This window comes from Burkholderia sp. LA-2-3-30-S1-D2 (assembly GCF_001523915.2).
GTDB lineage: Bacteria > Pseudomonadota > Gammaproteobacteria > Burkholderiales > Burkholderiaceae > Burkholderia > Burkholderia diffusa.
Genome location: NZ_CP013385.1, coordinates 57672 through 115342 on the forward strand (window position 1 = coordinate 57672; position 57671 = coordinate 115342).

At 64.6% G+C, this 57671-nt stretch carries 51 protein-coding genes (2 of these 51 cut by a window edge); 33 read left to right on the forward strand and 18 right to left on the reverse strand.

Annotation, left to right across the window (positions count from 1 at the left end):
- From WS66_RS29320 to WS66_RS33840, 3 genes are all read left to right on the forward strand, one after another.
- Positions 1-534 carry the end of an AMP-binding protein gene (locus WS66_RS29320; protein ID WP_059606255.1) on the forward strand. Its footprint begins 1101 nt before the window's first position, so only the last 534 of its 1635 coding nucleotides appear in the window; the start codon falls outside the window, past its left edge; it ends in the stop codon at positions 532-534.
- Positions 534-1694, forward strand: coding sequence for an AraC family transcriptional regulator (locus tag WS66_RS29325; RefSeq protein WP_059606258.1), 1161 nt, complete (start codon positions 534-536; stop codon positions 1692-1694). The genes WS66_RS29320 and WS66_RS29325 overlap by 1 nt, the downstream gene beginning before the upstream one ends.
- 103 nt (positions 1695-1797) lie before the next feature.
- A complete protein-coding gene (locus tag WS66_RS33840; protein ID WP_159086595.1) occupies positions 1798-1950 on the forward strand; it encodes a hypothetical protein in 153 nt (50 codons plus the stop codon).
- Here WS66_RS33840 and WS66_RS29330 read toward each other — a convergent pair.
- From WS66_RS29330 to WS66_RS29365, 8 genes are all read right to left on the reverse strand, one after another.
- Positions 1939-3171: an MFS transporter gene (locus tag WS66_RS29330; protein WP_059606361.1), complete on the reverse strand. Its 1233-nt coding sequence runs from the start codon at positions 3169-3171 to the stop codon at positions 1939-1941. The two genes, WS66_RS33840 and WS66_RS29330, sit on opposite strands and share 12 nt — an antisense overlap.
- A gap of 136 nt (positions 3172-3307) precedes the next feature.
- Complete coding sequence (locus WS66_RS29335) at positions 3308-4735, reverse strand: MFS transporter (protein ID WP_059606261.1); 1428 nt, start codon at positions 4733-4735, stop codon at positions 3308-3310.
- Positions 4736-4919: 184 nt separating this feature from the next.
- On the reverse strand, positions 4920-5363 hold the full coding sequence (gene aroQ, locus WS66_RS29340; protein WP_059606370.1) for a type II 3-dehydroquinate dehydratase: 444 nt from the start codon (positions 5361-5363) through the stop codon (positions 4920-4922).
- A 19-nt stretch (positions 5364-5382) separates the two neighbouring features.
- Entirely contained in the window at positions 5383-6216 is an 834-nt protein-coding gene (gene aroE, locus WS66_RS29345) for a shikimate dehydrogenase (protein ID WP_059606364.1), read from the reverse strand.
- Positions 6216-7436, reverse strand: a complete 1221-nt coding sequence (locus WS66_RS29350) for a CaiB/BaiF CoA transferase family protein (protein WP_059606265.1) — start codon at positions 7434-7436, stop codon at positions 6216-6218. Before WS66_RS29350 ends, aroE begins: the two co-directional genes overlap by 1 nt.
- Positions 7436-7894: a MaoC family dehydratase gene (locus WS66_RS29355; RefSeq protein WP_059606268.1), complete on the reverse strand. Its 459-nt coding sequence runs from the start codon at positions 7892-7894 to the stop codon at positions 7436-7438. Before WS66_RS29355 ends, WS66_RS29350 begins: the two co-directional genes overlap by 1 nt.
- 2 nt (positions 7895-7896) lie before the next feature.
- The gene (locus WS66_RS29360) at positions 7897-8289 is read right to left on the reverse strand and encodes a VOC family protein (protein WP_059606270.1); all 393 of its coding nucleotides are present in this window, start codon (positions 8287-8289) and stop codon (positions 7897-7899) included.
- Positions 8286-9236, reverse strand: coding sequence for a ketopantoate reductase family protein (locus tag WS66_RS29365; RefSeq protein ID WP_059606368.1), 951 nt, complete (start codon positions 9234-9236; stop codon positions 8286-8288). The genes WS66_RS29360 and WS66_RS29365 overlap by 4 nt, the downstream gene beginning before the upstream one ends.
- A 99-nt stretch (positions 9237-9335) precedes the next feature.
- Here WS66_RS29365 and WS66_RS29370 point away from each other — a divergent pair, with 99 nt between their 5' ends.
- The 12 genes from WS66_RS29370 (at position 9336) to WS66_RS29425 (ending at position 20161) form a co-directional block, all read left to right on the forward strand.
- A complete protein-coding gene (locus WS66_RS29370) occupies positions 9336-10238 on the forward strand; it encodes a LysR family transcriptional regulator (RefSeq protein ID WP_059606273.1) in 903 nt (300 codons plus the stop codon).
- A 227-nt stretch (positions 10239-10465) separates the two neighbouring features.
- Entirely contained in the window at positions 10466-11146 is a 681-nt protein-coding gene (locus tag WS66_RS29375) for a hypothetical protein (protein ID WP_059606276.1), read from the forward strand.
- 31 nt (positions 11147-11177) lie between these two features.
- Positions 11178-11675: an Lrp/AsnC family transcriptional regulator gene (locus WS66_RS29380; RefSeq protein WP_048021211.1), complete on the forward strand. Its 498-nt coding sequence runs from the start codon at positions 11178-11180 to the stop codon at positions 11673-11675.
- A gap of 150 nt (positions 11676-11825) precedes the next feature.
- Entirely contained in the window at positions 11826-12905 is a 1080-nt protein-coding gene (locus WS66_RS29385; RefSeq protein ID WP_059606279.1) for a homoserine dehydrogenase, read from the forward strand.
- A complete protein-coding gene (locus WS66_RS29390; RefSeq protein ID WP_059606281.1) occupies positions 12902-14332 on the forward strand; it encodes an aldehyde dehydrogenase family protein in 1431 nt (476 codons plus the stop codon). The genes WS66_RS29385 and WS66_RS29390 overlap by 4 nt, the downstream gene beginning before the upstream one ends.
- A gap of 79 nt (positions 14333-14411) precedes the next feature.
- Positions 14412-15209 carry an ABC transporter ATP-binding protein gene (locus tag WS66_RS29395; RefSeq protein WP_012366578.1) on the forward strand — a complete coding sequence of 266 codons (798 nt, stop codon included), beginning with the start codon at positions 14412-14414 and terminating at the stop codon, positions 15207-15209.
- 31 nt (positions 15210-15240) lie between these two features.
- Positions 15241-16020: a transporter substrate-binding domain-containing protein gene (locus WS66_RS29400; protein WP_059606284.1), complete on the forward strand. Its 780-nt coding sequence runs from the start codon at positions 15241-15243 to the stop codon at positions 16018-16020.
- A 66-nt stretch (positions 16021-16086) separates the two neighbouring features.
- Complete coding sequence (locus WS66_RS29405) at positions 16087-16770, forward strand: ABC transporter permease (protein ID WP_236873003.1); 684 nt, start codon at positions 16087-16089, stop codon at positions 16768-16770.
- Positions 16771-16783: 13 nt separating this feature from the next.
- The gene (locus WS66_RS29410) at positions 16784-17479 is read left to right on the forward strand and encodes an ABC transporter permease (RefSeq protein WP_082729032.1); all 696 of its coding nucleotides are present in this window, start codon (positions 16784-16786) and stop codon (positions 17477-17479) included.
- Positions 17480-17523: 44 nt separating this feature from the next.
- Positions 17524-18693, forward strand: coding sequence for a trans-sulfuration enzyme family protein (locus WS66_RS29415; RefSeq protein WP_059606290.1), 1170 nt, complete (start codon positions 17524-17526; stop codon positions 18691-18693).
- 104 nt (positions 18694-18797) lie between these two features.
- Positions 18798-19727, forward strand: coding sequence for a homocysteine S-methyltransferase family protein (locus WS66_RS29420; RefSeq protein ID WP_059606293.1), 930 nt, complete (start codon positions 18798-18800; stop codon positions 19725-19727).
- Entirely contained in the window at positions 19724-20161 is a 438-nt protein-coding gene (locus tag WS66_RS29425) for an Lrp/AsnC family transcriptional regulator (protein WP_059606296.1), read from the forward strand. Before WS66_RS29420 ends, WS66_RS29425 begins: the two co-directional genes overlap by 4 nt.
- 128 nt (positions 20162-20289) lie before the next feature.
- Here WS66_RS29425 and pntB read toward each other — a convergent pair whose 3' ends face one another.
- The 3 genes from pntB to WS66_RS29440 form a co-directional block, all read right to left on the reverse strand.
- Entirely contained in the window at positions 20290-21705 is a 1416-nt protein-coding gene (pntB, locus tag WS66_RS29430; RefSeq protein ID WP_059606300.1) for a Re/Si-specific NAD(P)(+) transhydrogenase subunit beta, read from the reverse strand.
- Between the two features lie 13 nt (positions 21706-21718).
- Positions 21719-23320, reverse strand: a complete 1602-nt coding sequence (locus WS66_RS29435; RefSeq protein WP_059606303.1) for a Re/Si-specific NAD(P)(+) transhydrogenase subunit alpha — start codon at positions 23318-23320, stop codon at positions 21719-21721.
- Positions 23321-23773: 453 nt separating this feature from the next.
- Complete coding sequence (locus WS66_RS29440) at positions 23774-24364, reverse strand: dimethylsulfonioproprionate lyase family protein (RefSeq protein WP_059606307.1); 591 nt, start codon at positions 24362-24364, stop codon at positions 23774-23776.
- Between the two features lie 461 nt (positions 24365-24825).
- On the opposite strand from WS66_RS29440, the gene WS66_RS29445 reads away from it, so the two are divergent.
- The 4 genes from WS66_RS29445 to WS66_RS29460 all read left to right on the forward strand — a co-directional run bounded on the left by WS66_RS29445 (position 24826) and on the right by WS66_RS29460 (position 30460).
- Positions 24826-26616, forward strand: coding sequence for an acyl-CoA dehydrogenase (locus tag WS66_RS29445; RefSeq protein ID WP_059606312.1), 1791 nt, complete (start codon positions 24826-24828; stop codon positions 26614-26616).
- 79 nt (positions 26617-26695) lie between these two features.
- Positions 26696-28324 carry an electron transfer flavoprotein-ubiquinone oxidoreductase gene (locus WS66_RS29450; protein ID WP_442859309.1) on the forward strand — a complete coding sequence of 543 codons (1629 nt, stop codon included), beginning with the start codon at positions 26696-26698 and terminating at the stop codon, positions 28322-28324.
- A gap of 49 nt (positions 28325-28373) precedes the next feature.
- Positions 28374-29567 carry a beta-ketothiolase BktB gene (gene bktB, locus WS66_RS29455; RefSeq protein WP_059604079.1) on the forward strand — a complete coding sequence of 398 codons (1194 nt, stop codon included), beginning with the start codon at positions 28374-28376 and terminating at the stop codon, positions 29565-29567.
- Between the two features lie 38 nt (positions 29568-29605).
- The gene (locus WS66_RS29460) at positions 29606-30460 is read left to right on the forward strand and encodes a 3-hydroxybutyryl-CoA dehydrogenase (RefSeq protein WP_059604076.1); all 855 of its coding nucleotides are present in this window, start codon (positions 29606-29608) and stop codon (positions 30458-30460) included.
- A 63-nt stretch (positions 30461-30523) separates the two neighbouring features.
- Here WS66_RS29460 and WS66_RS34535 read toward each other — a convergent pair whose 3' ends face one another.
- Complete coding sequence (locus WS66_RS34535) at positions 30524-30841, reverse strand: hypothetical protein (protein WP_236873028.1); 318 nt, start codon at positions 30839-30841, stop codon at positions 30524-30526.
- On the opposite strand from WS66_RS34535, the gene WS66_RS29470 reads away from it, so the two are divergent.
- From WS66_RS29470 to WS66_RS29480, 3 genes are all read left to right on the forward strand, one after another.
- Positions 30789-31805, forward strand: coding sequence for a GlxA family transcriptional regulator (locus WS66_RS29470; protein ID WP_059604092.1), 1017 nt, complete (start codon positions 30789-30791; stop codon positions 31803-31805). The two genes, WS66_RS34535 and WS66_RS29470, sit on opposite strands and share 53 nt — an antisense overlap.
- 227 nt (positions 31806-32032) lie before the next feature.
- Positions 32033-33244, forward strand: a complete 1212-nt coding sequence (locus WS66_RS29475) for a M24 family metallopeptidase (RefSeq protein WP_059604071.1) — start codon at positions 32033-32035, stop codon at positions 33242-33244.
- Positions 33245-33936: 692 nt separating this feature from the next.
- Positions 33937-35319, forward strand: coding sequence for an MFS transporter (locus tag WS66_RS29480; RefSeq protein WP_082728985.1), 1383 nt, complete (start codon positions 33937-33939; stop codon positions 35317-35319).
- 273 nt (positions 35320-35592) lie between these two features.
- Here WS66_RS29480 and WS66_RS29485 read toward each other — a convergent pair whose 3' ends face one another.
- The 6 genes from WS66_RS29485 to tssH form a co-directional block, all read right to left on the reverse strand.
- Positions 35593-36111, reverse strand: a complete 519-nt coding sequence (locus tag WS66_RS29485) for an Hcp family type VI secretion system effector (RefSeq protein ID WP_059604068.1) — start codon at positions 36109-36111, stop codon at positions 35593-35595.
- Between the two features lie 431 nt (positions 36112-36542).
- Entirely contained in the window at positions 36543-40172 is a 3630-nt protein-coding gene (gene tssM, locus WS66_RS29490) for a type VI secretion system membrane subunit TssM (protein WP_059604065.1), read from the reverse strand.
- The gene (tssA, locus tag WS66_RS29495) at positions 40169-41623 is read right to left on the reverse strand and encodes a type VI secretion system protein TssA (RefSeq protein ID WP_218928996.1); all 1455 of its coding nucleotides are present in this window, start codon (positions 41621-41623) and stop codon (positions 40169-40171) included. Before tssA ends, tssM begins: the two co-directional genes overlap by 4 nt.
- 5 nt (positions 41624-41628) lie before the next feature.
- A complete protein-coding gene (vasI, locus tag WS66_RS29500) occupies positions 41629-42357 on the reverse strand; it encodes a type VI secretion system-associated protein VasI (RefSeq protein ID WP_218928997.1) in 729 nt (242 codons plus the stop codon).
- Positions 42354-43940 carry a sigma-54 interaction domain-containing protein gene (locus WS66_RS29505; protein WP_059604059.1) on the reverse strand — a complete coding sequence of 529 codons (1587 nt, stop codon included), beginning with the start codon at positions 43938-43940 and terminating at the stop codon, positions 42354-42356. Before WS66_RS29505 ends, vasI begins: the two co-directional genes overlap by 4 nt.
- Positions 43937-46519: a type VI secretion system ATPase TssH gene (gene tssH, locus WS66_RS29510; protein ID WP_059604085.1), complete on the reverse strand. Its 2583-nt coding sequence runs from the start codon at positions 46517-46519 to the stop codon at positions 43937-43939. Before tssH ends, WS66_RS29505 begins: the two co-directional genes overlap by 4 nt.
- A 456-nt stretch (positions 46520-46975) precedes the next feature.
- On the opposite strand from tssH, the gene tssB reads away from it, so the two are divergent.
- The 11 genes in view from tssB to WS66_RS33845 are tightly spaced (at most 58 nt apart) and all read left to right on the forward strand, a layout consistent with a single transcriptional unit that may run on beyond the window.
- Positions 46976-47482: a type VI secretion system contractile sheath small subunit gene (tssB, locus tag WS66_RS29515; protein WP_059604056.1), complete on the forward strand. Its 507-nt coding sequence runs from the start codon at positions 46976-46978 to the stop codon at positions 47480-47482.
- A gap of 58 nt (positions 47483-47540) precedes the next feature.
- Positions 47541-49016, forward strand: coding sequence for a type VI secretion system contractile sheath large subunit (gene tssC, locus WS66_RS29520; RefSeq protein WP_059604053.1), 1476 nt, complete (start codon positions 47541-47543; stop codon positions 49014-49016).
- Positions 49017-49030: 14 nt separating this feature from the next.
- Positions 49031-49459, forward strand: coding sequence for a type VI secretion system baseplate subunit TssE (gene tssE / locus WS66_RS29525; RefSeq protein ID WP_059604050.1), 429 nt, complete (start codon positions 49031-49033; stop codon positions 49457-49459).
- Positions 49460-49493: 34 nt separating this feature from the next.
- Positions 49494-51260: a type VI secretion system baseplate subunit TssF gene (gene tssF, locus WS66_RS29530; RefSeq protein ID WP_059604047.1), complete on the forward strand. Its 1767-nt coding sequence runs from the start codon at positions 49494-49496 to the stop codon at positions 51258-51260.
- Complete coding sequence (gene tssG / locus WS66_RS29535) at positions 51224-52246, forward strand: type VI secretion system baseplate subunit TssG (RefSeq protein ID WP_059604042.1); 1023 nt, start codon at positions 51224-51226, stop codon at positions 52244-52246. The genes tssF and tssG overlap by 37 nt, the downstream gene beginning before the upstream one ends.
- Positions 52243-53589, forward strand: a complete 1347-nt coding sequence (gene tagH / locus WS66_RS29540; RefSeq protein ID WP_059604039.1) for a type VI secretion system-associated FHA domain protein TagH — start codon at positions 52243-52245, stop codon at positions 53587-53589. Before tssG ends, tagH begins: the two co-directional genes overlap by 4 nt.
- Positions 53586-54650 carry a type VI secretion system lipoprotein TssJ gene (gene tssJ, locus WS66_RS29545; RefSeq protein WP_059604036.1) on the forward strand — a complete coding sequence of 355 codons (1065 nt, stop codon included), beginning with the start codon at positions 53586-53588 and terminating at the stop codon, positions 54648-54650. The genes tagH and tssJ overlap by 4 nt, the downstream gene beginning before the upstream one ends.
- A complete protein-coding gene (gene tssK, locus WS66_RS29550) occupies positions 54647-55990 on the forward strand; it encodes a type VI secretion system baseplate subunit TssK (protein ID WP_059604033.1) in 1344 nt (447 codons plus the stop codon). The genes tssJ and tssK overlap by 4 nt, the downstream gene beginning before the upstream one ends.
- A gap of 1 nt (position 55991) precedes the next feature.
- A complete protein-coding gene (icmH, locus tag WS66_RS29555; RefSeq protein WP_082728984.1) occupies positions 55992-56828 on the forward strand; it encodes a type IVB secretion system protein IcmH/DotU in 837 nt (278 codons plus the stop codon).
- A 26-nt stretch (positions 56829-56854) separates the two neighbouring features.
- The gene (locus WS66_RS29560; RefSeq protein WP_059604032.1) at positions 56855-57079 is read left to right on the forward strand and encodes a hypothetical protein; all 225 of its coding nucleotides are present in this window, start codon (positions 56855-56857) and stop codon (positions 57077-57079) included.
- Positions 57080-57090: 11 nt separating this feature from the next.
- A protein-coding gene (locus WS66_RS33845; protein ID WP_082728983.1) for a type VI secretion system Vgr family protein crosses the window boundary here: on the forward strand, positions 57091-57671 show its 5' portion. Its footprint extends 2371 nt past the window's final position; only the first 581 of its 2952 coding nucleotides appear in the window; the start codon lies at positions 57091-57093; the stop codon falls past the right edge of the window.

Sequence of the window (57671 nt, forward strand, 5' to 3'; positions counted from 1 at the left end):
ACGACGGGCCTGCCGCTGCCGTCGACCGACGTGAAGCTGCTCGACGACCAGGATCGCGAGGTGGCGATCGGCGAAGCGGGCGAGATCTGCGTGCAGGGGCCGCAGGTGATGGGCGGCTACTGGCAGAAGCCGGAAGCGAACGCGGCGGCGTTCACCGCGGACGGCTACTTCCGCACCGGCGACATCGGCGTGTTCGACGCGGCCGGCTTCCTGAAGATCGTCGACCGCAAGAAGGACATGATCATCGTGTCGGGCTTCAACGTGTACCCGAACGAGGTGGAAGCCGCGGCCACGTCGCTGGCGGGCGTGGCCGAATGCGCATGCATCGGCGTGCCGGACGAGCGCACGGGCGAGGCCGTCAAGCTGTTCGTGGTGCTTGCGCCGGATGCGGCCGTCACCGAAGCGGAGATCGTCGCGCACTGCCGCGCAAACCTCGCGGCCTACAAGGTGCCGAAGCTGATCCGCCTGGTCGATCGGCTGCCGAAGTCGACGGTCGGCAAGATCCTGCGCCGGGAACTCAGCCGCGCCGACTGATGGCGCCGAAGCGCCGCGCGCCCGTCGGCGCGCGGGCCGGCACGCCGAAAGCCCCGAAGGCCCGGTCCGGGTCGCTCAAGTACAATGCGAGCGGTTCGACCGACGGGGACGCGATGACCGGTTCAGACTCACCTTCCGCCCGGCCCGGGCAGGCGCTGCCGTCGCCGAGCGCGACGGTGCCGATCTCGCTCGTCAACGGTTTTCTGGCGAGCGCCGGCGCGCGGCGCGATGTGGTCGAGCGCTACCTGCGCGGGGCCGGCATCCCGCTCGAGCTGCTCGGCGAGCCGCATGCGCGCGTGACGGAAGAGCAGTTCTCGACGCTGTACCGCACGCTCGCGATCGACCTCGACGACGAGATGCCCGGCATCTTCTCGCGCCCGCTGCGCGGCGGCACGCTGAAGTACCTGTGCCTGAGCCTGCTCGATGCGCGCAACCTCGAAACGGCGCTGCACCGTTTCGGCCAGTTCTTCCATATCCTGCTCGACGACTTCTTCGTCGAATCGAAGCGCGACGGCCTCGTCGCGCAGGTGCTGCTGCGGCCGAACCCGGCCGTCGGCCCGATCGGCGCGCTCGGCCAGGAATTGATGCTCAAGCTTGTGCACGGCGTGTGTTCCTGGCTGATCGGGCAGAAGATCCCGCTGCTGAAGATCGAGTTCGCGTGCCCGCGGCCGCGCCATGCGGTCGAGCACCTGTACTTCTTCACCGGCTCGGTGCAGTTCGACTGCGAACGCACGCTGATGCGCTTCAGCGCCGACTACCTCGACGCGCCGATCCGGCAGAGCAAGCGCAACCTGCGCAAGTTCCTCGCTCGCGCGCCCGGCGACTGGATCTTCGAATCGTTCAGCGAACAGCTCGTGTGCCATCGCGTGCGGCAATACCTGTCGGCGGCGCTGCCCGACCTGCCGGTGATCGACCAGGCGGCCGAGCATCTGCATTGTTCGGTGCGCACGCTGAGCCGCCACCTGGCCTCGGAAGGCACGACGTTCCAGGCGCTCAAGGATGAACTGCGCCGCGACATCGCGATCCAGCGGCTCACCGATACGCTCGACACGATCGCGGCGATCGGCGCCGATATCGGCTTCGACGATCCGAGCGCGTTCCATCGCGCGTTCCGCCACTGGACGGGCAGCACGCCGGGGACTTACCGGCGACGCGTGTAGCGCGGGTTTATCGAACCCGATTTCAATCCCGCTCCCATAACCGGCATCCTTCGCGCGCTCCCATGGACGGCTCCCCGTCGTCACGCGTCATCATGCGTGCGGCATGCTGTTGCGTTTTGCGTATCGGGAATGGCGCATCGCGAAGATCGTCCACATCGCGTCGTTCGCCGTCAAGAGCGAGTGGCGTCGCGTCGCGCTCGACGAATTCGACGGACAGGGCGAGCGCGTCGGCCTGGCAGCCCGGTCAGCTGCATGAACTCGCCGATGCACCGGATTGCCTGCCGACCGAAGTCGCGTGGGTGATTTTCGGCAGCCATGCAAACGCGATCGTGACCAGCATCACACCGACGACGAGCATCGGCACCACCATTGGCCACGCGCCCAGTTGATAGCGCGGATCGGTGAAAACGGCTGCCGTCTGTCCCACGCTGAAAGCGAAGAACATCATGATGAAGCCGGACCACGATACCGCGCGGCCCGCGAGATGAGGCAGGCTGCTGACAGCCCCTGCCTGCCCGCATGGCTGATGGATCCCGTGGCCGAGGCAATACACGCCATGCCCCAGGAGCAGCGGCCAGATGCTGCCGGGAAGCAGTGCACACCCCGATGCCTGAATCACTGCGCCTGAGAGGCTCAACGTTGCGCCTTGTCGTACCGTTCGCAGCATGCTCTGACGTCGCAGCAACAGGCGGCAGCCATACGTACTCAGGACATAGACGAACGTACCGCTCGCCGGTATCCAGCCATATCGCTGGGGCGACAGGCCGAGATACCGGATGTAGATTGCGGGAGACAGCAATAGAAAGCAGAACATGCCGGTGTACGTCGAGGCGGCCAGCAGCGCCCATACCCGGAACGTGGCATTGCCGAATATCTCGCGCACGTCCCGGATCGAGCCCCGGCTCGAAGCGATTCTGGTGGAGCTTTCCTCGAAGCCGTACCAGCACATGACGAGCAGCCCGAATGCATACAGGCTCATCCCCGCGAGCACCCATCGCCATCCTGCCTGCTGCGTGACATACGCACCGAGAATCGGCGCGAGGAACGCCATCATCCCCATTCCCATGAAACCACGTGCCATCACGTACGGGCCATCGGCCGCCGAATACCGGTCGCGCACCGTCGCGCGCGCGCATACCAGGATCGCGGCCATGGCAAAGCCCTGCATCGCGCGAGCGGCTACCAGCATTGCTGCGCTCGAAGCGAGCGCAGCCGCGAGCGCTGCCAGCGCATAGAGCGCAAGGCCGCTCAGCAACACGGGGCGGCGGCCGTATCGGTCGGAAAGACTGCCCATCGGCAATTGCCCGATGCCGAATATCAATGCGAAAACCGTGAGGCTGACGCTGGCGGACCCCAGCGTTGCGGCGATTTCAGGCAGCGCCGGCAGGTAACTGTCGGTCGCCACCGGCTGGGCCGCCAGCAGAAGCGGCAACATGAGCGCGAAGTTCAGGCGGGCAGGGCGCGTGGTGTCCGGCATGACGGTTTTCGGCACGGTATCAGGCATCGGATGAAGACAGCGGCAACGCACGTTCGCGCTGCCGGTGACGGCGCGGCAGCAAGCTGGAAATGCTCGGCGGAAGGGGCGCCGAACACGACGCCCCGTCGAGCACTGGCTAGCTGCCCAGGGATCCTGGCACGTGTTCGCGCACGATGCGATGGCGCGCCATCGCGTCGACGCGCAGCCGGTCGTATTCTGCCTTGTCGACCGGTTGAGCGTTCGCTCGCCCCAGGTCGTTCATATGGACACGATGGGTCTCGCGTGCGCTCGCGGCTGCGAGCGACGCAATCACGGTGATGCCGAACGCGATCGCGCCGACGATCAGCCAGACGTGGTGCCCTCCAGGCGGCGCGACTGCCGTGAACAGGGCGGGCAGCATCGCCGTGGCCGCGGTGCCGAGGTTCTGCGCGATTGCCATCGCCGAGACGCGCGTGCGGGTCGGGAAGAGTTCCGGGTAAAAGGCGGGAAATACCGCGTTGTAGCCCTGGTACACCACACCCCACATGAGCATCGACATCACGAATGCGAGCGGCACGTTGCGGATGCTGATCGCATACAGGTAGGCGAACGCGAGCAGGCCGGCCGCCAGCGAGCCGACGATGATCGGCGGGCGGCGTCCGACCTTGTCGGACAGGTTGCCGACGAACGGAATCACGATCATCGCAACGATATTGCCCACCACCGTGATCCAGAGATAGATATCTTTCTGGAATCCGATCCCATACGCTGGTTGGACCGCATAGGCTGCGCCGAAGATGGTGGCGACGACCGGAATCACGTTCATCATCGACATGCAGGCAACGCGCACCATGTCGGGAAAGTGGTGTTTGAAAGCGTCGGCAACCGGCGAGCCGGCTTGCGACCGGTTGCGTACCGTTGCATCAAAGGCCGGCGACTCGTCGACCTCGCGACGAATGATCAAGCCCGCAACGATGACCAGCGCACTCAGCAGGAACGGAATGCGCCAGCCCCAGCTGTCGAATTGCGCGGACGGCATGTAGTAGGCGAGCGGCAGGAATACGGCGGCGGCCAGCACTTGCCCGGCCTGCACGCCCTGTAGCGTGAAGCTGACGAAGTATCCGCGCCGACCGAACGGCGCGTGTTCCAGGATCATCGAGCTCGCGCCGGTAATCTCGCCGGCCACGGCGAAACCTTGCAGCAGGCGAAGCGTCACCAGCAATGCCGGCGCGAGCAGCCCGGCTTGCTGATAGGTCGGCAGGAGGCCGACTCCGACGGTCGAGATGCCCATCAGGAACATGCAGAAAAGCAGGACGGTTTTCCGTCCGCGCGTGTCGCCGAGATGACCCAGCACGAACGCGCCGATCGGGCGCGACACGTAGCCGACACCGTAAGTGGCCAGCGACGCGATGATGGCTGTCGTGGAGCTCCCGTGCGGAAAGAATATCTGCGGGAAGATCAGCGCCGATGCCGTGGCGTAGATGAAGAAATCGTAGTATTCGAGCACCGATCCGATCCAGCCGCTGACGGCGGCTTTTCTCGATTGGTGCCTGCCTCTGGGCTCGTCCCGCAAGGTCGTGGTCATCGTCGTCTCCAGATATTGATATGTGTGCCGGGCAACGCGGGTGATGCGGGGAGTCGTCACTGCCCGATGTATCGACTCCGTTGTGTGACCGGACCGAGGCCCATCGATACGACGCACGGAGAACAACCGCGGAACGGTTGCGCATGTGCGTCGATCCCGCATCGGCAGCCGATGCGGGAATCGGTCATTCCTCGCCGAGCGCCGCGACCGCGGCCCTCAGCGCCAGCAGATAGCTTTGGACACCGAAACCGCAAATCTGCCCGCTGACGATCCCGGCCAGGACGGAGTGATGCCGGAACGGCTCGCGTGCATGAATGTTGGACATGTGCAGTTCGACGATCGGGCACGTGAGGATGGCAAGGGCATCGCGAATGCCGTAGCTGTAATGCGTCCATGCCCCGGCGTTGATCAGCACCGCATCCTGGCGTTCCTCGAAGGCGCGATGAATGCGCTCGCACATCGCGCCTTCGCCGTTCGTCTGGAACGATTCCACCTGTACGCCCAGTTCCTCCGCCAGCCCTTGCAGCCGTGCATCGATCTGCGCGAGCGTGATCGTCCCGTACTGTGTGGGGTCGCGCTTGCCGAACATGTTGTGATTGATGCCGTGCAGCATCAGGATCTTCTTCATGCGAATCTCCATCGCGTGTTCAATCAAAGGGCACGGCCAGCCGATCGATCACCGAACTGGTCTCGGGGCGTACGCCGCGCCACCATGCGAACGCTTCGGCCGCCTGCTCGACCAGCATGCCGACACCATCCGCAATTCCGTGTACGCCGGCGTTTTTCGCGAGCCGCAGAAACGGCGTCAGACGCTTGCCGTATGCAAGTTCGTAGGCGGTGCCGGTCGGACTGAACACGCTCGGCGGGACCGGCGGCAGGTCGCCGGTCAGGCTCGCCGACGTCGCGTTGACGACCAGGTCGAAACGCCCCATCCGCGCGAGGTCCGCGTAGCCGCCGGCAACGAGCGGACCGCGTTCGGCAACCTGCGCGACCAGGGCGCGCGCCTTGTCGACGTCGCGATTCGCGATGACGAGTTCCGCCGGTCCGGCTTCGAGGAACGGCAACAGCGCGCCGCGTGCCGCGCCGCCCGCACCGAGCACCAGGACACGCTTGCCGGCCATCGGCAGATTGAGGTTCGCCTCGATATCGCGAACCAGGCCGATGCCGTCGAAGTTGTCGGCCAGGATGCGGCCGCCGTCGAACTTGAGCGCGTTGGCCGCGCCCGCGAGCTGCGCCCGCTCGCTGCGTTCGTCCGACATCGCGAACGCGTCGAGCTTGAACGGCGCAGTGACGTTGATGCCCTTGCCGCCGCCTTCGAAAAAGGCACGAACCGCGGCTGCGAAAGCGCCTGCCGGCTCGACGGGCCCCTCGATGGGCGTATAGCTGATGTCCTGACGCGTCTGCTGCGCGAAGAGGCCGTGAATCAATGGGGATTTCGTGTGCCCGATCGGATTGCCGATCACCGCATATGGGTCGGTCATCATTGGCTCGCTTTTGAATAGAGGACGCCGTCGGCCTGCATCGCGTCGATTTCGGCCGAATCGAACCCGAGGGAGCGCGCGACTTCCGCGTTGTGCTGCCCGAGATCGGGCGCGACGTCGCGAATCGTCGTATCGCAATCGGAAAACCGGAACGGCAGGTTGGGCAGGCGCAGCGTCCCGTAGCGCGGATGCTGTTGCTCGACGACCATGCCTCTCGCCTGGATCTGCGGATCGTTCAATACCTCGTCGATGCGCTGCACCTTCGCGCACGGAACGTCGATGCCGTCGAGCAGTTCGAGCACCGACACGACGGAACGCGCGGCCACCCACGGCTCGACCACCGACAGAATCTCCGCGCGGTGCGCGTTACGCCCGGTGCTGTCGTGAAACCGTGTGTCGGCGCCGAAGTCCGACGGGCCGCCGTGCGTCGCGATCAGCCCGGCGAAGCGTTTCCACGCGTCGTCGACTTGTGCGGCGATCACGAGATCGCCGTCCGCGGCACGGAACACGCCATAGAGCGTCGAGGTCGGCATGTCGTGCCCGGTCTGCTCGGGCAGCACGCCCTGCAGCGTGTAGCACTGCACCGCATATTCGTGCATCGATACCAGCGTGTCGTACAGCGCCATGTCGATGTGTTGCCCGCGGCCGCTCTTCACGCGCCCCAGCAGCGCGGCGTTGATCGCCGCGACCGCATGAATGCCGGTGTACATGTCGCCGAGCGAGATGCGCAGCAGCGGCGGCCGCTCGCCCGGCGTGCCCACCATCTGCATGATTCCGCTCCTGGCTTCCGCGATCAGCCCGAAGCCTGCGCGATGCGCGTCCGGACCGGTGTGCCCGTACGCCGAAATCGAACAGTAGACGAGGCCCGGATTGCGCGCCGACAATTCCGGATAGCCGAGCCCGAGCTTGTCCAGTGCGCCCGGCCGATAGTTCTCGATGAACACGTCGGCGGAGTCGCACAGCCGCTGCATGAACGCCTTGCCGCGCGCATCCTTCATGTTGACGCTCACGCCGCGCTTGCCCATGTTGAGCTGCAGGAAGTAGCCGCTTTGCTGGTCGTCGAGCACGGTCGCGTGCTGGCGTCCGGCGTCGCCCGATCCGGGGCGCTCGACCTTGATGACTTCGGCGCCGAGCGCCGCGAGACAGCGCCCGACATACGGACCGGCAAGGAAGTGGCTGTAGTCGACGACGCGAATACCTTCGAGTGGGCGAGCCTGCATTACAGTGCCTCCGGGCGGCGCGGCACCATCAGGCGATGCTCGCCGCGTTGAACGACCTGACCGTCCTGATTGATCAGCTCCGACGGCAGCACGACGATGCCCCAATCCGGGCGGCTCTTGCTGGCCCGCATCGAGCCGACGCGGAACTTCACGTGCAGCACGTCGCCGACCTTGATCGGCAGCAGGAAATCCCAGCTCCAGCCGAGCGACATGCCCGGCAGAAAGCGATAGTCGCTCTGCGTCTTCAGGCCGTCGGCGATGGACAAGCCGAACAGCCCGTGCGCGACGAGGCACCCGAAATGGCTCGCGTTGGCGTATTCCTCGTCCACGTGGACGGGCGTATGGTCGCCGGTGAGGTCGGCGTACGCGAGAATGCGCTCCTTGGTCACGATGTAGCTCGGGCTCGTGCACGTGTCACCCTCGCGGGCGTCGTCCCAGTATTTCTCGACGATCGTCATGGTCATGCCTCCGCGCGCGGGTTGATCGCCAGCGCCTGCGCCACGCAGGAAGCCGGCCTGGCCTGGATCAGTTCGACGGCGAGCCCGTCGGGCAGGCGAAGCCAGTTCCGCCCTTGCGGCATCTCCGACACGCCGAACCGTTGTGCCTCGGCCAGCGCGGCTTCCAGGTCTTCGCACATCACGCCGAGATGCGCGAGCCGACCTTCCGGGCCATTGTGGTCCGGCGCGTGGATGAACTGCAGGCCGCCGAGCGTCCAGTACTGCCGCGGCGCGTCGAGCGTGCCGTCCACTTCGCGCAGGGTCATGCCGAGCACTTCCTCGAAGAAGCGGATGTGCCAGCGGATGTCCTTTACCCAGATCGCAACGTGTTCGAGATAGGCTTTCGTGGCATTCATGCGGCGGTCTCCTGCCGTTGGCGATCGGCCATCGCGCGTTCCAGCCCCTTGATGCAGGCGACGAGCGTTGCATTGACCGGGGTCGGCACGCCGTAGCGCTGCCCCCAGCGCACGACCGAACCGTTGATGAAGTCGATTTCGGTGATCGAGCCCTTCTCGAGGCTTTGCAGCATCGACGTCTTGAAGGTCGCGGGGAGCCCCTCGGCGGCGAGCGTCCAGGCCTGTTCCGGATCGGTCATCGACAGCTTGACGCCGGCCGCCTGCGCCGCCGAGATCGCCTCGGCCACGGCCGCGAGCGACGTCGCCTTCAGCAGCGGCTCATCGTAAAGCTGCCCGTAGGTGAGGCCGGTAAGGCCGGTCAGCGCACCCGTCGCGACATTCACCAGCAGCTTGTCCCACATGGTGCCGACGATGTTGTCGCTGATCGTCGTGGCGAGGCCGGCGGCATCGAACGCGGCGGCGATTGCCTGCACGCGCGGTGTGATGCGGCCGTCGAGTTCGCCGATATAGGTGTACTTGCCGATCACGCCGGATTCGATATGGCCCGCGCCGCGCAGCACGCCGCCGACGTAGGTCTTGCCCGCGAGCACGCGCTCGCGGCCGACGACGTCGATCAGGATGTCCTCGTGTCCGAGGCCGTTCTGCAGCGACAGCACGGCGGTATCCGGACCCACCAGCGATTGGGCGCCGCGGATGGCCGCGTCGGTGTGGAACGACTTGACCAGCACCACCACCAGGTCGGCCACGCCGACATCGGCAGCCTGAGTCGTCGCGTGGACGCGTACGTGGCGGGTGCCGCACGCGTCGTCGACGCGCAGGCCGTCACGGCGCATCGCATCGACGTGTGCAGGCGAGCGGTCGATCAGCCAGGTCTCGTGGCCGCCTTGGGTAAGGGTCGCGCCGATCGCGCAGCCCAGCGCGCCAGCGCCCAGAATTGCTATTTTCAATGGCTTCTCCTTGACGTATGGCATCACGATAGGAGTCGCCGCTCATGCCGACAATGCAATGGATACAATGGCATCATTGCCACGGACAATAACGCCACGATGCCCGCCGACCTGCCCGACCTGAAGCTGCTTCAGCTTTTCGATCTCCTGTACGACGTGCGCAGCGTCACGCGTGTCGCCGAGCACCTGGGGCAGAGCCAGCCGACGGTGAGCATCTGGCTCGGGCACTTGAGGGAACACCTGCACGATCCGCTCTTCATCCGGACCCCCGGCGGGATGGCGCCGACACCGCAAGCCGACGCGCTGATCGGGCCATGCCGGGAAATTCTCGAATCGCTTCGGCGCTTCACCGCATGGGAGATCGCATTCGATCCAGCGACGGCCCAGCGACGCTTTCGTATCTGCATGACCGACGCGAGCCACATCACGCTGCTTCCAAGGCTGCTGGCCCATGTCCGGGCGCATGCGCCCGGCGTCCGGCTGGAAGTCGCACGGATCGACGGCAATACGGAACGCGCGCTCGAATCCGGCGAAGCCGATCTCGCGATCGGGTATGTGCCGTGGCTGGGTGGCGGCATCTATCAGCAGAAGCTGTACGACCAGGACTGGGTATGTCTGGCCAACCGGCATCATCCGAGGATTCGCGGCCGCCTCGGGGCCAAGCAGTATCGTTCCGAAGGACATGTCGCCATCACCGCGGGAACCGGGGCGCAACTCCTCGAACAGGCGCTGCGGCAGGCGCGCATCGAGCGAGACGTGGTGCTGGAGTTGCCGGGTTTTCTGGGTCTGGGTGCGATCGTCCAGACGACCGACCTGATCACGACGCTACCCCGTCATATCGGCCAGACACTGGCTCAGGCGAGTGATCTGGCGGTTCATGCGTGTCCGATCCCGGTCGACGGGTTTGCGGTACGGCAGCATTGGCATGCGCGATATCACCATGAGGCAGGCAACCGGTGGCTGCGCGGCGTCGTGATTCAACTGTTCGGTGCGTCGCAGTGACCTGCGGCTCTGGCGGTCGCGAGGGACGCCGGACTGGCCGGCGTCTGGCTGGATGCGAAACGTCCGTCAAGCGGTGTTTTTCGACGTTTTGCGTCGATGTTCGATGCGGTTGAGATTTTTTTAGTCGCATCGAGGCGATATGATTTCTCCAGCCCCAACATCGTCGGCCAAACCATGAAGCGCGCCAGCATCGCTGCGCCGCGGCCCCGCAAGCACGAGAGAGTTGTATGCCGGACACGCCAATCGTCATCGTTGAACACGCCCGCAGGCGAACCGCTCAAGTCCGGGCCGGCGACGTCCCGGCCGCGTTGCAGGATGGTCCCAAGTGGGTGTGCAGGATCGTCCCGGAGCACGCGCAACGGTCCCGCGAAGGGCACCGATCCGCTGCAAGCGCGGCTGAAGCGCTGGGCCGACTGAAGCCTGCGAACGTCGTGTTGACGGACCCAGTCCCGAGCGCCGGCGGCTGGCTGGCGCGCGCTTCGACCGACGGGGCCGGCCGGTGTCGCGCCTATGCGCATCTCGGTGCGGACCGGGTCCTCGAGATGGTCGGAATGCCGGGCGTCGGCCCGTGGCTCGACGAGCACGACACCTGGTGGCCCGGCGCTTACGAGTTGCCGCTGCTCGAACAGTTGTGCGCGAACGCGTCGCCTCTGCGCGACCTGCTCGGTGCGACCGCATCCGCCCATCTGATGATGAGCCTGACCGAAGTCGACGGCACTGCACTCGTGACCGAATCGGACGATGGCATCGAGCGTCCGTTCCGAATTCCCGCGGGCGTGGATACGATCCATTTCGCACCGGTACGTATCTGCGGGCCGGCGGCGCAGTGGCGCGAAACGCTCGTCACCGCGTTCGACCGTGTCCGGCATCTGGTCGGGCTCAGATCGGCGCGCCCTTTCTATCTTTGACGCAAGCACCCGTTCTCCGGCAGGCCACGCCATGACCGACGCACTCGACTCCTTCGACCGCAAGATCCTGAATATCGTCCAGCGCGATTGCACCGCGACTGCGGATGCCATTGCCGAACGAATCGGCCTGTCCACGTCGGCCGTGCAAAAGCGGCTGAAGCGCATGCGCACCGAAAAGATCATTTCGGCGGAAATTGCGGTGGTCGATCGCGCGGCGGTCGGCAGGCCGATGACGTTCATCGCGGCAATCGAGATCGAACGCGAAAACTACGAGACGGTCGCCAGGTTCCGCGAGTGGTCGAAGGCGCATGACGAGATCCAGCAGATCTACTACGTGACCGGCTCCGTCGACCTGATCGCGATCATCACCGCGCACGACGTCGAGGCGTACGACCGGCTGTCCGCGCGGATCATGCAGAGCAATCCGATGATCCGCCGGATCAACACGAATGTCGTGCTGAGCGCGGTCAAGGTCGGGCTGTTCGTGCCGGTCGACAAGGACGGCGACGACGAACCGCCGGCCACCTGACGTACTTGTTTCGCGCGGGACGGGCGATCCGTCCGTCCCGCATGACAAACCGCAACGGATGATGACTTGAATCGGGCGAAACGCCTAATTTGAAAATCGATTCGCATAACTAACCTGTGTCGTGTCGTCAATGAACAGGAGAAGATCAAGATGGAACTCAAACTGGCACTGGTCGGTTTCGGCGGAGTCAATCAGGGACTGGTCGATTTGCTCAAAAAGAAGCGTGCGATGCTGGGTGCGGCGGGACTCGACGTATCGGTGACGACGGTCGCCGACCTGCGGCTCGGGATCGCGACGAATCCTCGCGGTATCGCGCTGGACGTCCTCGACGAAACCGCTCGGCGGGGCGTCGATGCCGAAGCGCTGCGTCGCGATCCCGGCACGCTGGTGTCGCCGGACGTCGGCCTCGGCGCGGTGCTGAAGGCCATCGCGTCGGAACACGTGGATGTCGTCATCGAGGCGACCTTCACCGATCCGAACACCGGTGAACCCGCGCTGTCGCATTGCCGTACCGCGCTCGAATGCGGCAAGCACGTGATCACGACCAACAAGGGGCCGATCGCGCTCGCGCAGCCGGCGCTGGCGCGGATCGCCGCGCAATCGGGTGCTTGTGTGATGTACGAGGGCACGGTGATGAGCGGCACGCCGGTGCTGCGGCAACTCGCGACCTCGCTGCGCGGCTGCGACATCCACGGCTTCGCCGGCATCCTGAACGGCACGTCGAATTACGTGCTCGGTGAGGTCGAGGCCGGCGCGAGCTTCGATGCGGCGATCCGGGATGCGCAGCAGCGCGGCTATGCGGAGGCGAACCCGGCGGCCGACGTCAACGGTTCGGACGTACAGCTGAAGGTCGTCATTCTGGCGAACGCACTGTGGAATGCCGGCCTCAAGCGTGGCGACGTGACGTGCCGCGGCATCGTGGAACTGACCGAGCACGACGTGCGCGCAGCGGCGGCGGAGCGCACGTCCTGGCGGTTGATCGGATCCGCCATCCGCCATCCGGACGGCACCGTTACCGCGAGCGTCGAACCGCGCAAGCTGCCGGCCGGCCATCCGCTGCTTGCCGCGAGCGGCGTGACGAATGCGATCACGTTCGACACCGACGTGCTCGGCGGCGTGACGATCAGCGGGCCGGGGGCCGGCCGCGAGGAAACGGCGTTCGCGATCCTCTCCGACCTGATCGAACTGGCGGACAGGATTGGCGCAGCCTCGCACGAGGTGGCGGCATGAGCGCGCGCGATGCGGTGATGAGCGACTGCACGGCAGCCGGCGTAGCCGATGTTCGGTCGCCGTATGACGGCTCGATCGTCGGCCAGGTTCGTCTGTCGCGAGCCGATGCGGCGCCGGTCCTCGTCGAGCGCGCGCTCGACGGCGCGCGCGCGGCCGCAACCATGCCGCGCAGCCAGCGGGCCGACATCCTGTTTCGCGCAGCCGTGAGCGTCGAGGCACAAGCGGAGACGTTCGCACGCACGATCGCGCTCGAAGCGGGCAAGCCGCTGCGGCAGGCCCGCAAGGAAGTCGCGCGCTGCGTGAACACGCTGCGCCTGTCGGGCGAGGAAGCGAAACGACTCAACGGCGAGACGATCCCGTTCGACGGGTATCCCGGCTCGGAGGATCGTAGCGGCTACTACACGCTGGAGCCGCTGGGCGTGATTCTCGCGATCACGCCCTTCAACGACCCGTTGAACCTCGTCGCACACAAGCTCGGGCCGGCGCTCGCGACCGGCAATGCGGTCATCCTGAAGCCCTCGTTGCTCGCGCCGCTGTCCGCGCAGGCCCTCGTCGAGGTTCTGTGGGAAGCCGGGGCGCCGCGCGACACGCTGCAGATCGTGCACGGCGGCGCGGATATCGCGTCCGCTCTGGTGCGTGACCGGCGGATCCGGATGGTGACCTTTACCGGTGGCCCGCAGACCGGCGAGGCCATCACGCGCGACGCGGGACTCAAGAAGATCGCGATGGACCTGGGCGGAAATGCGCCGGTGATCGTCATGGCCGACTGTGACCTGAAGGATGCCGCCGAATCGTGCGTGTCGGGCGCGTTCTGGGCGGCGGGACAGAACTGCATCGGCACGCAGCGGATCTTCGTCGCCGAGGCCGCGTACGAGCCGTTCGTGCGTTTATTCGTCGAACTGACCGGCAGGATGGTCGTCGGCGATCCGCTGGACGATGCGACCGACATGGGGCCGATGATCGGCGAGGAGCAGGCGACGCGCATCGAGCGCTGGGTCGACGAAGCAGTCGCGGGCGGTGCGACGGTGCTGACCGGCCATCGGCGGCGCGGGGCGCTGTATGAACCGACGGTGCTCGCGGATGTGCCGCACGACGCGCGTGTATGGACCGACGAGGTATTCGCGCCGGTCGTGACCATCGAGAAATTCACCGACCTGCAGCAGGCGCTCGACGCGGCCAATGCGTCGGAGAGCTGCCTGCATGCAGGCGTGTTCACCAACCGCCTGGAGGCGGCGCTCGGCGCGGCCGAGCGCCTGCAGGCGGGCGGCGTGATGATCAACGATTCGTCCGATTACCGCTTCGACGGCATGCCGTTCGGCGGATTCAAGCATGGGTCGCTGGGTCGCGAAGGCGTTCGATTCGCGATGACGGAAATGACGCAGCCGAAGGTGGTCTGCTTCAGGCGCAACCGGCGGCTGTCGAGCTGATGCGCAAGCGCGGGCCCCTCGCGGGTCGCGCGGCGCGAACCGGAGCGGTGTGAGCAACGTATCGAAGAAGGAGTCGAGGATGCCAGCAGCAATTCCTGCATGCAAACCGGCGGCGGACGCGCTGGTGGTCGAGGATATTCACAAGTCGTTCGGCGGTGTCGAGGTGCTGAAGGGCATCTCGCTGACCGCGAAGAATCATGAGGTCGTGTCGATCCTCGGCAGCAGCGGGTCGGGAAAAAGTACGTTCCTCAGGTGCATCAACTTGCTGGAAATGCCCGACCGTGGCCGGATCTGCGTGAATGGCGAAACGCTCGCGCTGAAACGGGCAGGCCGCGACGGCGCGCTCGTCGCGGCCGACGCGCGGCAGGTGATGCGCGTGCGCCGCAAGCTTGCGATGGTGTTCCAGCAGTTCAACCTCTGGGCGCACATGACCGTGCTGCAGAACGTGATGTTCGTGCCGGTGCGCGTGCTCGGCGTGCCGAAGCGCGACGCCCGCGACAAGGCGATCGCGATGCTCGAACGGGTCGGGCTCGCCGGCAAGTGCGAACACTATCCGAACCAGCTGTCGGGTGGCCAGCAGCAGCGCGTCGCGATTGCACGAGCGCTCGCGACCGACCCCGACGTGATGCTGTTCGACGAGCCGACATCGGCGCTCGATCCGGAACTCGTCGGCGAAGTATTGAAGGTGATGCGCTCGCTGGCCGACGAGGGACGCACGATGCTCGTCGTCACGCACGAGATGGGATTTGCGCGCGAAGTCGCGAACCGCGTCGTGTTCGTCCACCAGGGACGAATCGAGGAAGACGGCAGTCCAGACGAGGTATTCGCGAGCCAGAAATCGCCGCGTTTCCAGAAGTTTCTGTCCAGCATCATCTGATGCGGATTCAATGTCAACCGGAGGGGAAATCATGAAAAAGCTGCTTCAGTCGCTGTGCGTGGGCGCGGCATTGTTCGGTTCGGTCGCGCATGCCGAGCAGGTCGTGCGGGTCGGCACGCTCGCCGATTACGCGCCGTTCGAATACAAGGATGCATCCGGCAAGCTGCAGGGCATGGAGATCGACATCGGCAAGAAGATGTGCGACACGATGAAGGTCAAGTGCCAGTGGGTGACGATGGATTTCGACGCGCTGATTCCGGCACTCAAGGCGAAGCAGATCGATGCGGTGCTCGCGCAAATGTCGAAGACGCCGGAGCGTGAGCAGTCGGTGGACTTCACGCGCATTTTCACCACGGCGCCGGTGCAACTCGTCGCGAAGCAGGGCTCGGGCATCACGGACAACGCCGCCTCGCTGCGTGGCAGGACGATCGGCGTTCAGACGGCATCGACGCACGAATCCTATCTGCGCCGCCGCCTGCCGGCGAGCAAGTCGGGCATCAACGTGAAGGTCTATCAGACGCTCGACGAGGCGTGGCTCGATCTCGAGGCCGGGCGCGTCGATGCGGTGTTTGCCGACAACACGGTTGCGTACGACTGGCTGACGAAGGCCGGCAGGAAGGAGGGCTTCGACTTCGTCGGCAAGCCGATCGCCGATGCGGAGATCTTCGGCGACGGTACCGCGATCGCGGTACGCAAGGGCGACGCGCCGTTGAAGGCGCTGTTCGACAAGGGCATCGCGCAGGTGCAGGCGGATGGCACGTTCGCCGCGGCCAACAAGCGCTATTTCCCGTTCAGCATCGCGCCGCAATAACCGCGCATCGGCACCGCGCGGGCGCCGGACGGCGGCCTGCGCGATCCGCGTCTTACACGGAGCGACATGACGATGGACATCTTGATGAACTACGGCGCGCAGATCGCGGCTGGCGCGCTCGTCACGCTGGAGCTTGCGGTCGCCGCGCTGTGCGTCGGCATGCTGCTCGGCATCGCCGGTGCGTCGGCAAAACTGTCGAGCCTGGGGTGGCTCAGGCATGCGACCTATGCGCTGACCAATTTCCTGCGCGGCATTCCCGAGTTCCTGATCCTGTTGATCTGCTACTTCGGGCTGTCGCATCTGCTCAACGCGCAATTCGATGGCGCCCTTGTCATCAGTCCGTTCTCCGCCGGCGTGATCGCGCTCGCCGTGGTGTTCGGCGCCTACTCGTCGGAGATGTTCCGCGGCGCGTTCATCGCGGTGCCGGCCGGACAGATCGAGGCCGCGCACGCGTACGGGATGACACGCCTGCAGACACTGTGGTACGTGCGGCTGCCGCAGGCGTGGCGCATCTGCCTGCCGAGCCTGAACAACATGTGGCAGAACCTGCTGAAGGACACGTCGCTGGTGTCGATCGTCGGGCTCGAGGACATGTTGCGCAAGGCGAACATCGCCGCGCAGTTCACCAAGCAGCCGTTCGTCTTCTACGTGACGGTCGGAATCGTCTATTTCGGCTTTCTCGCCGCATCCAACCCCGTGTTCGCGTGGCTCGAGCGCATCGCGGGCCGCGGTTACGCAAAACGCACCTGAAGAGGGCCATGTGATGAACGACTTTCTTTCCCTCATCGAGCAGTCCGGCCCGGACGTCGCGCGCGGCATATGGATCACGCTCGAGCTGCTGGTGCTGTCATGCACCCTTGCGTTCGCGCTCGCGGTGCCGCTGGCTGTCGCGCGCACGTCGGCGTGCCGGTGGTTCTCGATACCGAGCCGCCTGTTCATGTCGGTGTTTCGCGGCACGCCGCTGCTGGTGCAGATTTTCGTGCTGTATTACGGGCTCGCGCAGTTCTCGATCGTGCGTGCGTCGCCTCTGTGGCTGCTGGTCGGCGGATCGTTCTCGTGTGCATTGTGCGCGCTGACGCTCAATCTCGCGGCCTACATGGCGGAAGACATCCGGGGCGGGATCGCCGGCGTCCCCGCCGGCGAGAAGGAAGCCGCGCTCGCATTCGGGATGAGCCGCTTCATGCTCACCTGGTTCGTGATCGTGCCGCGCGCGATCGGCATCGTCGCACCGACGCTCGGCAACGAGATCGTGCTGCAGCTGAAGTCGACCGCGCTTGCCAGCACGATCACCGTGCTCGACCTGACCGGTGTCGCGCGACGCATCTCCATCGAAACCTATACGACCGACGCGCTGATGCTGGCCGGCATCGTGTACGTCGGTATCACGGCTGTGCTTTCGACCGCGCTCAAACGCGTCGAAGGTCTGCTGAATCGCCATCTTGGCAGCGTGCGTGCCTGACCGGCGCCGCATGAACGCGACACAACGAACGATCCGAGGACGACATGGGATACAAGCTTGAAACGCTGGCGCTCGCCGCTGACCGCGACGTGACCGACGAGAAGTCGGTCGCGCCGGCGATCCACTATTCGGCGGTATTCAAGGCAGCCGGCAGCGAGGAATTCGCGGAGATGTCGAGCGTGCCGCAGCATCCGCGCAACTACACCCGCTACGGCAATCCGGTTCACGAGCGCGTGAAGGCGATCATGGCGGAGCTCGAGGGCACCGAGACTGCGCTCGTCACGGCATCCGGAATGGGCGCGATCGCGACCGCGATCCTCAGTGTCGTGAAGGCCGGCGATCACGTCGTCGGCCAGACGCGTCATTACATGAGCACCACGAAGATGCTCGACGACATGCTGCGCCGGTTCGGCGTCGAGGTGACGTTCGTCGATCAGACGGACGTGGCCGCGTTCGATCGCGCGATCCGGCCGAACACACGGCTGATCGTGCTCGAGTCGCCGGTCAATCCGCTGCTGCTCGTGACCGACATCGCCGCGGTGACCGAAATCGCAAGAGCCCGCGGCATCCTCACGCTCGCGGACAACACGTTCGCGTCGCCGATCAATCAGCAACCGCACCGGCTCGGTGTCGACATCGTCGTGCACAGCGCGACCAAGTATCTGGGTGGCCATCACGACCTGACGGGCGGCGTGATCTGCACGAGCCGCGTGCTCGCCGAGCAGATCTGGCATACGCACATCACGCTCGGGGCGGTGCTGTCGCCGATGGACGCGTGGCTGCTGCTGCGCGGGCTGCGCACGCTGCCGATGCGCGTCGAGCGGATCAACGCGAACGCCCAGGCGCTCGCCGAATTCCTCGAAGCGCACGAGAAGATCGAGCGCGTGTTCTATCCGGGCCTGCGCAGCCATCCGCAGCATGGGCTCGCATGCCGGCAGATGCGCGGTTTCGGCGGCGTGGTTGCGTTCGGTGTGCGGGGAAGCTACGGCGAAGCGCAGCGCTTTGTCGAGGCGCTGCGCTTGCCGCTGAATGCAGGCAATCTCGGCGGCGTCGATTCGCTCGCGATCCATACGGCGTCCATGTGGGCGGGCACGATGTCGGCGGAGCAGATGCGCGCTGCCGACATCCCGCTCAATTTCATCCGCTATTCGGTTGGCATCGAGCACATCGACGACCTGAAAAGCGATATCGCGCAGGCATTGGAGCAGATCTGACACGGACCCGCGCGCACGCTCGATCGAAGCCCGACGCGCGTCGCGCCGACCTTTGAATCGATTCGCGCACGAGATGCGTGAATTGCAACGACGGAGCACGGACTATGCATGACATCACGGTACTCGACGGCGGCATGGGCCGCGAACTGGCGCGGATGGGCGCGCCGTTCAGACAGCCGGAATGGTCGGCGCTCGCACTGATGGAAGCGCCGGATTACGTCGGCCTCGCGCACGACGCATTCATCGCGGCGGGTGCCGACGTGATCACCGCGAACAGCTATGCGGTCGTGCCGTTCCATATCGGCGAGGAGCGGTTCCATCGCGACGGAGTCGCGCTCGCGGCACTTGCCGGGCAACTCGCGCGGCAAGCGGCGGACCGCGCAGGGCGGCCCGTGCGCGTCGCAGGATCGCTTCCACCGACCGGCGGTTCCTACCGACCCGACCTGTTCGACGCAGCGCGCGCGGATGCGATCCTGGCGTCGCTCGTCGATGGGCTCGATCCATATGTCGACCTGTGGCTGGCCGAGACGCAGAGCCTGACGGACGAGATCGGCGCGGTCCGGCGTGCGCTCGATGCGAATCCGAAGCCGCTCTGGGTCTCGTTCACGCTGCGCGACGACGTCGACGCAGATGCCACGCCGGTACTGCGATCGGGACAGATGCTCGACGAAGCGATCGACGCCGCCGTGTCCGCGCGCGCGACCGCGCTGCTGTTCAACTGCAGCCAGCCGGAAGTGATGGGTGCGGCGATCGAGACGGCGCAGCGCACGCTCGCGAGAGCGGGAACGTCGCTCGTGATCGGCGCCTATGCGAACGCGTTTCCGCCTCAGCGCGCCGATGCGCGCGCGAACGAGGAGCTCGACGGCCTGCGCGGCGACATCGATCCGCCCGGCTATGCAAGATGGGCAGAGCAGTGGCTTGCGCTGGGCGCGCGGATTGTCGGCGGGTGTTGCGGAATCGGCCCCGGCCACATCGCGGCATTGCGCGACGCGGTCGATGCGCGCGGCGCCGGACACACCGGATTCGGACAATGAAGATCGACGGCCTGGACCAGAAGATAATCGACGCGTTGTGTGCCGATGCGCGGATTCCGCTCGCGGTATTGGCCGACAGGATCGGTCTGTCCAGGCAGGCGGTCCGGAACCGGATCGACCGGCTCGAAGCGCTGAACATCATTGCCGGCTATACGGTGCGGCTCGCAGTGCCCGACGATGTCGTGCCGGTGCGCGCCGTGATGCTGGTGTATCGCAAGGACCGGATGCGCGGCGCCGACGTGCTCGCCGCGCTCGAGCGGATCGCCGAGGTGCGCGATTGCGCGGTCCTCAGCGGCGAGGTCGATTTGCTCGTGCAGATCGAGGCGGCCACACACGAGCGCATCAGCGACATCTGGGCAACGATCAGCGCGCTGGACGGCGTGCAAAACATGACGACCAGTTTCGTGCTCGACTCCGTTGTCCGCAAGCGCTGACTAAACCGGCGCAATGGGAAAAGGGCAGGTGGGGAGCTGCTCGTCGCCCGGCTCGGCGGGGGTGTCGGCGTATCGAAGCCACGCGGCGCCGGAGCGGCTTGCTGCCCGCTCCACGCGCGTGGCCGTACTCAGGCTTTCAGTGCACCGAAGATTTCATTGAGCATCGACTTCGCATCGCCGAACAACATGCGGTTGTTGTCCTTGTAGAACAGCGGATTGTCGACGCCCGCATAGCCGGACGCCATGCTGCGCTTCATCACGATCGACGTCCTCGCCTTCCACACTTCCAGCACCGGCATGCCGGCGATCGGGCTCGACGGATCGTCCTGCGCGGCCGGGTTCACGATGTCGTTCGCGCCGATCACCATCGACACGTCGGCCTCGGGGAAGTCGCCGTTGATCTCGTCCATCTCCAGCACGATGTCGTACGGCACCTTCGCTTCCGCCAGCAGCACGTTCATGTGCCCCGGCATGCGGCCCGCAACCGGGTGGATCGCAAAACGCACGTCGACGCCCTTCTCGCGCAGCAGCTTCGTCAGCTCGAACACCGTGTGCTGGGCCTGCGCAACGGCCATCCCATAGCCGGGTACGATGATCACGCGCTTCGCTTCGCGCAGCAGCTCGGCCGTCTCCGCCGCGCTCACCGCGACCGCCTCGCCGGCCGGCTGCGCCGCGCCGCCGCCTGCTGCCGCCGGTGCGCCCGCGCCGCTGCCGAAGCCGCCCGCGATCACGCTGATGAAGTTGCGGTTCATCGCGCGGCACATGATGTACGACAGGATCGCACCGGACGAGCCCACCAGCGCGCCGATCACGATCAGCAGGTCGTTGCCGAGCATGAAGCCGGTGGCCGCCGCCGCCCACCCCGAGTAGCTGTTGAGCATCGACACCACGACCGGCATGTCCGCGCCGCCGATCGCCATCACCATGTGCACGCCGAACAGCAGCGAGATCACGGTCATCACGACGAGCGGCAGCATGCCGTCCTGGATCGTCTCGGCATGCAGGAACGCGCGGCCGTAGTAGATCACGATCAGCAGCGCGGCCAGGTTCATCCAGTGCCGCGCCGGCAGCAGCAGCGGCTTGCCGCCGATCTTGCCCGACAGCTTGCCGAACGCGATGATCGAGCCCGCGAAGGTGACGGCACCGATCAGGATGCCGACATAAATCTCGACCTCATGAATGGCCTTCTCCGCGCCGGTGAATTGCAGCGACGTGTCGATGTAGCTCGCGAAGCCGACCAGGCAGGCCGCGAGGCCGACCAGGCTGTGCATCAGCGCGACCAGTTCCGGCATCTGCGTCATCTGCACTTTCTTCGCGGCGTACAGGCCGACCGCGCCGCCGACGACGAGCGCGGCGATCACGTACGGAATGCCCGCGGCCGACACGCGCGGCCCGGCCACGGTGGCCAGGACGGCGATCAGCATGCCGATCATGCCGAGCAGGTTGCCGCGGCGCGCGGTTTCGGGGTTCGCGAGGCCGCCGAGGCTCAGGATGAACAGGATCGCGGCGCCGATATAGGAGACGGTAGTCAGGTTGGAAGTCATTGTTGTCGTCCCCTTATTTGCGGAACATCGCCAGCATGCGGCGCGTGACCGCGAAGCCGCCGAACATGTTGACGGCCGTGAGCGTGAGCGCGCCCACCGCCAGGCCGAGGATCAGCCCGGACGGGCGGTCGCCCGCGTTGGCCAGTTCGTCCAGCGGCGGCGCGACCTGCACGAGCGCGCCGATCGCGATGATCGACGAGATCGCGTTGGTCACGCTCATCAGCGGCGTGTGCAGCGACGGCGTGACGTTCCAGATCACCATGTAGCCGACGAAGCACGCGAGCACGAATACCGTGAAGTGCGACAGGAAGCTGGCCGGCGCGAACTGGCCGACCAGCAGGAATGCCAGCGCGCCGATCGCGAATACGATCGCGAGCGCCTTGGCCGACATCGGCTCGCCGCTGTGGCCGTGGCCTTTCGACTTCGCCGGGGCGGCCGCCGCGGGTGCGGCTGCCGGGGGCTTGGGCGCGACGGCCGCCTGCTTGATCGGCGGCGGCGGCCAGGTGACGTTGCCTTCCTTGATCACGGTGAGGCCTCGGATCGCGTCGTCGTCGAAGTCGACGTTGATCGTGCAGTCCTTGGCCTTGCACAGCTCCTCGATCACGCGCAGCAGGTTCGTCGCATACAGCGTGGACGACTGCCGCGACAGGCGCGACGCGAGATCGGTGTAGCCAACGATCGTCACGCCATGGCGCACGACCGCCTCGCCGGGCACGGTGAGCTCGCAGTTGCCGCCCTGCTCGGCGGCCATGTCGACGATCACGCTGCCGGGCTTCATCGACTGCACCATCTCGGCGGTGATGAGCTTCGGCGCCGGCTTGCCGGGGATCAGCGCGGTGGTGATGATGATGTCGGCATCCTTCGCCTGCTGCGCGTACATCGCGCGCTGCGCCTGCTGGAAGCCCTCGCTCATCACCTTCGCGTAGCCGCCGCCGCCCGAGCCTTCCTCTTCGTAGTCGACCTTGACGAACTCGCCGCCCAGCGACTTGACCTGATCGGCCACCTCGGCGCGCGTGTCGTTCGCGCGCACGATCGCGCCGAGACTCGCGGCGGTGCCGATCGCGGCCAGTCCGGCCACGCCGGCGCCGGCGATGAACACTTTGGCCGGCGGGATCTTGCCGGCTGCCGTGACCTGGCCGTTCAGGAAGCGGCCGAACGCATGCGCGGCCTCGATCACGGCGCGATAGCCGCTGATGCCGGCCATCGACGTGAGCGCGTCCATCTTCTGCGCGCGCGACAGCGTGCGCGGCAGCGAATCGATCGCCAGCACCGTGGCGCGCTTCGCTGCCAGCTGCTGCATCAACTCGGGGTTCTGCGCGGGCCACACGAAGCCGATCAGCGTGCCGCCCTCGCGCATCAGCGCGACTTCGTCGGCGCTCGGCGGGCGGACCTTGAACACGATATCGCTGCCGGACCAGAGCTCGGCGGCGGTGGCGGCGATGCTCGCACCGGCCGCGCGATATGCGTCGTCGTCAAAGTTCGCGCCGGCCCCGGCGCCGCTTTGGACGGCCACCGTAAAACCCAGCTTGATCAGTTTCTCGACCACTTCGGGGACGGACGCAACGCGCCGCTCCTGAGTGGCTGTCTCCAGAGGAATCCCAATCTGTAATGTCATAGTATGAAAGATGGGTGATAGATCGGTGATGGCCATCGCGAAGCGCTCGGGCCGGTGCGTCAAGGTACCAGAATCATGTGCGTGTTTAGTGGAGTGCGTGACGGTCTGTGTCAAAAATAGAACGACCGTTCGCTGAATGCGGATAGAGTATGCCGCATAACGATGAGGCTATCGGGGACACAAATGCGTCGAACGCGTTTTCCGGTGTTCTGTTGCGTTTTATCCACGCGCGGGCGATATCGCGTCGGCCGAATGGATGTTGACGATGCGACCGGATCACCGCTTCCACGGTGCGGCGCAGCCGCGCGGCGGGACTGCATGGGCTTCCCATAACCGGCTTCCTGCGCGGGTTCCCATGGCCGGCTCCCCATTGGCGATTCCGACCGACCGGCTGGTCAATGGCCGGCTGCTTGTCGCAGGCGAATCCGTTGGCATCACGCGTCGATCGTCGGATCAATTCAGCAGGCACCAGATCGCGAGGAACGGCGCGTGGCCGGAGCGCATCGCGTGCAGTGCGCCAGGCGCATTGTGGATGCCGCCGCCGATCCCGGGATCGAACCACGCGCCGTTTCGCTGCCGGAATTCGCCGGCCGTCATGAGCACGTACGCTTCCTCCGGTGCGTGACCGTGATCCGGATATCTGACGTCGGGCATCATCAACGAGAAGCCGAGCTGGATGTCGTCACGGCTTTCGGCGCCGCCGGGCCCGCAGATCATCCCGTTCACGTGCCCGTCGATGTAGTTCGGGCTGCCGTCCTTGCCGGACGTGCGACGCGACCATCCGATCACGGGTTCGAGCGACTTGATCAGCCGTGCGACGGTGGCGAACGTCGGGCTGACGCGCGCGACCGACTCGAGCGCCGGGTCGAGCCATTCGCATGCGGGGTATCGCACCGGGAGCCGCGTTCCGTTGTCCGACGGGGTCTGCAGCCGTGCGAATACTTGCGGCGCGAATGCGCGCGCGGCGGGTGGGAGTTTGTCCGACTCGAACAGATCGCCGGCGACCCGGACGAAATCCGCGATGTCTTTCGGGCGTACACTCATTCTGGTTTCTGCTCCCGCGCTCGCTTGGCGTGATGACACGAAAGTCTACGCAGAAACCTGCCGGCCCGGACAGCGAAAAAGGGCGGCCGATTTGGCACCGGCCGCCATGTGCCCGCCGCGGCTTCCGTCCATCCCGAGGCGCCTTCGGCGACTTTCCATCATCAACGCCCGGTCTTCGGCTTCGCCGGAGATTCGAGTCGCCAGCCAACCCGTCCGGCCGGCACGCGGATTGCGCGTCGTCTGTGCCGCAATCGGCATCCGAACCCTCCGCCCGGACGCCCGTTTCCGCCATCGCCGCGCGCATCGCGTGGCCGGTTTTGTCACCATGTGGGCCGGATATGACAATGGAAAACCGCCGGCACGGCATTACGATGGGCCACGACGTCGCCTGGCGCTGGCCGGTTTTGCCGCAGCCGCCCGGGCCGCGCGCCTCATTCACTGCCTGATTTGGAACATCGACCATGAGCTATAACGCCCCTGTCAAGGACATGCTGTTCGTGCTGAAGGAACTCGCGGGCATCGACACCGTCGCGCAGTTGCCGGGCTTCGAGGAAGCCGGCTACGACACCGCGCAGGCCGTGCTCGACGAATCCGCGAAATTCTGCGGTGAAGTGCTGGCGCCGCTGAATGTCGAGGGCGACCGCAACCCGAGCAGCTGGAAGGACGGCGTCGTGACGGCGACGCCCGGCTTCGGCGCCGCGTTCCGCCAGTTCGTCGAAGGCGGCTGGCAAGGTTTGCAGCACCCGGCCGAATATGACGGCCAGGGGCTGCCGAAGCTGATCGCGACGCCGTGCATCGAGATGCTGAATGCGTCGAACCTGTCGTTCGCGCTGTGTCCGCTGCTCACCGACGGCGCGATCGAGGCGCTGCTGACGGCCGGCACCGACGAACAGAAGCAGCGCTACGTGCCGAAGCTGATCTCGGGCGAATGGACCGGCACGATGAACCTGACCGAGCCGCAGGCCGGCTCGGACCTGGCGCTGGTGCGCTCGCGTGCCGAGCCGCAGGGCGACGGCACGTACAAGGTGTTCGGCACGAAGATCTTCATCACGTGGGGCGAGCACGACATGGCGGACAACATCGTCCACCTGGTGCTGGCGCGCACGCCGAACGCGCCGGAAGGCGTGAAGGGCATTTCGCTGTTCATCGTGCCGAAGTTCCTCGTCAACGAAGACGGCTCGCTCGGCGCACGCAACGACGTGCACTGCGTGTCGATCGAGCACAAGCTCGGGATCAAGGCGAGCCCGACCGCGGTGCTGCAATACGGCGACCACGGCGGCGCGGTCGGCTATCTGGTCGGCGAGGAGAATCGCGGCCTCGAATACATGTTCATCATGATGAACGCGGCGCGCTTCGGCGTCGGGATGCAGGGGATCGGCGTGGCCGACCGTGCGTACCAGAAGGCTGCGGCATTCGCGAAGGAGCGCGTGCAGAGCCGCCCGGTCGACGGGGCGGCGAAGCAGTCGGTGACGATCATCCATCACCCGGACGTGCGCCGCATGCTCGGCACGATGCGCGCGCTGACCGAAGGCGCGCGGGCGCTGGCCTACGTGGCAGCCGCGCACAGCGACATTGCCCACCGCCATTCGGACGAGGCGACGCGCACGCGTCATCAGGCAATCTACGAATATCTGGTGCCGGTCGTGAAGGGCTGGAGCACGGAGATGGTGAACGACGTGGCGAGCCTGGGCGTGCAGGTGCATGGCGGGATGGGCTTCATCGAGGAAACCGGCGCCGCGCAGTACTACCGCGACGCGCGAATCCTCGCGATCTACGAAGGCACGACCGCGATCCAGGCGAACGACCTGGTCGGCCGCAAGACGATGCGCGACGGCGGTGCGGTGGCGAAGGCGCTGATCGCGGAGATCGGCGAGACTGTCGCGGCGCTCGGCAAGGTGGACGGCGCTGCGGCCGCGTCGATGAGGGCGCAGCTCGAGAAAGGCGCGCGCTCGCTGTCGGCGGTGGTCGACTACGTGGTCGCGAACGTGAAGCAGGACCCGAACGCGGTGTTCGCGGGCAGCGTGCCGTACCTGAAGCTGGCCGGCGTGGTGCTGTGCGGATGGCAGATGGCGCGCGCGCTGCTGGCGGCGCACGCGAACCGCGCGAGCGACACGGCGTTCTTCGATGCGAAGATCGCGATCGCACAATGCTATGCGGAACACGTCCTCGTGCAGGCAGGCGGGCTCGAAGCGTCGATCGTCGGCGCGAAGGGTAGCGAGAGCGTGCTCGCGTTGACGGAAGACCAGTTCTGACCGTAACGGTCGGGGCGCAGGAGGAGACAGGATTTTGACCACACAGGACTTGCTCGCGCAATACGGCCCGCGCGAATCGATGGAATACGACGTCGTGATCGTCGGCGGCGGCCCCGCCGGGCTGTCGGCGGCGATCCGGCTCAAGCAGCTGGCCGCCGAGAAAGGCACCGAGATCGGCGTGTGCGTGCTCGAGAAGGGTTCCGAGATCGGCGCGCACATCCTGTCGGGCGCGGTGATGGACCCGCGCGCGATCACCGAACTGTTCCCCGACTGGAAGGAACGCGGTGCACCGCTCGATGTCGAGGTGACCGAAGACCGCTTCCTGTTCCTGTCGGAAAAGAGCGCGGTCACGACGCCGAACTGGGCGCTGCCGGCCAACTTCCAGAACCACGGCAACTACGTGATCTCGCTGGGCAACGTCACGCGCTGGCTCGGCCAACAGGCGGAAGCCCTGGGCGTCGAGATCTTCCCGGGCTTCCCGGCTGCGGAGATCCTGTACAACGACGACGGCTCCGTGAAAGGTGTCGCGACCGGCAACATGGGCGTGGGCAAGGACGGCGAGCCGACCGAGAACTTCCAGCTCGGCATGGAGCTGCACGCGAAGTACACGCTGTTCGCCGAAGGCTGCCGCGGCCACCTCGGCCGCCAGCTGATCTCGAAGTTCAAGCTCGACGCGAACGCCGATCCGCAGGCGTACGGGATCGGCATCAAGGAACTGTGGGAAATCGATCCCGCGAAGCACAAGCCGGGCCTCGTGATCCACACGGCCGGCTGGCCGCTGAAGTCGGACACGTACGGCGGCTCGTTCCTGTATCACATGGACAACAACCAGGTCGTGGTCGGCTTCGTGGTGGGCCTGGGCTACACGAACCCGTATCTGTCGCCGTTCGAGGAATTCCAGCGCTACAAGACGCATCCATCGATCCGCGCGTTCCTGGAAGGCGGCAAGCGCGTGTCGTACGGCGCGCGGGCGATCACGGCCGGCGGCCTGCTGTCGCTGCCGAAGACGGTGTTCCCGGGCGGCGCGCTGATCGGCGACGACGCGGGCTTCCTGAACGCATCGCGGATCAAGGGCAGCCACGCGGCGATCAAGACGGGCATGCTGGCGGCGGACGCCGCGTTCGACGCGCTGCAGGCCGGCCGTCAGAGCGACGAGCTCAACGCGTATCCGGACGCCTTCAAGCAGTCGTGGCTACATACGGAGCTGTACCGCGCGCGCAACTTCAAGCAGTGGATGGCGAAGGGCCTGTACCTGGGCACGCTGATGGTCGGGCTCGAGCAGAAGGTGATGGGCGGCAACGTGCCGTGGACGCTGCACCACAAGCATGCGGATCACGAGATGCTGAAGCCGGCCTCGCAATGCACGCCGATCGAGTATCCGAAGCCGGATGGCAAGCTGACGTTCGACCGGCTGTCGTCGGTGTTCATCTCGAATACGAACCACGAGGAAAACCAGCCGGCGCACCTGACGCTGAAGGATGCGAACGTGCCGGTGAACGTGAACCTGCGAACCTACGCGGGGCCGGAGGGGCGCTTCTGCCCGGCGGCGGTGTACGAGTTCGTGAAGAACGACGACGGCAGCGACCGGCTGGTGATCAACGCGCAGAACTGCGTGCACTGCAAGACCTGCGACATCAAGGACCCGACGCAGAACATCGTGTGGGTCACGCCGGAAGGCGGCGGCGGGCCGAATTACCCGAACATGTAACGCAAACGCATCCCCGCGCCCGCGGGCGCGAACGAACCGGAGTGAGACGATGAGCAATGCAGCGAAGGAAGTCGTGGTGGTGAGCGGTGTCCGTACCGCGATCGGCGATTTCGGCGGGAGCCTGAAGGATTTCTCGCCGACCGATCTCGGCGCGAAGGTCGTGAGTGAAGTGCTGTCGCGCGCGAACGTTTCGGGTGACGCGGTCGGGCATGTCGTGTTCGGCCACGTCGTGAACACCGAGCCGAAGGACATGTATCTCGCGCGCGTCGCGGCGATCAACGGTGGCGTCGCGCAGCACACGCCGGCGCTGACCGTAAACCGCCTGTGCGGCTCGGGCCTGCAGGCGATCGTGTCGGCCGCACAGACGATCATGCTCGGCGACGCCGACATCGCCATCGGCGGCGGCTCGGAGAACATGAGCCGCGCGCCGTACAGCGTGCCGTCCGCGCGCTTCGGCCAGCGCATGGGCGATGCGAAGCTCGTCGACATGATGCTCGGCGCGCTGCACGACCCGTTCCAGACGATCCACATGGGCGTGACGGCCGAGAACGTCGCACGCAAGTACGGCATTTCGCGCGACGCACAGGATGCGCTCGCGCTCGAATCGCATCGTCGTGCGGCGCGCGCGATCGCGGAAGGCCGCTTCAAGGATCAGATCCTGCCGATCTCGATCCGCACGAAGAAGGGCGAGGTCGCGTTCGACACCGACGAGCACGTGCGTCACGACGCCGGCCCGGACGATTTCACGAAGCTGAAGCCGGTGTTCGTGAAGGAAGACGGCACGGTGACGGCCGGTAACGCGTCGGGGATCAACGATGCCGCTGCCGCGGTGCTGATGATGAGCGCGGATGCCGCACGTGCGCAGGGCGTGAAGCCGCTCGCGCGTCTGGTCGCGTATGCGCATGCGGGCGTCGATCCGGCGTACATGGGCATCGGCCCCGTGCCGGCCACGCAGAAGGCGCTCGAGCGCGCCGGCCTGAAGGTCACCGATCTCGACGTGATCGAGGCGAACGAGGCGTTCGCGGCACAGGCATGCGCGGTCACGCAGGAGCTCGGTCTCGATCCGGCCAAGGTCAACCCGAACGGCTCTGGCATTTCGCTCGGTCACCCGATCGGCGCGACGGGCGCATTGATCACGGTCAAGGCGCTGTACGAACTGAAGCGCATCGGCGGGCGTTACGCGCTCGTGACGATGTGTATCGGCGGCGGCCAGGGGATTGCGGCGATCTTCGAGAACATCTGATAATCGACCGTTCAGCACCCGAATACACAGGAATCGTCATGGCCATCGAAACCGTCGGCGTCGTGGGCGCCGGAACCATGGGCAACGGCATTGCGCAGACCGCCGCCGTTGCAGGACTCAACGTCGTGATGATCGACGTCAGCGATGCGGCACTCGACAAGGGTGTCGCCGCACTGAAGGGCAGCCTCGAGCGGCTCGTGTCGAAGGACAAGCTCGACGCCGCCGCACGCGACGCCGCGCTCGCACGCATCACGACGTCGACCGACTACGCGAAGCTCGTCGCGGTCGACATCGTGATCGAAGCCGCGACCGAAAATGTCGAGCTGAAGAGCCGCATCCTGAAGCAGATCGAGTCGGTCGCGCGGCCCGACGCAATCATCGCGACCAACACGTCGTCGATCTCGATCACGTCGCTCGCGGCGCTGCTCGCCGATCCGTCGCGCTTCGTCGGCATGCACTTCTTCAACCCGGTGCCGCTGATGCCGCTCGTCGAGATCATCCGCGGGCTGCAGACGAGCGACGCGACCGCATCGGCGGTGCGCGCGCTGACCGAGCGATTCGACAAATCGCCGATCGGCGTGCGCAATGCGCCGGGCTTCGTCGTGAACCGGATCCTCGTGCCGATGATCAACGAAGCGTTCTTCGTGCTGGCCGAAGGCATTGCGTCGGCCGAGGAGATCGACGCGGGGATGAAACTCGGCGCGAACCATCCGATCGGGCCGCTTGCGCTGGCCGATCTCGTCGGGCTCGACGTGTGCCTCGCGGTGATGGACGTGTTCCTGAAGGATTTCGGCGACACGAAGTATCGTGCGTGCCCGCTGCTGCGCGAGATGGTGTCGGCAGGGCGGCTGGGGCGCAAGACGGGGCGCGGGGTGTACGACTACAGCAAGTAAGCGGTGCATCGATGCCTCTTCGCGCGGCCGCCTTCGGGTGGCCGTTTGCTTTGGGCGGCATGCTTACGCGTCGAGCATCGCCAGGTTCCGCGGCAACGTGATCGCATGGCGCACGGCCGCCGCGACCTGGATCATCATCAGCGCCGCGAACGCGTTCCGCAGCGCGCCGGATGTCGCGCATCGGCGGCGTGTCGGGGAGTGCGCTGTCCTGCCGCGACGGCAGCGATTCAGCAGATGAATATCGGGCATCCCGCCGGAGCAGGCCAATTGCAGCCGCCGGAGGCCCGGCGCTATGATGCCGCATCCGTCCGATGGCAGTGACCCCTCGATGTCGAAAACCCCGCCCGTACCGCCGCTGCCGTCCCGATCGCGTGAAGGCATTCATGACCTTCGCATCGTCCGGTACGGCTTTTTGCTGGTCGACGACTTCTCGCTGATCGCGTTGAGTGCCGCGATCGATCCATTGCGGATCGCGAACATGGTCGTCGGGCGGCGCGTCTACGACTATCGACTGATCGGGCCAGGCGACTCGGTCGTCCGGTCGAGCGACGGCATCGGTGTCGTGCCGGACGTGTCGCTGTCGGACAGCGGCACATTCGACGTGGTGTTCGTCGTCGGCCCCAATCCCATCCCGCGCCGACGGACCGGCGCGATCATCGACTGGTTGCGTCGGCAGGCACGCAACGGGACCGCGCTCGGCGGCCTCGATACCGGCAGCTATTTCCTCGCGCGCGCCGGGTTGTTGAACGGCTATCGCTGCACGATCCATTGGGAGGACCAGGACGTGCTGATGGAGCAGTTTCCGAAACTGACGGTGTCTACCCGCCTCTACGAAATCGATCGCGATCGCTATACCTGCAGTGGCGGCGTCGCGCCGCTCGACCTGATGGTGCATCTGCTGGCGGCCGCGCCGGGCAGCCCGGCCCTGGCCGCGCGCGTGCTCGAATTGCTGGTCGCTGAGCCGCGCAGCCGCGAATACCGGCAGCAGACGTCGCTGCGCCAGTACATTGGCGCGGAGCACGAGAAACTGGACGAGGCCTTGCAACTGATGGAAAGCAACGTCGAGGAAACGCTTTCCGTGCCCGAGATCGCCGTCCATTTGCAGGTGTCGCAGCGACAGCTGCAGCGGTGGTTCCAGGATCGCCTCGGCAAGTCGCCCGCGCAGGCGTATCTGGAGATTCGCCTGCTGCGTGCGCGGCAACTGCTTTACCGCACCGCGACCTCGCTCGAGGAGGTGTGCGCGCGCACCGGATTCACGTCGACGACCCATTTCGCGACGCGCTACAAGGAACAGTTCCAGATCTCGCCGATCGCCGATCGGCGCCGCTACCAGAACGCGCTGTAGTCCGGCGGCGATCGCTTGCCGGGTTCGACCGGCATTCATTCCCGTACCGAAGATCGTCCTGCCGATGGACAGGCCCGCGCTTGCTCGCACGGCTGGCGGTGCCGGATTGGTGGTTAACCCGGAATGGCCAAATCGTGGACTGTGATGTCCATTCCAGAAATCTTCGAATTTGTCGAACTTCTACCATTTGCTCACACCCACCACGCTTTTTACCGAGGAGCGAGCTCATGAAGATGGAGAACCTGATTCGAATCGAGAATGGCGAGAAGGTGAAGCACACCTTCTCCGATGCCGAATATGCGAACCGTCAGCGCAGGCTGCGCGAACTGATGGCGCGCGAGAACATCGACGCGGCGCTGTTTACGTCATATCACAACATCAACTACTACTCGGACTTCCTGTATTGTTCGTTCGGCCGGAAGTACGGACTCGTCGTCACGCCGAACAAGGTCGTGTCGATCTCGGCGAACATCGATGGCGGCCAGCCGTGGCGGCGCACGGTCGGCGACTACAACGTCGTCTATACCGACTGGCAGCGCGACAATTTCTTCCGCGCGCTGCAGGTCGAGATCGACAATCGGGGCCGCGTCGGCATCGAGTTCGACCATGTGCCGCTCGAGATGCTGTCGAAGCTGAAGGCGGCGCTGCCGTCGGTCGAGTTCGTCGACATCGGCGCACAGACGATGCGCATGCGCATGATCAAGTCCGACGAGGAGATCGCGCTGATCAAGCATGGCGCGAACGTCTGCGATGTCGGCGGCGCGGCGCTGGCTGCCGCCGTGCACGAAGGCGTGCCCGAACACGAGGTCGCGCTGGCGTCCACGCAGGCGATGGTTCGCGAGATCGCGCGACGCTTTCCCGAGTCGGAACTGATGGATACGTGGACGTGGTTCCAGTCCGGCATCAACACGGACGGCGCGCACAATCCCGTCACCACGCGCAAGGTGCAGAAGGGCGACATCCTGAGTCTGAACTGCTTCTCGATGATCGCCGGCTACTACACTGCACTGGAGCGCACGATGTTCTTCGACCATTGTCCGGATGAACATTTGCGGTTGTGGAAGATCAACGTCGAAGTGCACGAAGCGGGGTTGAAGCTGATCAAGCCGGGTGTCCGCTGCAGCGACATCGCGCTCGAGCTCAACAAGATCTATGCGGAATACGGGCTGCTGCAATACCGCACGTTCGGGTACGGCCACTCGTTCGGCGTGTTGTCGCACTATTACGGACGCGAGGCGGGGCTCGAACTGCGCGAGGACATCGATACCGTGCTGGAGCCGAACATGGTCGTGTCGATGGAACCGATGATCATGCTGCCGCAGGGCCATCCGGGCGCGGGCGGCTATCGCGAGCACGATATCCTCGTCGTCGGCGAGCGCGGCGCAACCAACATCACTGGCTTCCCGTACGGCCCGGAACGCAACGTCATCAAGTCGTGAACGACATGTCGATGCGCGACGTCCGCCGTTGCGGCGGTGGACGTCGCATTGCCGGATGACGGCATACGCGGCGTCGAAGGAACCATGCAGCCGACGGAGGGTGATCCGCCAGGATCGTCCACGTCGGCTGTTTCGTTAAACGAAGCATGTCGAGCCGATCGCGGAACCCGTCCCGATCGATGCGCGAATCGGCAGGCATGCGCTCATCTGTCTTTGCGAGCTACGGCGATCCGCCGTTCCGTTTGCTCGATCCTGCATCACCCTTCCCATTCCCAAGATTTCCCGGCTTCACATCACCGACGGCCAGGCAGCCGGTCGACGCGCGTTCCCTGTCTCATTTCATCGACGGCCTTCGACGGGCATCCGGTCCTGCCCGGCAATCACGTGCTTCAGCGTTCATGCACCGCGATGCGTCGCCGCTTGTGCGATGCCGGCTTCCGGCATAACTTCGGATTTTCGACGCACGATCGCTATCGACGCGGGCGCGCTGCCCGACAGCCGGCGGTGTTAACCCTCGATGTCGAATCCAGAGAGTCTATTGTCGAAAAGGAAAATCTTCCTGGGGCTCCAACTCCTACCATGCGCTTGAATGGTCGCGATTCGGCACTGCGCAGTGCACTCACCGCACGATCGATCGAATCACGGATGGCGGCCATGACACCGCAACGTACTATTCAGTTTGGAGACTGAGCATGGGTACCAGAAAGGTAATGTCGGGTCGGTCGGCGGAGGCCGGCACATGGTTGCCGAGCCAAGGTGGCGCCGTCCGTTCGAGTGACGGCGCGTCCGCGCGCGGGGAGGCCGATACGCGGCTGCTCAGGCGGGCCGCATGTGCGAGCTTCATCGGCAACTTCGTCGAATGGTTCGATTACGCATCGTACGGGTATCTCGCGACCGTCATCGCGGTCGTGTTCTTCCCGAAGAGCGACGCGATGACGGGGCTGCTGGCCGCGTATGGCGTGTTCGCGATCTCGTTCGTGATCCGGCCGCTGGGCGGCGTGGTGTGGGGACACTTCGGCGACAGGGTCGGACGCCGGACCGCACTGTCGCTGTCGATCCTGATCATGTCGTGTTCGACTTTCCTCATCGCATTCCTGCCGACTTATGCGCAGGTCGGGATGGTCGCTCCGGTCTTGCTGCTGCTGGTGCGGGTCGTGCAGGGCTTTTCGGCGTCTGGCGAGTATGCGGGTGCGTCGGCGTTCCTTGCCGAGTACGCGCCGGAAGGCAAGCGCGGGTTCTACACCAGCATCGTGCCGGCCAGCACCGCGGCCGGCCTGTTGTTCGGGTCGGTGTTCGTCGCGGTGATGCACGCAGCGCTGACGTCGCAGCAGTTGCACGACTTCGGCTGGCGTCTGCCGTTCCTGCTGGCTGCGCCGTTCGGCGTAGTCGGACGCTATATCCGTATTCGTCTCGAGGACACGCCGAAGTTCAAGGCGCTCGAAGGCGCGCACCATGTCGCGCAGGCGCCGGCCACCGAGCTGCTGACGCGGCATCGCGGCAGGATGCTGATCGCGTTCGGCGTGACGTGTCTGAACGCCGTCGCGTTCTATCTCGTGCTGAGCTACATGCCGACCTACCTGTCTACCGAGATGGGTGTCGGCGAGACCGAGTCGTTCATCGCGGCGACGGTTTCGTTGGCGGCGTATATCGGGCTGATCTTCCTGATGGGCGCGCTTTCGGATCGGGTCGGCCGCAAGACGATGCTGATCGGCGCGTCGGTGTTGTTCGCGGTGCTGACGGTGCCGCTGTTCAAGGGGCTGGCCGGCGCGAGCTTCGTGACGATCGTGATGATCCAGATCGCGTTCGGCGCGCTGCTGACGATGAACGACGGGACTTTGCCTTGCTTCCTGTCGGAAATTTTCCCGACACGCGTGCGTTACACCGGCTTTGCGTTCTGCTTCAATACGGCGAATGCACTGTTCGGCGGGACGGCGCCGTTGGTCGCGACGTGGCTGATCGGGGCGACTGGAAACAAGCTCGCGCCGGCATGGTATCTGGTTGGGGCGGCGGGTATCGCGCTGATCGCGATGCTCGCGAGCAGCGAGACGTCGAAGCGGCCGCTTGCGGACGATTGACGATGCGATGAATCGTTTGGCCGGTTTTCGCTCCGCTTGAACCGAAGCGCCGTGTGGCAGTGTCGAATGTCTGCTGCGCGGCCTTCGCGTTCTCGGCGTTCGTGATGACGTCGCTCGCGCGGAGCGCGGAACGAACCCACCACGATGGAACGGCAAATGAGCTTTGCGGAAACAGAAAGCGCGGGCAAGAAGCGAGTGACGGTTCTTCGGGTGGGCAGCCGGTCTGTGCGTCAAACAAGGCTGGCAATGCGCCAGCCTTGCGATTAGACAGATTTAGCCTTCTTGCGGTTTGCGCCAGTCGTCGGAGGCTTCCGTGCCGGCGATGGCGTGGGTCCAGGTGATCTTGCGGTACGCCATCGCGACCTTGATCAACTGGGTGTACTCGGCCTTGCTCGGGTCCTGCGCGTGCGGCAGCGCGGCATTGATGTTGACGATGGTGGCGTCTTCGAGCTTGGTGGTGAAGAAGTGCTCCTGCTTGCCTTCGGTCGAGGTGCGGTACCACTTCACTTCCACTTCGGGGAGCATCTCGCCGGAGGCCAGCGCTTGGTACAGCAGCGGCGTGGCTTTGTTCAGCGGCGCGGTGAACGTGAACGGCTTATGCACGCGCTGGCCGGACGGCTGGCCGCTCTGCGGATCGGTCGGCGTCGCGATCAGGTGTTCGATTTCCTGGACCAGGATCTGGTCTTCGTGGCCTTCCTGGTAGACGTTGCCGACGGAATCGGCGGTGAAGGCGCCTTTGGTGATGTTGCCCTGGGTCTTGCCCTGGATGCTGATATAGGCGGGTGTAGGCATAGCTTTTATTACTCCGTTTTGTGATGAAAGGCCCGTGGCCCGATGCGCCATCAGTGATAGCAACAACCACAACGCAATCGCTGTGCCAGGTTGCTGTATTTCACAAAATAAGTATGTAAATCAATGGTTTATGTTTCGATTCGGCTTGCGCGGGCGCGCATCGGGTCGACTAAGCCAGCCAGCGGCGCCTTGCGGGCGGGTCAAAGTTGACTCGTTAGGCGTCAAGCTATTGAAATCAAAGAGAAACCCCCCGGGTCATTGTTGACCTGGCCGGGTCAGCAATGACCCGGCCGCTGGAGAGCGTCCGGTCCGTCAACGGAACTCCCTCCGTGATACGCCTGCCAGCTCGACGTCGCATTGGAGGCAGAGGGATACCTGCACACACGGGATAGCGCGATACGCGCGCCACCGGACAACTGTTGGTACGGTCATCACTGCAGCAACGTACCTGGCAGCGCGAAACCATGAAACAAGCGCTGGGTGAACGGGTTGTTGCTCTTGTCGGCAGTGATTCGGTAACGCATGCCGCCATCGCTCGCCGTAAAGCTGAGGTCGACGGTGGTAGCCGTTGCGCCATTGAGTCGTGCCTGACTCAGCAGGCGGAATAGCGACCATGAGCCCTTGTAGACCAGGCTGCTGCTGTTGCCATCACCATTGACCAGCGTCATGCGGCTTTCTGGGCTACCGCCGAGCGTGTTGGGCCAGATGACACCGACGGTCTCGCTGGGCCCGTGATTATAGGTGATGAGTTGTCCTTGAAGATTCAATGTGCTGCTCCGCCGAGTGGGTGCCAGGCCAAGCGGCTCGAGCGTGAAATGCACGGCCATCGCACCGCGGCTGTTGAAGAACGCATCGCGGATCCGGTCGGCTGCCTCCAACTGCTTGGGCACATCGGTGCGCATCAGGTAGCCCCCGCGACGCTCCGAATAGAGCGCTTCCAGGTTGTCATCCAGGAACAGCTTCAGATACTTGTCCTTGAAGTCCTGCAACTTGCCTTGCGGCCCGAAGAACGCTGTGAAATCCTCGACGGAGGCATCGGTGCGACTGTTCGGGTTGAACGGGTAGTAGTTCGCCAGGCGCTGGCTGTAGAAGCTGAAGACCTCGGCATTCCAGCGCTTTTCGAGTTCCCGCAGCGCCTCGATCAGCAGCACGTCGGAGGATTCGTCAGCCAGCTTCTTCACCTGGCGATTGAGGGGCTCAGGCAGGCCCGTAGCCACCCGATGCAGATTGCCGAACGGATCGGTGCCCCGCAGCGCAAAGCGGTCCAGCATCACCGCCAGCGCCGCCTTTCCCCGGTCCGGACTGTCCTGTACCTTCACCAACACATCCTGGACGCTGCCGATAGCCTGCATCGTTTCGTCCAGATAGGAAGGCTTCTCGCCCTTGGCTTCAAGCAACGCCGTCAGCGGCGTGAATGCCTGAGCAATCTTGGCGATATCCTGGGCCTCGCTGTCGGGACCACTCTTTGCCGCGGTGGCAGTGCCTTCGGTCCGCGTCGCGTCAGACGTCGCTTTGGACGTCAGATTGGTGTTGTCGCGCACGGTTTCCAGAAGCCGGCGCAGGGGGGCCGCCGGGCTGTTGACTGCACCGAGTACGTTGGCTGCGGCGCCGATATCGTCGAAATTGGCGACCTCAAGTTGGTTGAGTCCGCGGCGCCAGTTCTCGATGAAGTCACGGCTGTACAGCGCACGAACACGCGCGACAAGCGCCTGCTTGTCGGCTTCCGAATAGTCGACATTCCGCCGTTCTCCCAGCGCCCATTGGTCAATGACGGCCAGCGCGGCGACATCCTGATTGCGCGGCTCGAAGTAGTTCCGATAGCCCTTGGCGGTCAGCAGCGCGTCGATGCGCGTGCCCGGGTTTTCGCCACCCTCGGCTGCCGCGGTTGTGGATTGGTAGACGATGTCATAAGCCGGACCGATCTCATTGCGTAGATCCAGCGGTGTCCGCAGGACGTCGCCTGCCTGGCTGCGCATCGCCATGTAGATGCGCTGCGGCAAAGGAATCTGCCGCAATTGCTGCTGCACATCCGAAATCCGGGCGGCGTACTGCGGGAGCGACACATCGGCGTACTTCAGCGCGTAATCGAGATGGCTCGACAAGGCGCGTTGCACCGGCGCCTCGCCAGGAAATGCTGCCTGCCACGCCTTTCTCATCCAGTCTTCCACGAAGGGGGCGCGGCGGTTGGCCCGATCCTCGATCATGCGATACACCCGAAGGGCGCTGAGTTGGGTATCCGAACCGTCCGCTACGGCGTTCAGTTGCGTCATGACCCCGCCGGCCAATTGCGGCAGGAAGCGTGTCGAAAGCAAGCGCAGATAGGCTTCGTCCACCTTCGGGCCGATTTTGCGTCCTTGGTACAAACCCATGCCGGACACCAGCGGCCACGCTTCCCGGTAGTCGCCGTAGACGGCCACCGCATCGCGAAGCTGGTCCAGCGGCAGCAGCAGATTTCGTCCGGTCGGGTCCTGACCGCCGTCGATCGCATTGCTGGCGAACGTTCGGCTCTTCTCCAGCACACTCGCCACCTTTGCGCGGTTCACGTTGTAGTAGTGAGTCCAGCCGCCGATCACGACCGCGCTGCCCAGCGCCGCGACGCCGAAGCCCACGGCCAGATTCCGTTTCTTGTCGGCCAGCACCTTCAGGTTGTCGCCGGCCAGGCCGGCTTCCGGGTAGATGACCCGCTGGAATACCTGCTGGGCAAAGTACACCATGGAGCGTCCCGCCGGCTGTGCCATGGGTACCAGCGTTCGCACACCGTAGGTCTGCGAGGCATTGTCGACGAAAGCGTTGTGCAGCAACCCCTGTTGGTGAACCGAAGAGAAATACACGCCTCGCGGCAAGGCGGGGGTGCCGTAGCGATCGCTGCCCAGTACGTCGTCGAGGAAATTGAAAAGCACGGTGCGCATGCCGGCTATCTGTCCCACAAAGGAGAACAGCGCTTCGCGTATCGGCAGCGACTTCGCATCGTTCAACACATCGAAGACCTGATTGTTCAGGCCATCGATGAAGTCGCAGTAGCGCTGGCTGAGTTCTGTCTGCCAGGCGTCGTACTGCCGCGCGGAATCCAGCGTGAAGGTGAACCCGAAGATGTCCTCCCGCTCCGCCTTCGGCAGCCTGGCGAAGAATTGCTCGAAACCCTCCAGCAAGTCGAATTTACTGAGGATGACATACAGTGGAGGACGCGTTCCGAGATGTCGGCTCAGTTCCGCCAGACGCGTACGCAACAGGACGGCCAGTGCCTTGCGCTCGCTGGCGCTCTGGCTCAACAGCGAGGGCAGATCGACGATCAACACCACACCGTTGAGTGGTCGCCGCGAGCGGTTCTTGCCCAGCCAGTCGATCAGATGCTGCCAGAGGCGGGCCCGAGTCTCGGGCGGCTCCCCGAGCTGCTCGGGCACCGGCGCTTCTTCAGCGTCGGTCGTCGATGCTGTCGCGGGGGCACTGTCCGAGTGTTCCCCTGCAGGAAACTGGCTGATCAACTCTCCGGGCGGGTCAATCAATACGGCCTGGTCGCCCATCCACCAATCGGTCCGGTAGATCAGGTCGGGGTCGACGAACGTGCCATGACCTCCAGCCTTGATCTCGCCCGTGAGCGAGAAGTTCTGGCCGCTACGGTTGATGAAGCTGGTCTTGCCGGCGTCCTCCTGCCCGAGCACGAGATACCACGGCAACTGATACAGGCCCTGGCGGCCTCGCAGGTGGGCGCGCAGCACCGCCAGGTTGGCGTCCAGGGACTTCTCCTGGGCGCGGATATGGACAAGCACCGGGTCTTCCTTCACGGCGCGGGCTTGCTGACGCTCGGCCTCCAGCCGGCGGTTCCTGGCACGCAGTACCAGGGCCCAGGTCACCACGGGAACCATCAGCAGGGCAAGGGTCAGCCCGACCCGAGCGCCCAGGCTTGCCAGGGGATGCCGATCGCGCCAGGCCCACTGCGGCCCCAGCCACCAGATGGCTATCAACAGGAATAGCAGCCCCAGTACCAGCAGCAGTGGCATGCCGCCCTTGACCCAACGCAGTAGGGGGACGGCATATCGTTTGAGCAACGACCAGTATTTCATTTTTTCTCTCCTTGCGACTGGCTTCGTCCATGTTCGTTTTCCTGATGCGCCGGGACATGTTTGGCGAGGTGTTGGAACAGTTCGGGCTCCCATTGATCCACCGTGACGCCCTTCATCAACCGGCTGGCATTGGCATAGAGTTCTTCAGCCAGCCAATCCAAACCTCGCGACTTCAGCAGGTCAGCCGCAATCACGGTCGCGTGGCAACGATGACGCGGGCCGCTAGACGAGGCCTGGTGCGCCTGCAACCGGCGGAGCACCGGCTCAACGCCCTCGGTGTCCAACCGGCTGGCCAGCTCCTCGCGTAAATCCACGAACTCTTGCGGCGCACCGGCATCGGCAGACCGTGCTTCGGCGCTGCCGATCCAACCCAAGGTGTCGCTGTCGACGAAGGGCCGGCCATCGGCGAAGTGCAGGTCGCTCAAGCCCGGAATGCGCAGCAGGAAGCGTTCGGCTGCGTGACGGATGGCCTCCGCCACAGCCGGCATTTCCAGACGGGCCGCCATGGCCGCCGCAAAGAAGCTGCCTCGCAGCCAATAGGGCGAGCTGGTCACGCTCTTTTCCACGCGCCGCAACAACACCGGGCTGACCGAATTGGTCGAGATCGCCTCGCGATAGCCCTCCTCGGTATCGACCGGCACGCACATCAGTTCCGTGAGCTGGTCGCGCTTCGCGGGCGGTGCCGCGCGCAGGTGCGCCCATAGCGCGAAGCGCCGCAATTGATAGCTGGTCGGGTCGTATATGTCCTGCTCGTTGATGAAATCCGCCATTGCCAACAGCGTTCGGCGCCCCTCGCGTTCATCGCTGGACTTCGGCATTTCGCTCGGCTGGAAGAAGGCGTCGCTCAGCGCGTGCCCACCTTGCTGACCGTCACTCGGCTTGAGAACCACTGGCTCCGGGAACAAGGTGCTCTCGACATGCCGGTGCATCTGCGCTTCCAGCCGGGACAGCATCGATACATCCAACTGCGCCGCCACCGCTTTGGCCTGCAATCGGTCGAATGCCAGTTGTGCCTGATCCTGCAGCCCGGGGGTGTAGGTCTTCTGATCCAGCGTTTCCAGTGCCTGGCTCAGTCGCTCCGCCAGCAAGGTGACCAGCTTGCGTTTGGCCAGCAGGCCACGCGGCCCGGGCTTCGGCTGGCCGCTTTCCCAGTAGCGCTCGACCATGCCGGCCAGCACCGACGTTGCTTCGGTCCAGTGGGGCCAGGTGCGGGGGCGAAGGCGGGCCGTGACCAGATGCCCCGCCACGCGGAAGTGCTTGCACCGGGTGCTCAGGTATTGACGCGAGGCTTCATCGACATAGGACCAGTCGATACTGGCTTCCTGCAGACTGCCGAGCTTGATCATTTCATGCTCGATGCCTTGATACGTTTCGTCTTCCTCATCGAATACACCGGCCGGCTGTTTGGCATCCAGCGGGCCTAGCAATGCGTCCAGATCCAGGTGAGGCAAGTTGATCACCAGTGACAGGCCTCACGCTGTTGTTTCATCAAGCTATGCAGGTTGGTTGCATCGAACAGCAGCCCGGAGAACGGCGCATAGTCGCTCTCGACCTGCAAGCGGCCGCCGGCCTTGACCAGGTATCGCAGTTGTTCGATGGCGACCAGGCCACGCCCCGCGTCCACGACCGTGCCGTCTTCCAGTACCTGCCACGGCACCGAGGCCGAGATGGGTTGCCCGTCCAACAGCAGTCGGATGTTCATCCGGTTGGGCGTGATCGGCTGGCTCTCCAGCAACTGCAGACGCGAGATGTTCGACAGGCAACTGATCGCCAGGATCGGCGGCGCGGTAGCGCCGCCCAACGCCGGGGCGGACATCACCACGCTCCACCGTCCCGGTACAGCCGCCTCTGTGCGCGACAGCCGGAATCCCGTCTCGCCCGCGGCACGTTTCGCCTCGTTGAGGCGGACCAGTTCGACGATCGTTGGCGGTTTCGCCGGTGTCTGGCTGTCGGCCGCTGCTGGAGCCTCGTTCTGTTGCGTGGCCGGAGTCGCTGCGACCGGTGCTGGCGGCGTTCCCGCAAGCGCATCGAAGCAGGCCAGCCGCTCTATCGCGGACACAATGGAGGTACAGGTTTTCATGGCTGCTGGGGTCGCTGAGGACGGACCGGCGGCGGTCCCCTGTTTGCCGGCGTCACATCCGGCCACGAGCGCTGCACAAACCAGTGCGATGCTCAGTGATCTCATGGTGCAGAGTCCTCCTGAAAAATGTTCCAGCGCTGGCATCTACGCGCCAGCGTTCGTTTGGGAATGCCCAAACTCTGTGCGGCGAGCGCACGCGAACCGTTTGCTTGTCGCAGGCGTTCGCTTATCAGGTGGCATTCGAAAGCCGCCAGCGCGCCGGGCAGGTCGTTGGTTTCCCAGAGATCGTGCAGCGGCATCGTCGATGTGGCGGGGAGCGGGGGAGTTCGTGGGGCAGGGGTGCGTAGCTCGCGCAATGCCTGTGGCGCGATGGCCTTGCCGCGTTCGGTGCGCTCGGCTGCCACCAGTACGAGGTTGCGCAGTTCTCGGACATTGCCTGGCAGCGGGTGCATCTGCAGCATGCGCAACGCCTCGGGACTGATGCCGGGGATGTGCCTCTGTCGCTCGCGGTTGTACTGCAGCAGCACGTGCTCGGCGAGAACGGGAATATCCTCCGGACGCTCGCGCAGGGCAGGCACGTGCAGGCATTGCTGGCGGATGCGAAAGTACAGGTCCTCCCGAAAGCTCCCTTCGGCGATGCGTTGAAGCAATGGCTGGTGGGTCGCGCATATCAAGCGGAAATCGGAATAGCGCTCCTGCGTCGCGCCCACAGGGCGGTACCTCTTCTCGTTCAGCACGCGCAGCAGCCGGCCCTGCAGTTCCAGGGGCATGTCGCCAATCTCATCGAGGAACAGTGTGCCGCCGTCGGCCTCCGCCACGAGCCCTGCGCGCGCCTGGCTGGCGCCGGTGAAGGCGCCTCGCTCGCTGCCGAACAGCTCCGCCTCGATCAGATCCTTGGGGATGGCCGCGCAGTTCACCGGCACGAACTTGCCTTGGCGGCTTCCTGCCTGGTGGATGAGCCATGCCGCATGATCTTTGCCTGCGCCAGTTTCGCCGGTGACCAGAATGGCCAGATTCGAATCCGTCATTCCCAGCATGTCGCTGCGCAGTTCGCGGACCGCCGGGCTCACGCCGACGAACTCCGCCGCCAATAGCCTGGCTGCTCGCTCGCGTGTGCGGGTATGCGCCTGCGCACGCACTGCGTCGGCTGAGCGGGCCCGCGCCGCATCCCCCTGGTTCTGCTGAAGTCCGGAGAACAGGCGCTCATGGATTTGCAGCAGTGCCTGCCAAAGCGCTGACTGGCGCAATGCGTGCAGTGTCAAGGGAGCGCCGAGCAGCGCCAAGACCGCGAAGGCATGCTGATTGGTGTCGCGCAACGGCAGGATCCAGGCGCCGTCTCCAGGCATGAAGTGCTCGCGCAACCGCTCGAAAGCGCTGCCCACGCCGACCATATCGGTGATGCGCTCGACCTCGCAGGAGTGGCCACTTACCAGGCTATAGACCAGGGGGTTGTCTAACTCGTCCATATCCAGATCCGGCAGAGCAGACGCGTTTTCCGGCACGCAGGTCAGTGGCCGCAAGCAGTCACTCGTCTGATCCAGGCGATAGCACATTCCCAGGCGCAACAAGCCGCTATCCACAGCCGCTTGCAGGATCACTGTTGCCAGCTCGTCGGGGTGTGCCGCCCAAGTCATGTCGCGCGCGATGCCCGCGACCTCGAGCGGATTCAGTTGCCGCGGTGGCGTCATTCCACGACGGCCTCGAAGGCGCTGCCGCTCCACGACAGCTGGGCACGCCGGAAGGCTGCGCCCTCGGCGAGGCGCTGCAGGACGGACAAGGACAGTGGCGGCAACAACTCGCCGTCGATGCTCGCATCCAGCATGCGTGCACCGTTCTGGTGACGGGTGCAGCGCTTGCGCAGTTCCTCGCTGGCGCTCGCGGACACCGACAAGGTGGCGTTATAGCGCTGGACGAACTGCGTCATCAGCCGTTGCAAGCGGCTTTCCACGATGTCCCCGAGCACGCGATCGTCCAGATAGCGATAGGGCACCACCTGCATTCTCGCCAGCAGTGCCGGCTTGAAGAATTGCGAAAGGCGCTCCCGAAGAGCGGCCTCGTCCTGGTCGGTCAGTTCGTCTTCCGGTTGATCGAATCCCAGGTTCGAGGTCAGGAAGAACAGCACATTCTTGCAGTCGATCAATCGCCCCTCGCCGTCGGCCAGTTCACCTTTGTCGAAGGCCTGATAGAAGATGTTCAGCACGTCTGGGTGGGCCTTTTCGACCTCATCGAGCAGGACCACGGAATACGGCTGTTTGCGGATCGCCTCGGTCAGCACGCCACCCTCGCCATAGCCGACGTATCCCGGCGGCGCGCCGAGCAGGCGTGACACGGTGTGCTTCTCCTGAAACTCGGACATGTTGATCGTCGTCAGGAACTGCTTGCCGCCGAATAGCACATCGGCCAGGGCCAGTGCGGTTTCCGTCTTGCCTACGCCGCTCGGGCCTACCAGCAAGAAGGCGCCGAGCGGCGTGCCAGGCCGCCGGAGGTCTGCCATCGCGGTCAGCAGATGCCGGTGAATGTGCTCGATTGCGGCGTCCTGCCCCTTGACCCGTTGCCGTAGCGTCTTCGGCAAGCCTCGGAGGCGCGTCATCTGATCGCTGCTGATGGTTGTCGCCGGAATGCCGGTCCAGTCAGCGATGACCTGCGCGACCTGCTCACGGCCTACCTCCGCGTGCAGCAGCGCGCCTGGGCGTTGCAGTGCCGCCAGCTCCATCACCTTGGCGGATAGTTGTTCGGAGCGCTCATCATCGTCCGGGGCGTCGTCGGCCGCCAGAGACGACCGCAGCGTCCGGATTTCGTCCACCAACGGCTTCTGGCATGACCATGCGGTTTGCAACGCATCCATCTTGCGCTGAACCTCACGGCGCGCGTTGTCCAGTACCTCGAGCCGTTGCGCGTCAGTGTGCAGGCCGGCACGCTGATCCCGTTGCAGCAGCGTCGACTCCGTGTCGATCTGCAAGAGCTCATGTTCCAGCACCCGCAATTGCCTGGGCGACTCGGCAAGTGCGGTTGCTACCCGCGCGCACGCCGTGTCAAGCACGTCGACGGCCTTGTCGGGCAACTGCCGTCCCGACAAGTAGCGCGCCGAAAGCCCGGCAGCGGCCTGCAACGCGTCGTCGGAGATGTAGACCCCGTGAGCGCGCTCGTAGGTGTTCCGTAGCCCCCGCAGGATGTGGACGGCTGTCTCGGGGCTCGGCTCGTCGAGCTTGACCAGCTGGAAGCGTCGGCTAAGTGCCGCATCCTTCTCGAAGAATTTCTTGTATTCCGACCAGGTGGTGGCCGCGATCGTGCGGAGTTCTCCCCGGGCCAGCGCCGGCTTGAGCAGGTTGGCGCCGTCGCTGCCGCCGGCCGCATTGCCCGCACCGATCAGCGTGTGTGCTTCGTCGATGAACAGGATGATCGGCGTGGCGGCGGTCTTCACTTCGTCGATAACCGCTTTCAGCCGTTTCTCGAACTCGCCCTTGACCGACGCGCCGGCCTGTAGTGCGCCCAGGTCCAATCCCCACAGCGTGACGGAGCGCAGCGGCTCAGGCACGTGCCCCTGGACGATGCGCAGTGCCAGGCCTTCGATGACCGCGCTTTTGCCAACGCCGGCATCGCCCACGACGATGGGGTTGTTCTTGCGGCGGCGCGACAGGATGTCGATCATCAGATCGATTTCTCCATCGCGGCACAGCACCGGGTCCAGGCGTCCCTCACGCGCCTGGGCGGTGAAATCATGGCCGTACCTGGCCAGCGCCGAATCGGTTGCCGCGACGATGGGTGACTGGACACGTTCCGACGCCTGGGGTGTTTCCGCCGAATTCGCGACCAACGACAGGAATTCCTTGCGCCAGGCTTCCCGGTTGACGCAGTCGAACAGACGCACGGCGGACAGCGGCAGATAGCGACCCGGGTTGAGCAATGCGGCCAGGAAGAGGCTGCCGCTACGGATTGCGTCCTGGTTCCATTCCAGCGAACCCAACAGCCATGCCTCCTGCAACAGTTCGACCAGCAACGGCGAGAACGCGGGGTATTGCCCTCCCGTGGATGCCTGGTTCGGGAAGTTGGCTGATAGCGCCTGACGCACGGCGCCCAGATCCAGCCCGGCCTCGCGCAATAGCGATCGGACATCCCCCAACGGCAGGTCCACCAGCTTGAGCAGCACATGCGGCACCGTGACTTCGGCGCCTTGCTGGCTGATGCAGAGGCTCGCGGCCTCTTCCAGGGCTTGTCGAGCGGGGGGATTCAAGCGGTCGAAGACTGCCGAGAGTTCAATTCGGATCATGAAGCACAGCCCATCAAGGATGGTTGGAAACGAGGCGTGCAACGTCAGGACCGAAGTTGCACGCAGATATATCAGCGGTGCGGGGAATGGTTGGCCCATTAAGGAAACACAATATTGCCAATTAGTAAATGAGAAATTTATTTTCTTGTGTGCGGAGAATTATTAATAAATGTCACATTTTTTCTGTCTCGTTATTTGGGGTTAATTTCGTGATTGATCTGATGGAAATTTCGGACAAATCTTATTGACGGTGCAATGGGGGAGGCTTAATTATTCAGGCGGGCCGCGTATGTCTGAATATGTCTGGTAAGCGCTTCTGGGAGCCATGTTTTCTGAGGGGCATGGAATATCTTGGGGCGATTCCCCAAGCAGATCTCGAACCAGGTTGGTCATGCTGCGGTTTACGGCTGAGAGCGAATTTCCAGCATCCTCAAGAGAAAAGGATAAGGAGTATTTATGGCGAAGAGCACGGCATCGGTAGCCCCGAAGGAACGAATCAATATCAAATATGTTCCGGCAACAGGTAATCAGCAGGCGGAGATCGAACTGCCTTTGAATATGCTGGTGATTGGTGATTTCAAGGGGCGCGAAGAAGAGACTGCTATTGAAGACAGGCCGGTGGTGCGTGTGGACAAGGACAACTTCAACGATGTGCTCAGCGAGGCGGGCGTGGCGTTGAAAACTGCCGTTCCCTTGCGCCTCGGAAATGCCAACGCTGACGACACGCTGACCGTCGACCTTCAGTTCAAGCACATCAGGGATTTCAATCCTGATTCAGTCGCCCAGCAGGTGCCCGAGTTGCGCAAGCTCCTGGAACTGCGCGAGGCGCTGGTAGCCCTCAAGGGGCCCATGGGTAACGTGCCCGCGTTCCGCAAGCAGTTGCAGGCCCTGCTCGGGGATGAGGCGGCGCGGAACAAGCTCGCGCAAGAGCTGAGCCAGGCGCTCAAGGGCTCGTCCGACTGATGCGCCTCCTGCGGCACATCACACCTTCCCATATCTCCGCGGCTTCAAGGAAACGAACATGAAAACCGAACGCGCTGTTGCCCAGGCTGAAGCGGCCCAATCCCAGGGGCTGCTCGAACAGATCATGGCGCAGACGCGCATCGAGCCCAATCACGAGGGCTATGCCGTCGCCGAACGCGGCGTTGCTGCGTTTATTGCCGAAATGCTCAAGACGGATGATCGCGAGCAGCCCATCAGCAAGCTGCTGGTGGACGGCATGATTGCCCGGATCGACGAGCAACTCACCGTCCAGATGGACGAGATTCTCCACGATCCGTCGTTCCAGAACCTGGAGTCCCACTGGCGCCAACTCAAGCTTCTGGTCGACAACACCGATACACGCGAGAACATCAGGATCGGCTTCATGCATGTCGGCAAGGCCGAATTGCTGGATGACTTCGAGGGAGCCGGCGATATCACCCGTAGCGGCCTCTACAAGCATGCCTACACGGCGGGTTATGGCCAGTTCGGCGGTGAGCCGGTGGGCTGCATGGTCAGCAGTTACACCTTTGGCCCGTCGGCGCCGGACATCAAGCTGCTTAGCTACGTGGCAGCGGTCGGCGCCATGGCCCACGCGCCGTTCCTGGGTGCTGCCGGTCCCGAGTTCCTGAATGTGGAGAACTTCCAGGAGCTGCCCAACCTGAAGGAAATCAGCGACATCTTCGAAGGCCCTCGTTTCGCCAAATGGCGTAGCCTGCGCGAATCCGAGGATGCGCGCTACCTGGGCCTGACCATGCCGCGCTTCCTGCTGCGCCAGCCGTACGACCCGTTGGACAACCCGACGCGTACCTTTGTCTACCGCGAAGGCGTCGACGGTAGCCACGCCAATTACCTGTGGGGCAACACGTCGTTCCTGCTCGCCAACCGCATCACCGACAGCTTTGCGAAATACCGCTGGTGTCCGAACATCATCGGCCCGCTGTCCGGCGGGGCGGTGGATGATCTGCCAGTCCATCTGTATGAATCCCTCGGCCAGTGGCAGGCCAAGATTCCCACTGAAGTCCTGGTGTCGGACCGCCGCGAATTCGAACTCGCCGAAGCCGGTTTTATCCCTCTGACCATGCGCAAGGACAGCGATAACGCTGCATTCTTCTCCGCTAACTCGGTGCAAAAGCCCAAGCTTTTCCCGAAGACCGAGGAGGGCCAGGCCGCGCAGACGAACTACAAGCTCGGCACGCAACTGCCGTACATGTTTATCGTCAACCGGCTGGCGCACTATCTGAAGGTGCTGCAGCGCGAGCAAATCGGTAGCTGGAAGGAGCGCCAGGACCTTGAACGCGAGCTGAACAACTGGCTCAAGCAATACATCGCTGACCAGGAAAGCCCCTCGGCTGACGTGCGCAGCCGCCGCCCGCTGCGGGCGGCCCGCGTGATCGTGCAGGATGTCGCCGGCGATCCGGGCTGGTATCAGGTGTCGCTCGCGGTGCGTCCGCACTTCAAGTACATGGGTGCCAGCTTCGAACTGTCCCTTGTCGGCAGGCTCGACAAGGAATAACGAGAGCCCAGGCCATGCCGAGAACGCTCGGACAGGGAAGTTTGTTCGAGCGGCTCGATCCCGATCTCGCGCCGCGACGTCTGCGGACGAGCCAGGATCTGGCCGCCGAACGCATCCAGGCTATCAAGCGGCATCTCGAGTGGGTACTCAATGCCCGGCAAGGTTGTTCGTCAAGCAGTCCTGAATTGGGGCTGCCCGATTTCAACGATGTCGCGGTCGGCAGCGCCGATCTGCGGCACCGTTTGGGCGAGCACATCCATGCCGTGGTCAGCGAGTTCGAGCCACGGGTCAAGGTGACCCGCGTTCAGCCACTCACGGATGCCATGCGCCCGATGGATTTGCACTTCCGGCTGCACTGCCTGGTGCCGGTTCGCAACGCACACGAAAGCATCGAGCTCGACCTGGTACTTCAGCATCACAACAGGATCGCGCGGTTCACCTGACCCGCCGCGCGATCCGCAATGGAAAGTCGTTGCCATGACATTACGCCGCAAGTTCCGAGAAGAGCTCGACTACTTACGTCGCTTCGGCCGCGAGTTTTCCCGTGACAATCCGCAACTCTCCCGCTTCCTTGGAGGGGAAGGCGCCGACCCCGATGTCGAGCGCCTGCTCGAAGGATTCAGCTTCCTGACCGCCAAGCTGCGGCTAAAAATCGAAGACGATCTGCCTGAGCTGACTCACTCGATGCTGCAACTGCTGTGGCCGAACTACCTTCGGCCGCTGCCGAGCTCGACCATCGTCTGCTTCGAGCCGGTCGAAACCGCGATCACGCAGCGGCAAACCGTGCCCAAGGGAACCGTTGTGTTGTCCCGCGCGGTGGATGGCGTCCAGTGCCGCTTTCGCACCTGTGCGGATGTTCACCTGTTGCCGCTCAAGATGACCCGGGTGAGCGATGCCCACTCGCGAGAAAAGTCGATCCTGACGGTCGAGTTGTCGTTCCTGACCGATAACCCGCCCAGCCTCATGGACTGCGATCAACTGGATTTCCAGCTCAGCGGCGATGACACCACGGCGCAGACCCTCTATCTCTGGTTGGCCCAGTACCTCGACAAGGTCAGGGTAGACCTTGACGGCAAGGCATTCTCCCTGCCCAACCGACAGGTCGAGTTTCCTGGGTTCGCCCAGGATGAAGCCCTGCTGCCGTATCCGAAAAATGCCTTCGACGGCTACCGGATATTGCAGGAGTACTTCGTTTTTCCCCAGCGCTTTCATTGTTTCCGGTTGAGCGGCTTGGCGCCGTTCTGGCCGTCCACCAGCCAGGAGACCGTCCGGATCGAGTTCCACTTCAGTCGGCCGATGCCACCGGGCATTCGCCTGCGCGATGGCGACCTTGCCCTGTATTGCACCCCCGCGGTCAACCTGTTCGCCCATGACGCCGAGCCGATCAGGATAGACGGCAAGGTCGCGCAACAGCCGGTTTATCCAGCGGGGCAGCGGCCGCTAGCCTACGAGATTTTCAGTATCGACGAAGTCCGGGGCCTGCGCCGCGACGCTGATGGGCGGCGTGGCGATCGGCTGCGTACCTTCCGGCCATTCGAGTCGATGGCGCACGAAGTCGAGCATGCCGAAGGTCGTACCGCGATCTACTACCGAACCCACATAGGCAACGCGCTTGACGGCAGTGGTCTCGACCACGCCGTTTCCTTCGTGCGCGCCGACGAAAGCGAGTATGTGGACCAGACCGAAACGGTTTCGCTGTCGATTACCTGCACCAATCGCGACCTTCCGCTTGCACTGGACGTGGGCGATATCTGCGAAGGATCGGAAAGGGCGCCATCCTACAGTCGTTGTCGCAACATCATGCGTCCGACGCCGTCCTATCGCCCGGTGCTGGACGGCGATCTCCAGTGGAGCCTGATCTCCAACCTGTCGCTGAATTATCTGTCACTGCTCTCGGCCGAACCGCTCAAGGCAGTCCTGCGAGCCTACGACTTCGCCGCGCTGCATGACATCCAGCATGCGCGGGCCAGCAGCAAGCGCCTGGCGGGCATCGGCGAGGCCGAGACCAAGCCGATGGACTGGCTCATGAAGGGTCTGCCCATCCGTGGCTTGAAGACGGTGCTGCACCTGGATCAAGACGCCTTCCTGTGCGAGGGGGACCTCTATCTGTTCGGCAGCGTGCTGAGCCACTTCCTGGCGCTCTACGCCAGCATCAACTCCTTCCATGTGCTGGAAGTCATCAACACCAGCAACAACGAGCACTACCAATGGCCATTGCAGATCGGCAAGCAACCCCTGATCTAGCCGTCGCCGATGCCGTGCTCGCCAGCGCGAAGGCCTACGACTTCTTCCGCTTGCTGGAGCAGTTGCATGCGCTGCACGGTGACGACCTGGAAGCGAGCGATCCGCTCGGGGATGCCCATTGGCGCATCCGCCTGAGCAGTTCGGCGGGACTGGCATTTCCGGCGTCGGACATCAGCTTCGCCGCGCGTATGCCCGACGGCTCGGCCAGCGACTACCAGATACAGGCCAACTTCTTCGGGCTGCACGGCTCTGACTCGCCGCTGCCGGGCTACTACCTGGACCGTCTGGCCTATGAGCATGGGCAGGGTATCGGCATTCGTCCGGCCTTTCTCGACTTCTTTCACCACCGTCTGCTCACGCTGCTGCACCGGGCATGGCGCAAGTACCGCTATCACATCCGCTTCCGCAGCGAAGCCAGCGATGGCTTCTCCCGCTATGTATTTGCCCTCGTCGGCCTGGGCAACGACGACTTGCGCGGCGCGACACCGTTGCCCTGGAGCCGTCTGCTCAGTTTCGCCGGCTCCATCATCAACCGCAGCCGCTCCGCGTCGATGGTCGCGGGCATCGTGGCCGATTGCTTCGCGCTGAAATCCGTGCAGGTGCGCGAGTTCGAGATTCGTTACGTCGACATCCCGTCAGGTCAGCGTTTGTCGCTGGGCAAGCGCAATGGCGAGGTCGGCGGCAGCTTCGTGATCGGCAAGCGGGTGCGCGCCTGCCACAACAAATTCACCGTCGTCATCTCCGATCTCGACCAGGAGCGCTTCCGCCACTTCCTGCCCAGCGGGGAGGACTTCGCACGCCTGCGCAAGCTCATGGAATTCCTGCTGCGTGACCCGATGGCCTTCGACCTGGAACTGCGACTTCGCCCGGCGGAAGTCGAGTCCTTCAATCTGAGCAAGGAGCGCGGCTCGCAGCTTGGCTGGACCACTTTCGTCAACGGTGATGACGCCACTCGAACCCCCGTGCGTATCAAGGTGCGACTATGAACACGCCTACTCCTCCAACAAGCCAGACGTCGGCAGACACGCAGCGCCTCGAACTCATCGTTGCCAATACCCATGCCCTGCGCGCCGGCAGCACTGCACGGCATCGCTTCGGCCACGCGGGCGGCACCATCGGCAGCCGCGGCGCCGACTGGCTGCTCGATGACGGTCAAGGCCAGGTGCAGGCGATTCACTGCGAGATCGCCTGGATCGACAACAGTTACTGCGTGCGCGACCAGAGTGGCGCCACCCGCGTCAACGACGCCGAGACACCGTTGCGGCGCGGCACGGCCGCACGTCTGCGCGACGGCGACATGCTGCATATCGGCGCCTACCAGGTCACCGTCCATCTTCAGACGTCCGAGCCGCATCTGTTCAACAGCCAGCCGCTGCAGCAGCGTTCGGTGGGTGAGTTGCTCAACGAGCCAAGCGCTGGCCTTCACCCGGTGGCCGACGCCGACAGGCTGCTGGACGCGGGGGTGCGCAAGCCCGATTTCAGCGCCTTCGATGACCTCGCGAGGGAGCATCGTCCCGCGGACGAACGCGATCCGCTGGCCGCCCTGGATGCCGAGCAACTGCGGCGTGAGCCGGGATTCGGCGTTGCCCCGCTGGACCCTACGAACTACGGACTCAGTCCGAGCCAGACGCAGGCCAACCACGCCCGTACTCGATTCGAAGCCGTGTCCGGCTCACCCAAGACCTTATCTGGAGAATCCACGATGCCGCAGTCCTACTCGCGAGCCGTCTCGACCGGCGACGCCAATGCCTTGATCCAACCCTTGGTGGAAGGGCTTGGGGCCTCGGTCGGCGTGGTCGATCCTCAGATGGGGCATGCACTGTTGCAGGAGATCGGCAGGACGTTGAGCGCGGTCATTCACGGTATCACTGCCTTGCAGCATGCCCAGGACGGCAAACGGCGCAATCTGGCACCGCTTGCCCGCACGCTCCAGCCCATCGAGGACAACCCCTTGCGCCTGGGGCTGGGCTACCCGGAGACCGTACGCGCATTGTTCTCCAGTGAGCGCAGCGTCGTGCACCTGTCGCCGTCCGCCGCCGTGGAGGAAAGCCTCGCCCAGGTTCAGCGGCACCAGGCCGCGCTGATCGAGGCCATCGAGGCCAGCCTCCAGGCCCTGTTGCGTGCCTTCTCGCCGGAGCAACTGCAGCAGCGTTTCCAGCGCTATCGGCCGGCCCAGGTCCAGCCATCCGAGGGAGCGGACTGGAGCTGGCAGATGTACACCCACTACTACAACGAGCTGGCATCCTCTCGCCAGCAAGGTTTCGAGAAACTGTTCTGGGAAGTCTTTGAACAGGCCTACGACCGAGCGCTGCGCCAGGAGCCGCGATGAAGCGGCTCGTCTGCGCGCTGATGCCACTGCTGATGCTCACGGGATGCAGCACCGTCGGCAATGTTTTCAAGAAGACGGGGCAGGTGCTGATGGACCCATCCATCCAGGTGGGCGTCGATGACGACCAGCCGACCCAGATCGGCCTCAGCCTGTACGCCGACCACGACGTCAATCCCAATGGGCAGCATCAGGTGCCCGGGTTCGATGCGACCGATGCGCAGGATGCGGAAGACGGCCCCTACGCGGTGCGTTTCGTCAGCGCCAACAAGCCCGAGCTCCTCGAAAACCTGCAACTGTTGCTCGAGCAGCTGCGCACCGGCGCCGATGCTTCCGCCTTTGTCGCGAGGCCCGCGGCCGGTGTCGGCGCGCCGTCCGCGCATCCGCGAGCCGGGCAGTCGAGCGAGCAGGTGATCGTGCCTCCGTTACCGAATACGGGGATCGTCGGTCCGCAGGGCCTCGAACTGGGGCAGTACGACGCCAATGGTCGCCGTCACAGCTTTGCGCCGTCGACCGCCCGGTCGGGGTTGGCCAAGCCCCCCGGAACCCCCATCGCCTTCAAGGTCGTGCAACTCAGGGACGACTCCGTGCTGCTCAATGCAGACCCTGATCAACTGCGCAAAGACCTGAAGAAGACCCTGGGCAGCACCTACCTGGCCGCCGACGACTACCTGTTGTTGCCTGGACAGTTCAAATTCGTGCCCTTCGGCGAGGTCCGCGACGGCACGCGCTTCATCGCCGCAATTGCGGACTTCCACGATGGGAACGCGGTGGCCTGGAAGCAGGTCATGCCGATCGAGCCCAAGGGCCGCAAATATTCCTTGCTGGTCAAGTTGAGCGAAACGCGCGTGAGCCTGACGCGCGAGGGGCGACCCGCGCTACCCGCCACCCCCGTACCGGCTGCCTGCCCCGTGCCTGCCGCACCCATCGAGAAAACCGTCAGGCGGCGGCCTTCGAAGTTGCCGGCAGCGGCGGCTGTCCCGCCGCTGCCGGCGGAGCCGTTGCCTGCGCCTCCGGCCCTGCAGGCCGCTTCCAACCCATCCCGAATCCAGGTAACGCCATGACCTCACGCAACGCCGTTCTCTGGGGAGAAGGACTATTCGTCCAACCCCAGCACTTCCAGCAGCAGGCGCGAGCCGCCGAGTACCACGCCAACCAACGCTTGAACAGTGTCAGCGACCATCTCTACGGCTTCAGCGAGCTGGAGCTCAACCATGAGTACCTCGCCTTCGGCAAGGTGGCCATCGTGCGGGCGCGTGGCGTGATGCCCGACGGTACCGTCATCGACATTCCCGGCGAGCAGCCGGCGCCAGAGCCCCTGGCGATCACCGACGCCAGCGTGGCCAATCAGACGGTCTACCTTACGTTGCCGCTCAAGCAGGACAGCGGCCTCGAAGTCCGCTGGCCCGATACGTATGCCAACACGCGCTACGTGGCCCGCACAGAGGCGGTGCGCGACACGCACAGCCTCGAAGGCGACCACCAGCCGGTGGACCTCGTTGTCCCCAACCTTCAGTTCGCTTTGGAGCAGCAGGACCGAAGCGCCTTCACCGGCATCGCCATGTGCCGCATTCTCGACCGCCGCCCGGACGGTAGCCTGGTGCTGGACGACAACGGGTTCTACCCCACTAGCCTGTCCGTGAACGCCATCGCGCCGCTGCATCGCTTCGTCGGCGAGGTGGCCGGGCTGATGCGCGAGCGCGCCAAGAACATCGCGGAACGCATCGGCTCCGCAGGGCAGTCGGGCGTGGCCGACATCACGGACTTCAACCTGCTGCAAGTCATCAACCGCCTGCAGCCCTGGTTCGGCTACCTGTCGCGCAAGCGGCATGTCCATCCCGAGGATCTCTATGTGGCCTTCATCCAGGCCTGCGGTGAACTGGTCACCTTCACCGACGAGGGCCGTCTGCCACAGGAGTACCCGACCTATCAGCACGACGATCCGCGTGCGTCTTTCCGCATCCTCATGGATACCTTGCGACGGACGCTGAGCACCGTGCTCCAGCCCCGCGCGGTGTCGCTGCCGATTATCGAGCAGCGCTACGGTTCGCTGACTGCGGAGGTGCGTGATCGCACGCTGATCGAAGGTGCGGAATTCGTGCTCGCCGTGCGTGCGCGGATGTCCGCGGACGACCTGCGTCAGTTGTTCGTCCAGCAAGCCAAGGTCACCTCCATGGAGCGCCTCGGCGAACTGGTCAGTCTGCAACTGCCCGGCATCCCGCTCAAGCAGTTGCACGTGGCGCCTCGCTATCTGCCGTATCACGCCGGTTTCATCTATTTCGAACTCGATCGTACGCATCCGGCGTGGCAGGTCATGACGCAACAGACATCCGGCTTCGGCTTCCACGTCGCCGGCGACTTCCCTGAACTGGAAATGCAGTTCTGGGCCATCCGGAGCCAATGACATGACCACGACCGTTCCCCTCGACGACCCGCGCACGCTGCGTTCGTGCCCGGCTCCCGGCCATGCCGCCGCGGACGAGCTCAGCAAGACTGTCGGCTACCAGCGAATCGAACAGCTCAACGGCGACCCGGACCTGAGTTTCCAGTTGCGCGGCCATGGCTGGAATCCTCTGGTGGACGGCGCGCAGCCGCTGCTGGGCCTGGTGATTCGCCTGCGCCGGCTGGAACGCTGCGACGACATCGGCAAGCTCTATCAAACCGTGCGTGACCAGATCAGCGCGCTGGACGAGGAAATCCGCCAGCACAGCTATGACAGCGCCACTCAACTGGCTTTCCGTTATGCGTTGTGCGCCTTCATCGACGAGGCCGTCATGGCCACCCCTTGGGGCGGCTCCGATTCGGTATGGGCCAAGCGCTCGCTGCTCAGCCACTTCCATAACGAAACCTGGGGCGGCGAGAAATTTTTCACCGTGCTCACCCGCATGCTCGTGGAGCCTGCCAAGTACCGCGACGTACTGGAGTTCAAGTACCTCTGCCTGTGTCTCGGTTTCACCGGAAAGTACGGTATGCGTAACAACCGCGATGAGTCGCTCAACAACATCATCGACCGATTGCACCACGTGTTGCGCGGTTTGCGTGGCGACGTCCCGGAAAAGCTCACCGATGGCGGCCGGAATATCGCCACACGCCGCTACCGGCTCGGTGGGCAACTGCCGTGGTGGACACCCTGGGCCTGCGCGCTGGTGCTGCTGTCCGGCGCGTATGCCTACTTCAGCGTTCAGTTGGACAGCAGCACCGGGCAGGTGCTGCGCGCGCTGGACGCCACTCTCAAGCGCTAGTTCCAGGCACCCCAAGGAGGATCGCCATGGTCAGGACGTGGAACCGTTACGGCGGTATCAAGACGGATGACGTCGATATCGAAACGCACCTCGCGGCTGGCGTCATGGCGGCCCACGGGTTCTGGATGGCGCGCTACGCCGAGCGCGAGCAATGGCTGCGCGTGCAGGTCCGCCACTGTCTGACTGACTTTCTACCGGAAGATCGAACGCCGCTCGCTGCGGTCCATTCCGGTGACTTTTCTACCGATTGAGGAGCACACCCATGCCTCGACAATCCGATATGCGCTTCACCTTCAAGGCGGGGGGCCTCGAGTTCGATGTGGTTTCGTTCGAGCTGGAGGAAGGACTGAGCCAGCCGTTCATGCTGTCGGCCGACCTGACCAGCACCGATCCGTCGATCGACTTCTCGGCCGTCCTCGATCAGCCCGGGCAGCTCACCATCTGGCGCGCCGACCAGCCCGTGCGCTACGTCCACGGCCTGGTCAGTGATTTCGAACAAGGGGAAACCGGCTTTCGCCGCACCCGCTACCGTGCCGTGGTTGAGCCCAAACTTGCGCGCACCGGCCTGTGCGCGGACTGGCGCATCTTCCAACGGCAGAGCGTGCCGGACATTCTGTCTGCAGTGCTCAAGGAACACGAGATCACCGACTACGAACAGTTGGTGACCGAGACGCATCTGCCGCGTGAATACTGCGTACAGGCAGGTGACAGCGACTTGCATTTCCTTGCCCGGCTGGCTGCGGAAGAGGGCTTTTATTACGCCTTTTCCTTTGCCGATGCCAGCCACCACCTGGTGCATGGAGACAATCTCTACATCTTCGGCTCCATCGACGGCGGCCCGGT

What these genes read in the sequence shown, in the direction of transcription:
- WS66_RS29325 (WP_059606258.1), top strand. Translation starts at nt 534, where the DNA reads ATGGCGCCGAAGCGCCGCGCGCCCGTCGGCGCGCGGGCCGGCACGCCG.
- WS66_RS33840 (WP_159086595.1), top strand. Translation starts at nt 1,798, where the DNA reads ATGCTGTTGCGTTTTGCGTATCGGGAATGGCGCATCGCGAAGATCGTC.
- WS66_RS29330 (WP_059606361.1), bottom strand. Translation starts at nt 3,171, where the DNA reads ATGCCGGACACCACGCGCCCTGCCCGCCTGAACTTCGCGCTCATGTTG.
- WS66_RS29335 (WP_059606261.1), bottom strand. Translation starts at nt 4,735, where the DNA reads ATGACCACGACCTTGCGGGACGAGCCCAGAGGCAGGCACCAATCGAGA.
- aroQ (WP_059606370.1), bottom strand. Translation starts at nt 5,363, where the DNA reads ATGAAGAAGATCCTGATGCTGCACGGCATCAATCACAACATGTTCGGC.
- aroE (WP_059606364.1), bottom strand. Translation starts at nt 6,216, where the DNA reads ATGACCGACCCATATGCGGTGATCGGCAATCCGATCGGGCACACGAAA.
- WS66_RS29350 (WP_059606265.1), bottom strand. Translation starts at nt 7,436, where the DNA reads ATGCAGGCTCGCCCACTCGAAGGTATTCGCGTCGTCGACTACAGCCAC.
- WS66_RS29355 (WP_059606268.1), bottom strand. Translation starts at nt 7,894, where the DNA reads ATGACGATCGTCGAGAAATACTGGGACGACGCCCGCGAGGGTGACACG.
- WS66_RS29360 (WP_059606270.1), bottom strand. Translation starts at nt 8,289, where the DNA reads ATGAATGCCACGAAAGCCTATCTCGAACACGTTGCGATCTGGGTAAAG.
- WS66_RS29370 (WP_059606273.1), top strand. Translation starts at nt 9,336, where the DNA reads ATGCCCGCCGACCTGCCCGACCTGAAGCTGCTTCAGCTTTTCGATCTC.
- WS66_RS29375 (WP_059606276.1), top strand. Translation starts at nt 10,466, where the DNA reads ATGCCGGACACGCCAATCGTCATCGTTGAACACGCCCGCAGGCGAACC.
- WS66_RS29380 (WP_048021211.1), top strand. Translation starts at nt 11,178, where the DNA reads ATGACCGACGCACTCGACTCCTTCGACCGCAAGATCCTGAATATCGTC.
- WS66_RS29385 (WP_059606279.1), top strand. Translation starts at nt 11,826, where the DNA reads ATGGAACTCAAACTGGCACTGGTCGGTTTCGGCGGAGTCAATCAGGGA.
- WS66_RS29390 (WP_059606281.1), top strand. Translation starts at nt 12,902, where the DNA reads ATGAGCGCGCGCGATGCGGTGATGAGCGACTGCACGGCAGCCGGCGTA.
- WS66_RS29395 (WP_012366578.1), top strand. Translation starts at nt 14,412, where the DNA reads ATGCCAGCAGCAATTCCTGCATGCAAACCGGCGGCGGACGCGCTGGTG.
- WS66_RS29400 (WP_059606284.1), top strand. Translation starts at nt 15,241, where the DNA reads ATGAAAAAGCTGCTTCAGTCGCTGTGCGTGGGCGCGGCATTGTTCGGT.
- WS66_RS29405 (WP_236873003.1), top strand. Translation starts at nt 16,087, where the DNA reads ATGACGATGGACATCTTGATGAACTACGGCGCGCAGATCGCGGCTGGC.
- WS66_RS29410 (WP_082729032.1), top strand. Translation starts at nt 16,784, where the DNA reads ATGAACGACTTTCTTTCCCTCATCGAGCAGTCCGGCCCGGACGTCGCG.
- WS66_RS29415 (WP_059606290.1), top strand. Translation starts at nt 17,524, where the DNA reads ATGGGATACAAGCTTGAAACGCTGGCGCTCGCCGCTGACCGCGACGTG.
- WS66_RS29420 (WP_059606293.1), top strand. Translation starts at nt 18,798, where the DNA reads ATGCATGACATCACGGTACTCGACGGCGGCATGGGCCGCGAACTGGCG.
- WS66_RS29425 (WP_059606296.1), top strand. Translation starts at nt 19,724, where the DNA reads ATGAAGATCGACGGCCTGGACCAGAAGATAATCGACGCGTTGTGTGCC.
- pntB (WP_059606300.1), bottom strand. Translation starts at nt 21,705, where the DNA reads ATGACTTCCAACCTGACTACCGTCTCCTATATCGGCGCCGCGATCCTG.
- WS66_RS29435 (WP_059606303.1), bottom strand. Translation starts at nt 23,320, where the DNA reads ATGACATTACAGATTGGGATTCCTCTGGAGACAGCCACTCAGGAGCGG.
- WS66_RS29440 (WP_059606307.1), bottom strand. Translation starts at nt 24,364, where the DNA reads ATGAGTGTACGCCCGAAAGACATCGCGGATTTCGTCCGGGTCGCCGGC.
- WS66_RS29445 (WP_059606312.1), top strand. Translation starts at nt 24,826, where the DNA reads ATGAGCTATAACGCCCCTGTCAAGGACATGCTGTTCGTGCTGAAGGAA.
- WS66_RS29450 (WP_442859309.1), top strand. Translation starts at nt 26,696, where the DNA reads ATGGAATACGACGTCGTGATCGTCGGCGGCGGCCCCGCCGGGCTGTCG.
- bktB (WP_059604079.1), top strand. Translation starts at nt 28,374, where the DNA reads ATGAGCAATGCAGCGAAGGAAGTCGTGGTGGTGAGCGGTGTCCGTACC.
- WS66_RS29460 (WP_059604076.1), top strand. Translation starts at nt 29,606, where the DNA reads ATGGCCATCGAAACCGTCGGCGTCGTGGGCGCCGGAACCATGGGCAAC.
- WS66_RS29470 (WP_059604092.1), top strand. Translation starts at nt 30,789, where the DNA reads ATGTCGAAAACCCCGCCCGTACCGCCGCTGCCGTCCCGATCGCGTGAA.
- WS66_RS34535 (WP_236873028.1), bottom strand. Translation starts at nt 30,841, where the DNA reads ATGCCTTCACGCGATCGGGACGGCAGCGGCGGTACGGGCGGGGTTTTC.
- WS66_RS29475 (WP_059604071.1), top strand. Translation starts at nt 32,033, where the DNA reads ATGAAGATGGAGAACCTGATTCGAATCGAGAATGGCGAGAAGGTGAAG.
- WS66_RS29480 (WP_082728985.1), top strand. Translation starts at nt 33,937, where the DNA reads ATGGGTACCAGAAAGGTAATGTCGGGTCGGTCGGCGGAGGCCGGCACA.
- WS66_RS29485 (WP_059604068.1), bottom strand. Translation starts at nt 36,111, where the DNA reads ATGCCTACACCCGCCTATATCAGCATCCAGGGCAAGACCCAGGGCAAC.
- tssM (WP_059604065.1), bottom strand. Translation starts at nt 40,172, where the DNA reads ATGAAATACTGGTCGTTGCTCAAACGATATGCCGTCCCCCTACTGCGT.
- vasI (WP_218928997.1), bottom strand. Translation starts at nt 42,357, where the DNA reads ATGAGATCACTGAGCATCGCACTGGTTTGTGCAGCGCTCGTGGCCGGA.
- WS66_RS29505 (WP_059604059.1), bottom strand. Translation starts at nt 43,940, where the DNA reads ATGACGCCACCGCGGCAACTGAATCCGCTCGAGGTCGCGGGCATCGCG.
- tssH (WP_059604085.1), bottom strand. Translation starts at nt 46,519, where the DNA reads ATGATCCGAATTGAACTCTCGGCAGTCTTCGACCGCTTGAATCCCCCC.
- tssB (WP_059604056.1), top strand. Translation starts at nt 46,976, where the DNA reads ATGGCGAAGAGCACGGCATCGGTAGCCCCGAAGGAACGAATCAATATC.
- tssC (WP_059604053.1), top strand. Translation starts at nt 47,541, where the DNA reads ATGAAAACCGAACGCGCTGTTGCCCAGGCTGAAGCGGCCCAATCCCAG.
- tssE (WP_059604050.1), top strand. Translation starts at nt 49,031, where the DNA reads ATGCCGAGAACGCTCGGACAGGGAAGTTTGTTCGAGCGGCTCGATCCC.
- tssF (WP_059604047.1), top strand. Translation starts at nt 49,494, where the DNA reads ATGACATTACGCCGCAAGTTCCGAGAAGAGCTCGACTACTTACGTCGC.
- tssG (WP_059604042.1), top strand. Translation starts at nt 51,224, where the DNA reads ATGGCCATTGCAGATCGGCAAGCAACCCCTGATCTAGCCGTCGCCGAT.
- tagH (WP_059604039.1), top strand. Translation starts at nt 52,243, where the DNA reads ATGAACACGCCTACTCCTCCAACAAGCCAGACGTCGGCAGACACGCAG.
- tssJ (WP_059604036.1), top strand. Translation starts at nt 53,586, where the DNA reads ATGAAGCGGCTCGTCTGCGCGCTGATGCCACTGCTGATGCTCACGGGA.
- tssK (WP_059604033.1), top strand. Translation starts at nt 54,647, where the DNA reads ATGACCTCACGCAACGCCGTTCTCTGGGGAGAAGGACTATTCGTCCAA.
- icmH (WP_082728984.1), top strand. Translation starts at nt 55,992, where the DNA reads ATGACCACGACCGTTCCCCTCGACGACCCGCGCACGCTGCGTTCGTGC.
- WS66_RS29560 (WP_059604032.1), top strand. Translation starts at nt 56,855, where the DNA reads ATGGTCAGGACGTGGAACCGTTACGGCGGTATCAAGACGGATGACGTC.